We start from the raw sequence: 57195 nt of genomic DNA on the forward strand, positions 1-57195 counted from the left end.
GCGGCCGCCGCTGCTCGCGCCGGTTCGCCCGCCGCCGAGGGGGGCGGACGCCGCCGGGCGCGCCGCTGCCTTCCGTCGTCGGCGGCGAGGCCGGAGCCTAACGCGTCCGGGCCCGCCGCCGCTCCCCCACCCTTGCAGCGGAAGGGGGCGGCGAGGAGGCCCGCTTTCCACTCAATGGAAACTCAGGCGGGGGCGGGCAGCGCGTCGGGCAGACCGAAACGGGGGAACAGCGTCGTGTCGAAGAAGACCGAGGCGCGGGCCACGCCGCGCGCGCCGAGCGTGAGGACCTGGATCTGGAACGGGCGGTGCACGCCGTCCTCGCCGCGCCGGTACATCGCGAACGCGGGCTGCCCGTTGGCGGACGTGGGCACCATCCTCAGCTCGCCCGGTTCGGGCGCGCACTGCGCGGTGATGAGCCGCACGATGTGGTCGCGTCCCACGAACCACTGGGGAAACGGCGGCATCTCCCAGACCGCGTCCTCTTTGAACAGCTCGACCAGCGCCGTCATGTCGGCGTTCTCGAACGCGGCGGCGTAGCGGTCGAGCAGCGCGCGCCGCTCGGGGTCGGCGGGCTCGACGACCTCGTCCCGGGTCGGCGCGGCCTCCTTCACCTGGGCGCGGGCGCGCTGCAGGGCGCTGTTGACCGCGGCGGTGGAGGTGCCGAGCAGCTCGGCGACCTCGGCGGCCTTCCACTTGAGCACGTCCCGCAGGATCAGCACCACCCGCTGCCTGGGCGGCAGGTGCTGCAGCGCGGCGACGAAGGCCAGCCGCATGCTCTCCCGGGAGGCGACGATGGACGCCGGGTCGGCGGCGTCGCCGCCCGCCGCCGCGTCGGGCATCGGCTCCAGCCACGGGACCTCCGGCGCGGCCACGACGGGCCTCTCCGGTTCGTCGCACGGCGCGCCGAGTCCGGACGGCAGAGGCCGGTGGCCCCGCTGCTCGATCGCGGTCAGGCAGGCGTTGGTGGCGATGCGGTACAGCCAGGTGCGCAGCGAGGACCGCCCTTCGAACCGCCCGTAGGAGCGCCACGCCCGCAGATAGGTCTCCTGGACCAGGTCCTCGGCGTCGTGGACGGACCCGAGCATTCGATAGCAGTGCGCGAGCAGCTCCCGCCGGTAAGGGTCGGCGAGCCGCTGGAAGTCGCCGTCCCCCGCGCCGCCCGCGGCGCGGTCCCGGTCCCGCTCGACGATCGGTTGGGCCATGGTCGTCACCTTCATCGCAGGGCGCTCAGCCGGTCAGGTCCCGACGTTAGGCCTGCCCTCCGACAAAGCGACGGAACGCGACCAGGGCGATTCGGGTCCGCGCCGCCCGGCGGCGACGGAGGAGGCCTCCAGCGCCGCCGGCCCTTGCGCCCGTCAGAAACGCCCGTTAGAAACGCCCTTCAGAACTCGAAGCCCCCGGGGCGGCCGTTGCGGTCGGCCAGCAGCCCCGCCAGCGTCGCCACGGCGATCTCAGGGGGCGTGCGGGAGCCGATGTTGAGGCCGATGGGCCGGTGCACGCGGGCGATGCCGTCCGGCGGGACGCCCAGTTCTTTCAGCGCGGCGACGTGCGGCGCGGGGTGGCGCGGGTTGCCCATCACGCCGACCCAGCGGACGTCGTGCGCGAGCACGTCCCGCAGCACGGGGCCGAGTTCGGGGCGATGGTGGTCGGTGACGACGACGTCGGTGGTCCCGTCCAGGTCGGCGGGCACCTCGGCCACGGCGTCCGTCAGGCCCTTCGCGCGTTCCTTGTCCGGTTCCAGCAGCGTGCACCGGAAGCCGAGGTCCCTCCCGTAGCGCAGGAGGTAGCGGGACACGGGGGAGGCGAAGACGGCGACGAGCCTTCGGTCGGTGACGTCGAGAGCCGCCTCGCCGTGTGCGACGGCGCACGCCGGGTCGGGTTCGGTCATACCGGCAGTCTGACCCGCCCCTCCGTCCGAGGTCCAGCGCGCGGCCGTCCGTCCGCGCCATCTGCCGGTTCTGCGATATCCGCATATTCCGTCGGACCGTTATGGCAGTGTTCACCCAGCACAGCGGATCTTGGAGGGGGCACGTGACGGTTCCGGACGAGGGCATGACCGATCCTCGGCTGCAGGCCCAGGGCGAGCTGAGCATGGCGCGGCTGGCGCTCGACGACGGGGAGCTGCGCCACGCGGCCGACCATGTCGCGCGGGCGCTGGTGTGCGCCCCCGCCCTCCCGGAGGCGCACGAGCTGCTGGCGGCGCTGGCCGCGCATCCCCACGGCGGCGCGGACCTCTTCCCGCTGGAGCAGCCCGTCTTCCTGGGCACGGTGATCGCCCGTGCGCACGTCCTGGCGTCCCAGGGCCGCCCGGCGGAGGCGTTGGAGCTGCTGGTGTCGGCGCAGTGCCACGACCCGAGGGGCGCGTGGGCGGACGTGCCGTGGGTGCGCGACCCCGCCCTGCCCGCCCGGCTGGCGCCCGACCAGGCGAGCATGACGATCATGAGGCTGGCGAGCAGGCTGGACGATCCGGTGCCCGAGGACGCGCGGGCGCCGCTGCGGCCGTTCGCCGACCTGGCCCTCGCCCTGTGCGACGCCCACCCCGACCACCCCGCGATGCTGTGGACGTCCTCGATCCTGATGCGCCGCCTCGGCGCCACGGGCGAGGCGATCCGACTGGCGGCGCGGTCGGAGACCGTGCAGCCCTCCTTCTACGCGGCGATGGCGCTCGGGTACGCCTACCGCGCGGAGCGGCGCTACGACGAGGCCGAGCAGGCGTGGCTGCGCGCGCTGCGGTTCGAGCCGGACAACCTTGCCCTGTACACCGACATCGGGGAGCTTCTCGCCAACGCCGGCCGTGCGGACGAAGGGCTGCAGTGGGTCGAGCGCGCGCTGCAGAAGGACCCGGAGAACGAATGCGCCTTCCCCACGGCCTGCGGCATGCGCTTCGCCCGCGACGGGGACCTGGCCCATCTCGTGGCGCTGTCGGACTACCTGCGAGAGCACCCTGAGAACGGCCACGCCGACGATGTCCTCACCCATCATTCGCAGCGGATGTACTGGCTGGGGCATATCCCGCAGCCGACCGAGGCGGTCATCAACGTGCTGCGTCAAGTCCTCGCCGAGAGCGATGACGTGAGCGACATCGGCGGCATGTCCCTGACCATCTCCGCCCCCGAACCGCCGAGCGCCGTGCTGGCGTTCACGTCCGCCCTCGGGGTCTCCGAGGGCATCACCGTCACCGACGTGCCCGAGCCGGACGCGCGACGCCCCGTGCCCGAGGTCTTCGGCGGCGGGCCGGTGCGCGCCGTGCGCGGAAGCGTGTGGACGTACGAGGGCACTCGGGCGCGGCCCGCCGTCGCTCCGCCGTCCCCTGAGGCCGTGCAGGCCATCCGGGCTTTGGCAGGCCGCCCGTGGCGCCATCTGCCCGCCGCGTACGACGACGCGGTGCGGCTGTCCGGGCTGAGCCTCAACGACCTGGTGGGGCTCCTGGCGCATCCGCCGGTGCCGGACGAGGTCCCCGCCCGGCACCGCCCCGACTGGATCCGCTCGGCGCAGGCCTGGACGTGCCTGGGCATCGCGCACTTCCAGGCCGACGAGCCCTGGCACGAGTCGCAACGACGGGCCCTGCTGGTGGACCTGGCCTACGGTCCGGAGGACTGGGTGTCGGAGACGGCGCTCCTCGCCATGGTGGCCACCGCCTGGGTCGACCCGAGCACCCGCGCCGACGTCGCCGAGCTGGTCACCTGGCGGTTCATCGCGGCGGTCGAGGCCGCCCGCAGCCGCGCCGTCACCGTGCTGGAGTCGCTGGCGTTCCTGGTTCGCGCCACCCCGGGCGTGCATCCGGATGTGCGCTCCCTGGCCGACGACGTCCTCGCGCCGCCGGACGCCGCCGCGGCCCCCTAGCCCCGCGCGGCCCCCGCGCGCGGAGCCCTCGCCGCTTCTGCGAACCCCCTTTCCCACGGGGGTCATGCCTGCCAAGCTGAGGGGCACACTTCCAAGAGGGAGGCGCGGAAGCGAGGCACCATGATCGCGAGACCGGAGGGCGGCCCGCGCGTGGTCGTGGGGGTCGACGACTCCGCCGGGGCGCGGTGCGCACTGTCGTGGGCGATCGGCGAGGCCCGGCTCCGCGGCCTGCCGCTGCTGATCGTGCACGCCGCGCCGCTCCCGCCGCACGTGTCCGCGGCGGGCCAGCTCGGCTCGGGGGTCACCGAGGCCCTGCGGTCGGCGGGCGCGGAGCTGATCGCCCAGCTGCTCGACGAGGTGGCCGACGGCACCCCCTGCGGCGTCGAGATGTCGGCGCTCGCGCTGGTCGGCGAGCCTGGCGCGGCCCTGGTGCGGCTGGCCCGCGAGGAGGACATCCTCGTCGTCGGCCACGGCTCGCGAGGACTGTGGTCGCGGCTGGTGCGCCCGTCGGTCCGCCTGCACTGCGCGCGCCGCACTCGGGCCACCTTCGTGTGCGTGCGGCCGCCGGCGTTCGACTCGCTGCTCGACGGCCTGTCCGGGCAGGACGACGGCCCGGAACGCTCCCGGTTGCGCCGCATGCTCGGCTGGGGCGGCTCCCGGCATACGACCTGAGCGCGCGGCCTGTCGCGCCTCGCCGACGTCGGGGACGCCCGGGTCAGGCCGAAGGCAGATCCACCAGTCGCGCGAGCGACGCGCGGTGCCGGTCCGGCGTGCCCAGGGCGATGGCTGCGGACTTGGCGCGCTTGAGGTACAGGTGGGCCGGGTGCTCCCAGGTGAAGCCGATGCCCCCGTGCATCTGCACGCATTCCTCGGCGGCCTTCACGGCCACGGCCGAGCAGTGGGCCTGGGCGAGGGCGACGGCGACGTCGGTGTCCGGGTCGCCGACGGCGACGCAGGCCGCGGCGTAGCGCGCCACCGCGCGGGCCTGGGCGATCGACGTCCACAGGTCCGCCAGGCGGTGCTTGAGCCCCTGGTAGGAGCCGACCGGCCGGCCGAACTGGTAGCGGGTCTTCAGATGCTCGACGGTGATCTCCAGGCACCGTTCGGCCAGGCCGAGCTGCTCGGAGGCCAGCATGGCGGCGCCGGTGACCAGGGCGGCGCGCGCGGCGGCCTCCCCCTCGGCGACGCGGCGCGCGGGGACGGACGGCAGCGCGACGTCGCACAGGCGCCGGGTCATGTCCAGCGAGGTCACCGGCGTGCGTCGGGCGTCGGCGGCGTCCACCGCGTACAGGCCGCCGGGCGCGGGCACCAGCAGCACGTCGGCGGCCATCCCGTCGGCGACGCTGGTGACGCGGCCGGTGAGCGTTCCGCCCTCCACGCCGACGGTGGTGCCGAGCTGGTCCCCGGGCGCCGTGCTGAACGGCACCGCGAGCACGGCGATCTTCTCCCCCTCGGCCAGCTCGGCGAGCAGATCGCCGCCGGCCGCGTCCCCGGCGGAGCGCTCCGCGGCCAGCAGCGCGGCGGTGGCCAGGACCGCGCTGGAGAGGAACGGGACGGGCGCCACGGCGCGGCCGAGCTCCTCCATCACCACGGCGGTCTCCCGCCACGACGCCCCGGCCCCGCCGCGCTCCTCCGGCACCGGCAGCCCCGCGCACCCGAGCCGGCCCGCCACGGCCCGCCACGCGGCGGCGTCGTACGGCTCGTCCTTCTCGGTGCCCGCCAGCACGTCCGTCCAGGGGCACGTGTCGTCGAGCGCCCGGCGGACCCCGTCGCGCAGCTCGTCCTCGATCTCGCTGTAGAGCAGGTTGGTCACGGCCGCTCCTCCTCCCGCCCGCGGGTCGCTCACGGCGCCGGTCACTTGGGCAGGTCCTTCCACGCCACGTCCTTGTCGACCCTGATCTCGCCGGGCAGGCCGAGCACCCGTTCGGCGATGATGTTGCGCAGGATCTCCGAGGTGCCGCCCTCGATCGAGTTGCCCTTGGCGCGCAGGAAGCGGTAGCCGGGCGACCGCCGGGTGAAGTCCACCCGGGTCGGGCGGCGCATCGTCCAGTCGTCGTAGCGCAGGCCGTCCTCGCCGAGCAGCTCCAGCTCCAGCCCGGAGATCTCCTGGTTGAGCCGGGCGAAGGCGAGCTTGACGGCCGATCCCTCGGGGCCGGGGGCTCCGGCGGCCAGCTGCTGGCGCAGCCGTTCGCCGGTCAGGCGGGCCGCCTCGGCCTCCACCCACAGCCGCAGCAGCGCGTCGTGCAGACCCGGGGTGCGCAGCTCGGGACGCTCCCGCCACAGCCGCGCCACCACGCCGATCATGCCGTCCTCGCGTCCCGCGGCGTTGCCGCCGATGGCGACCCGCTCGTTCATCAGCGTGGTGGTGGCCACCCGCCAGCCCTCCCCGACCGCGCCGAGCCGGTGCTCGTCGGGGATGCGCACGTCGGTGAGGAAGACCTCGTTGAACTCGGCCTCGCCGGTGATCTGGCGCAGCGGCCGGACCTCGACGCCGGGCGCGGTCATGTCGCAGACGAAGTAGGTCAGGCCGCGGTGCTTGGGCACGTCGGGGTCGGTGCGGGCGACCAGGATCGCCCAGCGCGCCTCGTGCGCCATGGACGTCCAGACCTTCTGCCCGTTGACGATCCAGTGGCCGCCGTCGCGCACCGCGCGGGTGGCGAGCGCGGCCAGGTCCGACCCGGCGCCCGGCTCGCTGAACAGCTGGCACCAGATCTCCTCGCCCGTCCACAGCGGGCGCAGGAAGCGCTTCTTCTGCTCCTCGGTACCGTGGGCCAGGATCGTGGGGGCGGCCATGCCGAGGCCGATGGCATTGCGTTCGGGGTCGTTGCGCGGCGCCCCGGCGGCGGCGAACTCCTCGTCCACGACGGGCTGCAGCGCGCGGGGCGCGCCGAGACCGCCGAGGCCCGGCGGGTAGTGCACCCACGCCAGCCCGGCGTCGAACCTGGCGCGCAGGAACTCCAGCCGGTCCATGGCGGACGGATCGTGGTCGGCGAGGAAGGATCGGACCCGTTCGCGCAGGTCCTCGGCGTCGGGGGGTGCTGGACTCAAGGGGCGGACCTCCCTGGGACGGGCGGCGCCGGGGCCGCGACCCGACATACCAACTGGTCGGTATGGTCACCCTAGAAACAGCCGCCCGCCGCGTCAACAGCGCGCCGCGCGGGTTCCGGGCGCCGACGGGCGCCCGGAACCCGGAGGAGACGCGGTGCCCGTCAGGCGGACGGGACGCCGCCCAGCTCGGCGGGCAGCGGTTCACGGTGGAGCACCGTCAGCGAGGTGACGGCGCGGGTCAGCGCCACGTACAGGCGGGCCAGGCCGCGCGGTTCGGCGGCCGCGATCCGGGCCGGCTCGGCGACGATCACGTGGTCGTACTCCAGGCCCTTGGCCAGGGTCGCCGGGACGACCAGCAGCCTGTGCGCCTGGTCGGCGTCGGGTCCGAGCAGCCCGTGCGGGACGCCCGCCGCGGCGAGCGCCCCGGCGAGGTCGGCGGCCATGCCGTCGGGCGCGATCAGCCCGACGGAGCCCTCGCGGTCGAGCGACCGGCGCGCCTGCGCGACGACGGCCTCGGCCAGATCGGGCGCCCGGCGCACGGTCAGGGCGCCGGCTCCCGCGCGCAGGGAGCGCGGCGCGGCGAGGCCGGGCGCGATGTGCGGCAGCAGGCGGGCCGCGTAGTCCAGCACCGGGCCGGGGACGCGGAAGCCCAGCGTCAGCTCCGCCACCTGGCCGTCCCGGCCGAGGTGCCGCAGCACCTCCTCCCACGAGCTGGCCGACCAGGCGGTGGTGCCCTGCGCGAGGTCGCCCAGCACCGTCGCCGACCCGCCGGCGCAGCGGCGGCCGAGCGCGCGCAGCTGCATGGCCGACAGGTCCTGGGCCTCGTCCACCACGAGGTGGCCGAACGTCGGGGTCCGTTCGATGAGGTCGTTCAGCTCGTCCAGCAGGGCGCGGTCGGCGGCGGTCCACTTCGCCGACCGGTGCGACCGGTAGGGCTTGGCCCACAGGAGCGCGGCCTGCTCGTCCTCGCTCAGCAGCCCCTTGGCGGCGGCGCGCAGCAGGTCGGCGTCCGACAGCAGGCGGTGCAGCACCTGCTCGGCGGTGACCTTGGGCCACACCTGATCGACGAGCCGTTTGACGGGCCGCGAGCGGGCCACCTGGTCCTGGACGCGGTCGTCCGGCGCCTCGCCGCGCTGTTCCATGAGCACCAGGATGCGGTGCGCCAGGCGCTGGGCGAAGGCGGCGCGACCGTTGGCGTAACGCGCGGTCCCGCGCAGCGACGCGGCGATCTCGCGGACCTCGTAGTCGGGCAGCCGGAACCGGCTGGCGCCGCGCGTGTAGACCAGGCCCTCCTCGGGTTTGCGCACCTGGCGCCACAGGGCCCTGCGCAGCACCTCGGCCATCCGCGCGTCGCCCTTGAGCGCGGCGACGTCGGCGGGCTCGTCGGCGGTGGGCGCGCCGAGCAGGTCGTCGACGGTGGCCTGCTCGACGTGGATCTCGCCGAGGGCCGGCAGCACCGCGGAGATGTAGGCCAGGAAGGCCCGGTTGGGCCCGACGATCAGCACGCCGGAGCGGCCCAGCCGCTTGCGGTGCGCGAACAGCAGGTAGGCGGCGCGGTGCAGGCCGACGGCGGTCTTCCCGGTGCCGGGGGCGCCCTGCACGCACACGGTCGCGGGCAGGTCGGCGCGGACGATCTCGTCCTGGTCGGGCTGGATGGTCGCGACGATGTCGCGCATCGGGCCGGTGCGGGGACGCTCGATCTCCCGGGTGAGGATGGCCGACGGGCCGAGGGCGCGGCCGTCGAGCGGTTCGTCCTCGTAGGCGGTCAGCTCGCCGCCCTGGAAGCCGAACCGGCGGCGCCGCCGCCAGCCCATGGGGTCGGCGGGACCGGCGCGGTAGAACGCCCGCGCCACCGGGGCGCGCCAGTCGAGCACCAGCGGGCGGCCCTCGTCGCCGTCGTGGACATGGCGCCGTCCGACGTAGATGGTGGCGGGCAGGTCGTCGCCGCGTCCCTCGCACGCGTCCATGCGGCCGAAGAACAAGGGGGTGTCGGGCCGGTCGGCCAGCGCGGCGACCCGCTGGTCCAGCAGCGACTCCAGGTACTGCCGCGACACCCAGTCGGCGGCCACGTCGGCGGACAGCGAGCGCGCGTGCTCGCGCATGCGCCGCAGGGCCGCGCGGGCCTCGGACAGGTACGCCCGCTCGGCGGCGAGCACCTCCGCTTCGCCGCCGTCGCCGGCGCGGTCCTGTGCTCGGTCCTGTGCTCGGTCCTGTGCTCGGTCGTCTGCCAGGTCGGATTGGTCGGCGTCTGCCTCCCCCGGCGATTCACGTGCTACGGCCGTCGGATCGGCGGGCATGGCTGAACTCCTCCGCGTGCGGTGGTGGATCTGGTGACGGCTGACGTCGAGCGCCGGACGATGCCGGGCGCCGGATCAGGTGCCGGGCGACGTCAGGGCGAAGTCGCTCAGCCTACCGGTTCCGTGATCACTTGTCCGGACGTCGCGGAGGGGCCGTCCGGATGCGGTCGCGCGCGCCGCCCCGCGTCCGGTGGGACGCGGGGCGGCGGGACCGCGCGTTCGGCGGCGGGGCCGCTCAGCGGTGGCGGGCCACGTCGTAGGCGGCGCAGCCGATGAGTTCCAGGGACACCTGCATGCGCTGCAGGCTGATGTTGCCCGCGACGGTGTCCTCGGGGGTGTGGTAGAGGGGCTCGAGCCGGCTCGGCGCCTCGTCGCCGCGCCAGCTGAAGTTGCCGGCGTCGATGCCGCGTTCGTGGAACGCCTCGTGGTCGCTGGAGCCGCGGGCGGTCGGCCCCTTGGTCTGCCCGACGTAGCCGAGCCGCTCGGCGGCCGCGGCCACCGCGGCGGTGGTGGTGTTGTCCGCGCCGTCCACCGACAGCAGCCAGTACGTGCCCGCGGGCGGGTGGCTGGTGGCGACCATGTCGTTCTGGAAGCAGCCGGTGATCCTGGCGGCCTCCGCGTCGTCCAGCCGGCTGACGTAGTAGCGGGAACCGACCAGGCCGATCTCCTCGGCCCCCCACAGGCAGACGCGGATGTCCTGCTGGGTGGGCAGGCGGCGCAGCACGCGGGCCAGCTCCAGGCACAACGCGGTGCCGCTGCCGTCGTCGTTGCCGCCGGGCGAGCCGGGCACGCTGTCGTAGTGGGCGCTGACGATGACCGCCTTGCCCTGCGGGTTGGGGAACGTGGCCTTGCGTTCGGCGAGCACGTTGTAGGAGGTCAGGCCGGTGTGGCCGGTGACCTCCAGGGACAGGGTGCGGACCCCGCCGCGGATGCGCGCGCCGTGGTACTCGGCGATGCCCAGCACGGGGACGGCGACCGGTTCGGCCAGGTTCGGGAAGAAGGTCGCCGCCTTGCGCTCGGGGTAGGTCGTCGAGCGCACGTTCGCGATGAGGACGGCGGCGGCGCCCTGGGCGGCGGCGGCCTTGGCCTGGGCGAGCTCCTGGCCGGGGACCCGGGTGAACAGCGCGATCTTGCCGGTGAGGTCGGCGGCGAAGGAGGTGGCGGCGCCGAGGTCGACGACGTCGCCCCGTACGCGGCCGACGGCGCCGTTCGCCGCGGCGGCGCTCTGCCAGTGCTCGCGGCCCGCGCGCAGCTCGGCGAGCTTCTTGTCGGGAACGCCGAACGGCTGCAGCGTCACCTTGTAGCCGAGGCCCCGCAGCACACCGGCGATGTACTCGGCGGCGGCGTGCTCCCGCCAGGTTCCGCACACCCGCCAGCCGATCTGGTCGCTGAGCACCTTGAGGTGCTGGAGGGCGCGGCGGGCGTCGACCCGGGCGACCACCGCCTTGTCGCCGACGGTCAGGGACGGGGGGCGGACCGCGCCGGGGCGCCGCCGGGTCGCGGCGGCCGCGGTGCCGGGCAGGAGTCCGACGGTGGCGAAGCCCGCGGCGGCTGCCGCTCCGGCCAGCAGGTCGCGGCGTTTGACCTGGGGCATGGCGTCTCCTCGGGGTTCGATGGCAGGCCGCGCGTCGGCGGCCCCGGGCCGCGGCGCGGCCCGGACGGCCGGCGGTCGGCCTGCGCGGACTCAGGGGCGCCCTGTTTCGCGGCGAAGCTATGCAACCCGGTTTGCGCGATCAATGTCGCGTCTCGTTCCGCAACCGAAACGTGATCAAGATCTCCGCCTTGATCGCCTTGGGGCCGGCTCAGTATCGTGGCGACGCGTTAGTGATCCACGTCACATCGAGAGGCGGCGGATCGTGCGGGACGGCGAGACCGGGCTGCGCGTGTGCGGCGTCACCGTGCGGCGGCGCGGGGTGACCGTGCTCGACGGCGCGGAGCTGACGGCGCCGCCCGCCACGGTCACCGGGCTGGTCGCGCGGGAGGCGGACGCCGCCACCGTCCTCGCCGACGTGATCTGCGGCCTGGTCCGGCCCGCCCGCGGCGGCGTCCGGCTGGACGGGGCCGACCTGACCCGCGCCGCCCCGCATGAGCGGACCCGCCGGGGCGTCGCGCGCACCTTCCGCCGCCCCGCGCTGTTCGGCGGGCTCACCGTATGGGAGAACGTGCTGGTCGCGGCGGAGACGCACGCGCTGACCCGCGAGATGCCCGGGCGGACGCGGCGGGACCGGCGCAGGCGCCGGCGGGAGGCGCGGCGGAAGGCCGGGCGGGTCGCCGACGCGCTGCTGGAGCGCGTCGGCATCGCCGCGTACGCGCGGCTGCGCGCGGGGCGCGTGCCGCCCGACGTGGCGCGGCTGGCCGAGCTGGCGCGGGCGCTGGCGACCGGTCCGCGCCTGCTGGTGCTCGACGAGCCCTCCGCGGGCCTGCCGGTCCCCCGGTCCCGCGCGCTGGAGGTGCTGCTGCGCGACCTCGCCGCCGAGGGCCCCGCGGTCCTGCTGATCGAACGCGACCTGGAGCCGATGATCGGCGTCTGCGACGTCCTCCACCTGATGAGCGGCGGCCGCGTGGTGACGTCGGGTTCGCCGTTCGAGGTGTGGCAGGCCTGCCGCAGGCGTCCGGCGACGGCGGTCGGCCGCTGACCCCGCCTCACCGGGTCTCGCCGGGAGGCCGCGGATCTGAGGTGCGGATCTGAGGTGAGGAGCCGTGCGCCCCTGGGTATGCCCCCTCGAGCTCCGGGCGTCGGGGGCAGGCGCGGCGGTCCGGCGATAATGGCGCCACACATATGGCCGCGCCCCTCCGGGCCCGCGCCACGAGCCGATCCGAAAGCGAGACGCGCATGACGACCGAGCGGCGCCCCGTCCGCGAGGCCCTGCTCGACGCGGCGGCCGAGATCCTCACCCGGGACGGCTACCGCGGGCTGCGGATGCGGGACGTGGCGGAGGCCGCCGGGGTGAGCCGCCAGACGGTCTACAACGAGTTCGGCGACAAGTGGGGGCTCGTCCAGGCGGTCGTCGTCCGCCTCAACGACCGCTACCTGGACGGCATCGACCGGGTGCTGTCCGAGCACGACGACCTGTACTCGGCGGTGGCGGCCGCCGTCGTCTACACGATCGAGACCGCCGCCGACGACCCGATCCACAAGACCGTGCTCACCGGCGCGGGCGGCGACGAGCTGCTCCCGCTGCTGACCACGCAGGCCGAACCGCTGCTGTTCACCGCCCGCGCCCGCCTCGTCGAGCACGCCGGCGCCCAGTGGCCCGACCTGGACCGGCGCGCGCTCGCCGAGATGGCCGACACCGCCGTGCGGCTGACGATGAGCCACATGATGCTGCCGGACCAGCCGCCCGAGCGGGTCGGCCACCTGATCGCCCGCATCGTCACGCGCTACCTGGCCGCCGCCGACCGGCCGGACCGGCCCGACGCGTCCTCCGGCCCCGCCGCCGACGCCGATTCTTGATCCTCCCCTGTTGCCTTGATCACATCGGCGGCGCAGCATGGGTGGCGACCGGTCCCGCCCCCGACCGCCGAGGAGAACCGCGATGGCCGCCAAGGCGTACGCCAGCACCGTGCTCAACGCTCCCGCCGACCAGGTGTGGGCGTTCCTGCGCGACTTCGGCAACCTCGCCGAATGGATGCCGGGAGTGGACACCGGCGTCATCGAAGACGGCGGCCCCAGCGACCGGGTCGGGTGCGTGCGGCGCCTGATCGGCCCGGGCGACACGGTGTTCCGCGAGCGGCTGTGCGGCCTGGACGACTCCGACCGGTCCTACTGGTACGAGATCCTGGAGTCCCCGCTGCCCATCCGCGACGGGCGCGGCCGCATCCGGGTCGCGCCGGTCACCGACACCGGGCGGTCGTTCGTCGAGTGGCGCGGCGAGTTCTCGGCGGACGCGGCCGACGAGGAGGCCATGCGCAAGACGCTGTCCGACGCCATCTACGCGACGGGCCTGGGGGCGCTCCGCAAACGCTTCTCCTGACGCGCGCCGCCTCCGGCGCCCGCGTCACACGGCGACCGCGGCGAAGGCGGCCCGCAGCCGGCCGACCGCGAACCGCATGGCGTCGACGGCGGCGTCGAACAGGTCCGGCAGCAGGAAGAACGAGTGCACCACGCCCTCGTACCGGCGCGCCTCGACGGGCACTCCCGCCTCCGCCAGGCGCCGCGCGTACGCCTCCCCCTCGTCGCGCAGCACGTCCAGCTCGGCGGTGATCACGGTGGCCGGGGCGAGGCCGGACAGGTCGGGCGCGCGCAGCGGAGCCAGCAGCGGGTCGGCGGGGTCGGCGTCGCCCCGGTACATGCGCAGGCATTCGGCCATGCCGGCGGCGTCCAGCCCGTACCCGGTGCCGTAGGCCGCGTAGCTCGGGGTGTCCATGGCGGTGTCGGTGACCGGGTACACCAGCAGCTGGTGCGCCAGGGGGAGGCCGTGGTCGCGGGCCAGCAGCGCGACGGCGGCCGCCAGATTGCCGCCGGCGCTGTCGCCGGCGACCGCGACGGCTCCGGGCCGGGCGCCGAACCGGTAGGGGTCGCGCCCGACGGCGGAGGCGACCGCCCACGCGTCGCGGACCGCGGCCGGGAACGGATGTTCGGGGGCCAGGCGGTAGTCCACGCTGATGACAAGACAGCCGACGTCGGCGGCCAGGTCGCGGCACAGGGCGTCCACGCTGTCGAGCCCGCCGAGCACCCACCCGCCGCCGTGCAGGTACACCAGGGCGGGCAGCGGCGCCCCGCCGGGCGGTTCGGGCCGGTACAGCCGTACGGGGACGGGACCGTCGTCGCCGGGCACGGCGAGGTCGGCGACGTGCGGCAGGTCGCGGCGGCGCCCCGGCAGCGCCCGCAGCGCCGCGTCCAGGCTCCGGCGCGTCTCCGGCAGGGACGGCTGCGGCCCGTCCAGCGCGGACCAGGAGGCGAGCATCTCCAGATAGCGCGCGGTCTGCGGATGCACGGTCATGGGGCGACCTCCGGTTGCTCGCATGGCGCGGCGCGGCGCCGCCGAGGGGACACCGGGGACCTACCCGCGGCCGCCGCGACGAAGATGTCGACGAAGATGTCGATGAAGATGTCGACGCACATGTCGACGCAGATGTCACGAAGGGCACGGGGGCGCCGTGCGCACGGCCCGACGCGGCCGGACGCGCGCCCGCGGCCGCTCAGCGGCCCCACGCCTCCGCGACCAGCGCCTCGAACAGCCGCCGGTCCTCGCCCTCCTCGGGATGCCACTGCACTCCCAGGCCGAAACGGTGGCCCTGCAGTTCGACGGCCTCCACCACCTGGTCCTCGGCCCACGCCACCGCGGCCAGGCCCTTGCCGAGGCGGGCCACGGCCTGGTGGTGCCGGGTGGCCACCTGCGCCGTCTCGCCGAGGATCTTGCCCAGCGTGCTGGTCGGGTCGATCTGCACCGGGTGCCCGCCGTACATTCCGCCGGGCGGGGCGTGCCCGGCGTGCCCCACCGCCTCGGGCAGATGCTGCACGAGCGCGCCGCCGCGCGCCACGTTCAGCGCCTGCATCCCGCGGCCGATCGCCAGGAACGGCAGGTCGGCGTCGATGACCGCGCGCAGCAGCGCCAGCTCGAACCGGTCGCGCTGCGGCTGGGGCGGCCCCGTCTCGTAGTGGCGCCCCATCCCGTACAGCTGCGGATCCAGGTCGCCTCCCCCGGAGAACACGACTCCGCCCAGCGCTCCGATCAGGGCGTCGAGGCCGCGCAGCCCGGCCGTCGGCGGCAGCATGACCGGCACGCCCCCGGCGCGTTCGACGGACCGCACGTACGGCACGGGCAGCAGCGCGGCCTCCCGCACCCACTCGCCCCAGCGGGCCGGTTCCATATGGGTCGTCACGCCGATGAGCGGCGGGGCGCCGACGGCGGCCCCTCGGGCCCGCGGAACCCCCCGGATCGCCTCTCGCATGCCTTCCCCCTCGATGAGCGCCGGCCCCCGACGATCTCCACGCCCCCGCCCCGCCGGCCGACCGGGCGGACCGGCCGAACCAGGAGAACCAGCCTGGCCAATTTCGAAATCTACCCTCGGGGTTGAAGTTTATCCACCATCCGGTAAAACGCGTTGCGAGCCACGCGCGCGCCCGCCCGGATCACCACTGCGCACGTTCCATCCTGAATCGCCCGAAATAATGCGAACAAATGATCGCCGAACCGGCCGCCCGACATACCGAAGGGTATTCTTCTCCCGCCCTCCGCTGCGACGACGCCAGAGAATATCCGTCCCGGCGCCCTCGGCGCGGCGCTCGCGATACCGTCGAAGCCGGTTGATAACGAGCGCATATCAGTGCGAGAATCTCACGAGTTCGGACGTGGGGGCGTCCGGCAGGACCCGGCGGGCCGAGGGCCCCGCCGAGAAAAAGCCCTGGGGGGCGATCTGGCAAATGTCATCGATACCCCGAATCGTCAAAGAGAGCTTCACCCGCATCGAGCCCGTGGCGGACCAGGCGACCGCCTATTTCTACGGCCGCCTATTCGCCGAGCATCCGCGGTTGCGCGCGCTTTTCCCGCCCGCGATGGACGCCCACCGCGAGCGCATGTTCCAGGCGCTCGCCCGCATCGTGTGGAGCCTGGACGCGCCCGGCCAGATGACCGACTACCTGGAAAGACTCGGCCGCGACCACCGCAAGTACGGGGTGCTGCCCGAGCACTACCGGGCCATGGGCGGGGCGCTGGTCGCCACGCTGCGCGCCTTCTCCGGCGGACACTGGACGCCCGAGGTCGAGGCGGCCTGGGCCTCCGCCTACCGCTCCGCCGCCGACATCATGATCGCCGCGGCCGAGCGCGACGCGGCCGCCGCCCCGCCCTGGTGGGTCGCCGAGGTCGTCGACCACCAGCGCCGCGCGCCGGACCTGGCGGTGCTGACCCTGCGGCCCGACCGGCGCCTGAAGTTCACCGCCGGCCAGTACGTGCAGGTGCAGACCGCGCGCTGGCCCCGCGTCTGGCGCAGATACTCGATCGCCAACGCCCCGCGCCCCGACGGGACCCTGAGCCTGCACGTGCGGGCGGTGCCCGGCGGCTGGGTCAGCGGCGCGCTCGTCCGGCACACGCGCGTCGGCGACACGCTGCTCCTCGGCCCCGCGCAGGGGACGCTGACGCTCGACCCCGACTGCGACCGCGACCTGCTGCTGGTCGCGGGCGGCACCGGCCTGGCGCCGCTGAAGTCCCTGGCCGAGCAGGAGATCGCCTGGGCGCGCGGGCGCCGCGTCCACCTGGTGGTCGGCGCGCGCGGCCCGCTCGACCTGTACGACCTGCCCGACCTGCGGCGGCTGGAGTCCGGCTATCCGGGGCTTCGGGTGGTGCCGGTGCCGGCGGACGCCCCGCCCTGCGACGGGCCGCGCGGCCCCGTCTCCGCGGCGCTGGAGCGGCTCCGGGACCGGTGGGACGACCACGAGGTCTACGTGGCCGGTCCCCCCGGCATGATCAGAGCCACCGTGGACGCGGCCCAGCGCCTGGGCGTGCCGCTGGACCGCATCCACCACGACCTGCTCGAGGCCGAACAGGACGCCGGCGGCCGGGCCCGCCGGGCGTCCGACCGGTCCGCGTGAGCGTCCCGTCCCCGCGGACCGCGGCCCGTCACCACCCGGCGCGCTCGCGCAGGAACGCCCCGGTCTCCTCGTCGGCGGGATAGAACGACTCGATGGCCAGCTCGGCGACGGTGATGTCGACCGGGGTGCCGAACGTGGCGATCGTGGTGAAGAACGACAGCCGCCGCCCGTCCTCCAACCGCAGCCGCAGCGGCACGCACACCTCGCCGCCGGCGGGCGGCGGGGCGGGCTCGGCCGCGGGCTCGGCGACGGGATAGTCGCGCAGCTCCCGGTACAGGTCGGCCAGCGCCGCGTCGGCGGTGAGCGCCACATGCCGCCGCACCCGGTCGATCATGTGCGCCCGCCATTCGGCCAGGTTGAGGATGGCGCGGGCCATCCCGTCGGGATGCATGCTCAGGCGCAGCACGTTGACCGGCGGCTCCAGCAGCTCCGGGGACACGCCCTCCATGAAGAGGCGGGCCGCGTCGTTGGCGTCCACCAGATTCCAGAACCGGTCCACCACGACCGCCGGGTACGGCTCGTGCCCTTTGAGGATGCGCCGCAGCGCCGTCCGCACCGCGTCCATGCGCGGTTCCTCCATCGCCGTCTCGGTGTAGATCGGCGCGTAGCCGGCGGCCACGAGCAGCAGGTTGCGATCGCGCAGCGGAACCTGCAGATGCTCGGCCAGGCGCAGCACCATCTCCCGGCTCGGCTTCGACCGGCCGGTCTCCACGAAGCTCAGGTGGCGGGTCGACACGTCGGCCTCGGAGGCGAGCTCCAGCTGGCTGAGCCGCCGCCGCTGCCGCCAGGCCCGCAGCTGCTCACCCACCGGGCGCACGTCGCCCAGGGACATCGTCATGGGCGTCACGCTCCGACGCTATCGGCGCCCCGTCATGGCGGCGATTACCCGCCAGGTCATGGTCCCTGAACGTGCCATGGAATGTCGGTGCGGGGTGTCAGACTGCCCCCCATGGCGACATGGAAGCAGTTCGAGGAGGAGGCCCCGGAGCTGGCCGCGAAGATCCGGGCGCGGTTCGAGGCGGCCGAGACGCACGTGCTGGCCACCCTGCGGCGAGACGGGTCCCCACGGGTCAGCGGGTCAGAGGTGGACTTCCTCGGCCCCGACCTCGCGTTCGGCTCGATGCTGAACGCGGTCAAGGCCCGCGACCTGCGGCGGGACGGCCGGTGCGCGATCCACGCCCATCCCGCCGAGGGCGGGGACGCCAAGGTCGCGGGCGTGGCCGTCGAGGTCACCGATCCGGAGGAGAAGAAGACCTACACCACCGGCACGGAGCCGCCCGGCGACTTCCACGCCTTCCGGCTGGACCTCACCGAGGCGGTCTTCACCTCGGTGGAGGACGACGAGCTCGTCATCCGGTTCTGGCGTCCGGGCGAGCCGGTCCGCACCGTCCGGCGGACCTGACCGCGGACGGTGCGACCGCCCTCCCGGCGCCGGGACGGCCGCACAGGATGGGCGCTCCCAAGGGGCGCCCATCCTGCCGAGCTGCTCCGAACCGGTGACGGCGCTTCTGGAGACGGGGCGGTGGTGAGGACGCTTACCTGAGAGGTCATCGACGTTCGCCGCGCGGGTCCGGCAGGCTACCGGCGCATCCGCCGAGGGAGGGACCCGTATGACCACCGACGACCTACTGGAAGCCATGCCGTTCGCTCGTGCCCTGGGCGTCCGGATCGACGCCGCGACACCGGACGAGGTCGCGGGCCGCCTGGAGTGGGCGCCGGAGCGCTGCACCGCCGGGGGCGTCATGCACGGCGGCGCGCTGATGGCGCTGGCCGATTCGCTGGGAGCGGCCTGCGCGTACCTCAACCTTCCCGCGGACGCCTCGACGAGCACCCTGAACTCCACGACGAGCTTCTTCCGCGCGGTGCGCGGCGGGGAGGTGCGCGCGGTGGCGCGTCCCCTGCACGTCGGACGCTCGACGATCGTCGTGCAGACCGACCTGCACGACGGCGAGGGCCGCCGGATCGCCCAGGTGACGCAGACCCAGGCCGTCCTTTCCCGCTGACCCGCGGCGCGCCGGCCTCGCGGGAGCCGGTCGGCGCGCGACGGACCCCGCACCCCGAGACCTCGGGAACCGAGCCGGGGCCCGCACCGCGGTGCGGGCCGCCCCGGGGTGACGGGCGCCCGTCAGCGCGTCGCCCTCGCCTTCGCCGTCACCGGCGGGCGGGGACGCGCAGGTCGCTGACCGGATGCGGGCCTTCGGTCTCGTGGCGGTAGTCCTCGCCGAACAGCTCGCGGTGCTCCTGGATGACGCGCTCGCTCGGCGGCTCCTCGCCGCCGTGGATCTGCTGCTGCATGTGCTGGAAGCGCTCGTGGGCCTCGCGCACGTAGCCGGCGCCGAGCGTGGTGAGGTCGATCTGCGTGCTGAGCAGGTCGCGCAGGAACTCCTTGTTGGGCTCGAAGGTCACCGGCGCGGGCAGCTCGGGCGCCAGGATGCTCTCCGGCTCCCGGTCGTCGTGTCGCCGCATCAGGTCGCAGGCGATCCGCAGGTGCTCGAGCTCCATGTTGAGGTGCAGCTCCCAGATGGCCTTGACCTTGGGATCGGTCTCGGTCTCCATCATCGAGTGGTACATGTAGCACTCGTTGTACTCGTGGTTGACCAGCCGCTCCCACCAGGTCTCCCCCGGGTCCACGAGCGACTCGTAGTGGGTGACGTGCTCCTCTTCGATGAGCCCGATCTCCTGGTAGAGCTGGCGGGCGATCGGCTCCATGTACTGCGGGCCGACGTTCATGTAGAAGTTCATGGTCTGCTGCTCGGCCGCGGTGATGGTCAGCGCGTGCAGCTTGGAGATCGGCTGCGCCCGGTTCCGGTCGTACGGGTCCCGCACGTTGTCGGCGGCGTCGCGGTGCTCGACCTTCGTGGGGCGGCCGGGCATGATCTCGGTCAGGTCGCCGACGAGCTTCTCGGCCTTGCGGTGCTCGATCATCTCGTACAGGTTGGCGTACCGGTACAGGTGGTCGAAGTCCTCCAGCACACCGAACTCGTACGCCTGCCGCAGGTACGGGTCGGGCTCCATCCGCGCCACCCAGGAGGTGAGGTCCACGGCGACCTGCTCGTAGGAGATGGTGGTCTCCAGCGGGCTCGCCTGCCCGGGCAGCAGCCAGTTCACGGTCTTCTGCTGCTGCTGTTCGATGTAGCGGACCTGGGCCAGCTGCCGCCTGATGTCGGGGTCCGGACAGACCCGGGAGAAGTGGTGGCTGAAGAAGATCGCCTCCACCTCGATGCCGTTCATCGCGATGATGCGGCATTTGGTGTACGGGTCGGCGCGGTCGGGGTCGACGGGGACGACGTTCATCTCCCGCCAGTTGCGCACCTGCTGGTCCAGCGGGATGCCCCGGTGCTCCAACGGGTTGAAGGACATGTACCTCACCTTTCTGCCGAGAACGCCCCTGTGTGCAGATCGGGCCCATGGCGCCGTACCCGGAGAGAAGGCTCCTTCACGCTGATCAGCGCCCAACTTTCGGCAATGCCCGCTTAGGCCCTCGTCGTCCGGGTACGGCGACGCCCGCACACCCGAGAGCAAGGAGCGACGTATGGGCACTTCGACCACTCAGGCCCCGCCCCGCGACGTGATCGACCTGCTGTGCCAGCAGCACGGCCAGATCCGCGACCTGTTCGCGCGGGTGGAGGGCGGCACGGGCGACGAACGGCGGGACGCCTTCCGCGAGCTGGTGCGGCTGCTGGCGGTGCACGAGACCGCCGAGGAGGAGATCGTGCACCCGGTGGCCCGGCAGCGGCTGGACGGCGGCGACGGGATCGCCGACGACCGCCTCGAGGAAGAGCGCTCGGCCAAGGAGCTGCTCGCCGAGCTGGACGGCATGGACACCGAGGACCCGCAGTTCCTCCCCAAGCTGGACAGGCTGCGGATCGAGGTGCTGACGCACGCCCGCGCGGAGGAGCGCTACGAGTTCGAACGGCTGCGCGGCCAGTTCGGGCAGAAGGAGCTGACGACCCTGATGAAGGCCGTCCAGGCCGCCGAGGCGACCGCCCCGACCCGTCCGCACCCGGGCGTGGAGACCGCCGGGAAGAACCTGGCGGTGGGGCCGCTGGCGGCGTTGATGGACCGCGTGCGGGACCTGGTGCGTCAGATCAAGGGCTGACGGGCCCGGCCCTTTACATTGTAGATTCCTTAGGGCGCCGCCGATGGAGAACCGGCGGCGGACTTCGGCGGGGTTGCGCCTTCCTCAGATCCGAGGGCGTCGCCTAGGGACGTCGGCGATCTGCCGCCGCTCCTCGGCGCGTCCGCCAGGCGCCGATTTCGGCGCTGTCGACCACCCGCGTCGGGCGCTCGACCTAGGGCATCGAGCGGCTGGTGGTGAACCGCGCATCGAGGCCCCCCGCGGTCAGCGGGAGCGCCTCGGCCTGCCGCCGTCGACCAGGTGCGCCGCTTCGCCGCGGACGGCGACGAGCAGGTTTCGCGCCGCTCCTGGAACCGGGCGGCGAGATCGGCGCCGTCGTCGTCCGGGTCGGCGGGGTGTTCGGCCGGATCGCGTGGAACGAGAGCGCGGAGGCGGCGCCCGCCGTCCGGCGCCTCGCGCGGCCGTACGCCTAGCGCGGCGCGGGCTTCGTCGACCGACACCACGGGCGCCGGGAGACGGGCGCCGGTCTGGGAGCCGCGCCGCGTCCGGGCGTGGTTGTCGACGTCGTGCGGCACGCCCGCCTTTTCTCGGCGCGTCCCGGTCCGGCGGTCGCGCGGGACGGCCTCAGCCGGTCCCCGCCGCAGCCGGCGACGACCGGGCGGAAGCCCCGCGCCGTCCGTCCTCCGCCCCTCGTGCGCGGGCCCGGCGCGCCGGACCCGGCGAGCAGCGGACGGCGCCGCCGGACCGGTCGCCCGGCGGCCGGCGGCGCCGTGGCGGCCGTCAGACCTTGCGCCACTTGGGGATCCAGGCGCCGTCCTCGACGACGTAGTCGCCGAACAGGGCGGGGGCCTCGCGGCGCATCACCTCGCCGATGCGGTTGAACAGCAGCCTGATCTCCTCTTCGGCGGCGGGAGCGGTGCGGTTCTCGATCGTGTGCCGCAGGGTGCGCACGTTCGCCGTCCACACCAGGCCGGTGGCCACGCCCTCGGGGGCGAACCGGCGCATGAACGAGGTCTTGTGCTTCTTCTCCTTGAACGGCACGCCCTCGTCGTCCAGCCCGAAATGCTGGGCCATCCAGGCCTGGAACTCCTCCATCTGCTCCAGCAGCGCGGTGGCCCGCTTCATCAGCTCGGCGTCTTCGCGCGCCCACTGGGGGAACCAGAACGGGATGTCCTGCAGCCGGACGAACCGCAGCGACTCCTGGGAGATGGCCACGCCGGGCCGGTGCCGGACGAGCTCGTGGGTCAGCACCCGGCTGACGTTGTGCAGGACGAAGCTGAAGCTGACGTGCTCCAGCACCGAACCGTGCATGCTCCGCAGGATGTTCTCCAGATAGGCGCCCTGGTCGGTGCGGATGCGGGTGACGTTGGGGTTGAGCCCCGGCTCCCAGGACCGGTAGCACAGCCGTCCGGCGAACTCGGCGAGGTTCTGCGGGTCGTTCAGCTCGGCGTCGAGCTCGCCCCGGTCGAGGCGCTCCAGCCACTTCTCCCCGCCGACCTCGCGCAGGTAACGGGCCACCTCGTCGTAGTCCATCGCCGGCCGCGCCACGAGGTAGACCTCAGGCTCGACGCTCTTCATGTGCGCTCCCCCCTACCGTTCCGGTTCGTCGGCACCTAGCAAACCAGCTCCCGCCGACAGTCCGTGCCTTGGGAGGGTACGGTGCGGGGCACGGGTCCGCGACCGCGCAGCCCCGCCCCCGACGCGTCATGCACGAATGGGGATGACACTCCTGTCGTTCGTGCAGCAGACTGGGAGTCCGCGGGTCACGGAAGGAGCGGCGATGCAGTCGACGCAGGGCGCGGAGCGGGTCGTGGCGGTCCGGGGGCCGTACCGCGGCCGACCGATCTCCTTCCTCGGCCCCCATGAGACGGCGGGGTGGCGGCTCAAGGTCTACGGGATCACCACCGAGGGCGCGCGGCCGCCGGCCGGGCTCGTGGACGCCGCGCTGACCCTCGCGCCCGAGGTGCTGCCCGCGCCGGCGGTGCTGCGCGACGGCGCCGAGCCCGACCGCTACGGACTCGGGTTCGTGGTGGTGCACCGGGCGGGGGACTTCTGCTTCGCGCTGTACGACTGGTGGGCCGGGGAGAACGAGCTCCGCCAGCGGCTCTACTCGTCCCCGCTGGACGCCCCCCGCGCCCTGCGGCCGCATCCGACGCCGGCGGTGTTCTGCGTGTGGGAGGGCGCCGTCGTCGACCACGAGCGGCGGGCGTGGCTGCGGCACGTGCTCACCCGCCCGGAGGCGCCGGACGTCGACGCCTACCTGCGCGACACTTTCGAAGGGGTGGTCTAGTGTCCGACGAGCTCAAGGTCTTCGGCGCCTGCCCGCTCGACTGCCCCGACGGCTGCTCGTGGGTGGTCACGGTGCGCGACGGCCGGGCGGTCGGGCTGCGCGGCAACCCGGACCACCCCTACACCCGGGGCGCGCTGTGCACCAAGGTCAACCGGTGGCTGGAGCGCGCGAACTCGCCGGACCGGATCCTGCACCCGCTGCGCCGGGTGGGGCGCAAGGGCGAGGGGCGGTTCGAGCGGATCTCCTGGGACGAGGCGCTCGACGAGATCGCCGACCGGCTCGGCCGCATCACGCGCGACCACGGCGGCGAGGCCGTCTGGCCGTACTGGGGCACCGGGACGCTCGGCTACATCCAGGGCCTGGAGGGGGCCGCGGGGCGGCGGTTCTTCAACGTGCTGGGCGCCTCGGCGCACAGGGCCGACATCTGCTCGGCGGCGGGCAACTACGGTCTGCTGTGCACGATCGGCTCGCCGGGAGGCATGGACCCCGAGGACCTGGCCCACGCGCGGCTGATCCTGCTGTGGGGGACCAACCCCCTGACCAGCGGCCACCACGTGTGGAAGTTCGTCCAGGCGGCGCGGCGCGAGGGCGCCCGCGTGGTGGCGATCGACCCGGTGGCGACCCGGACGGCCCGGCAGGCCGACGAGCATCTGGCGCCGCTGCCGGGCACCGACGCGGCGCTGGCGCTGGGGCTGCTCAACGTCGTCGTGGGTCTCGGCGCCCACGACGAGGAGTACATCGAACGGCACACGCTGGGCTGGCCGGAGTTCCGCGAGCGCATCGAGGCGTTCCCCCCGGAGCGGGCGGCGCGGATCACCGGGGTGCCCGAGGAGAAGATCGTCGCGCTGGGCGAGCTGGTCGCGCGGACGCGCCCCACCGCCATCCGCGCCACGCAGGGCCTGCAGCGGCACGGCGGCGGCGCGGAGACGCTGCGCACGCTGGCCTGCATCCCGGGCGTGACGGGCGATTGGGGGCGGCTGGGCGGCGGGCTGACGTTCTCCACGTCCGGCCACGTCAAGCTGAACCGGGCCGCGCTGTTCCGGGACGACCTGCGCCCCGGCCCGGTGCGGAGGCTGTCGATGAGCAGGCTCGGCGAGAACCTCCTGGAGCTCGACGATCCTCCGGTGATGGCGCTGTTCGTCATCGCCGCCAACCCGGCCGCCAGCGCCCCGCACCAGAACAAGGTCCGCCGCGGTCTGGCCAGGGAGGACCTGTTCACGGTCGTGCTGGAGCAGTTCCCCACGGACACGACCGACTACGCCGACATCGTGCTGCCCGCGACGATGCAGCACGAGCACGCGGACCTGCACGAGGGCTACGGGCATCTGTACCTGACGTGGAACGAGCCCGCCGTGGCGCCGCCGGGGGAATGCCTGCCGACCACCGAGACGTTCCGCCGCCTGGCGCGGCGGATGGGGCTGACCGAGCCCGGCCTGTACGACTCCGACGAACGGCTCGCCGAGCAGGCGCTGGCGTCCGATCACCCGTGGATGACGGGCATCACCTTGGACCGGCTGCGCAAGGAGGGCTTCGTCCGCATGGCCGTGCCCGCGCCGTTCCTGCCGTACGCCGAGAAGTTCCCCACGCCGTCGGGGCGGCTGGAGTTCCGGTCGCGGCGCGCCGAGGCACTCGGGCTCGACCCTGTGGCCGGGTACACGCCCCCGGGCGAGGTGACCGATCCCGAGCGCGCGCGCCGCTACCCGCTGGCCTTGGTGTCGGCGGCCCCGCACCACTTCCTCAACACGCAGTTCGGCGACAACGCCGAGCTGCGGCGCCGCTCGGGCGGGCCGACCGTGCGGCTGCATCCCGACGACGCCGCGGCGCGCGGCCTGTCGTCCGGGCAGCGCGTGCGGGTCGCCAACGAGCGCGGGGCGTTCGAGGCGGTGCTGCTGGTCACCGACGAGGTCCGGCCGGGCGTGGCGGCGACCAGCAAGGGGCATTGGCCCAAGCTGTCGGGAGGGGCCAACGCCAACGCCGTGGTCGACGACCGCGCCACCGACGCCGGCGTCGGCCCGGTCTTCCACGACACCCGCGTGGAGGTGTCGGCGTCGCCCGCGCCGTGACGCCCTGCGCACGCCCGGCCGACCGGTGTCGCCTCTAGGGCGCCCCCTCCGCGGCCGGCGCAGCGGGGGTCACTCGGCGAGCACCGCGTCGATGTCGTCGAGAATCGCCCGCTTGCCCTCCTCGTCCAGGAACGACGCGGTGACGGCGTTGCGGGCCAGGTCCGCCAGCTCGGCCCGGCCCAGTCCGAACACCTCGGCGGCCACCCGGTACTCGCCGGTGAGGGTGGTGTCGAACATCGGCGGGTCGTCGCTGTTGAGCGTGACGAACAGGCCCTGCTCGAGCATCGTCGGCAGCGGGTGCTCGGCCAGGTCGCGCACCTGCCCGGTCCGCAGGTTGGAGGTGGGGCACACCTCCAGCGGGATCTGCCGCTCGCGCAGCAGGTCCATCAGCCGCGGGTCCTGGACGCAGCTGATGCCGTGGCCGATGCGCTCGGCGCCGAGGCCTTCGATGACCTCCCAGATGGTCTCCGGGCCGGTCATCTCGCCGCCGTGCGGCACGCTGTGCAGCCCCGCGTCGCGGGCGGCGCGGAACGCGGCGCGGAAGTCGTCCCGGTAGGGCGGGCGCATCTGCTCGATGCCGCCGATGCCGAAGCCCACCAGCGCCTCCGGCGGGTGCTTGACGGCGTGCTCGGCGGTGGCGGCGGCGCCGTCGGCGCCGAACTCGCCGGGGATGTCGAAGATGTAGGCGACGCGGATGCCGAGCTCGTCGCGGGCCCGCCGCGCCGCCTCGTCCAGGGCCTCGGTGACGGCGGGCATCGCCATGCCCATCCGCTGGTGGGTGTAGGGGGTGACGGTCAGCTCGACGTACCGGGCGTTCTGCGCGGCCAGGTCGCGGGCGGCGCCCAGCACGAGCGTGGCCACGTCGGCGGGCGTGCGGACCAGGCTGGACACCGCCTCGTACACCTCCGCGAAGTGCGGGAAGTCGCGGAAGCGGTAGAACGCGCGCAGCTCCTCCTCGCTGGTGGGGACGGGCCCGTCGGGGTGGCGGCGGGCCAGCTCCAAGACGGTGGACAGGGACGCCGACCCGACCAGGTGCACGTGGAGCTCGACCTTGGGGAGGGCGTCGATGAACTGTTCGATGGATGTTCTGTCGCTAGGCACGGGGGCGACGCTAACAGGGCTTTCCGCGCAGATGACAGGCAATTTCCCGTTATCGGACACGATTGTGTCAGATACGCGTGCGGCAAGATGGAGCTCATGCGCGCGTCCCGGCTCATCTCCATGGTGCTGCTGCTGCAGTCGCGGGAACGGATGACGGCCGCCGAGCTGGCCCGGGAGCTGGAGGTGTCGGAACGCACCGTCTACCGCGACGTGGAGGCGCTGTCGGCGGCCGGCGTGCCGGTGTACGCCGAGCAGGGCAGGAACGGCGGCTACCGGCTGGTCGGCGGGTACCGGACGCGGCTGACCGGGCTGAGCCGCGAGGAGGCCGAGGCGCTGTTCCTCGCGGGCCTTCCCGGCCCGGCCGAGGACATGGGCCTGGCCGACGCGGTCGCCGCCGCCGAGCTGAAGCTGCGGGCCGCGCTGCCCTCCGCGCTGCGCGACGCGCCGCTGCGCGCCGGCCAGCGCTTCCACTTCGACGCCCCGGGCTGGTTCACCGACGCCGAGCCGCCGCCGCTGCTGCGCGACCTGGCCCGGGCGGTGTGGCGGGACGAGGCCGTCGAGCTGCGGTACCGCCGCGACCGCGAGGTCACCCGGACGGCGCACCCGTACGGCCTCGTCCTCAAGAACGGCATCTGGTACCTGGTCGCGCGCGTCGCGCGGCGGTCGTCTCCCTGGCCGTACCGGACCTACCGCGTCGACCGCATCGCGGCGGTGCGGGCGCTCGGGGAGCCGTTCCCGCGCGACCGGGAGTTCGACCTCGCCGGGTACTGGGCGGAGCAGGCCGAGGAGTTCCTGCGCTCGATGCTGCGCGACGAGATCACGGTGCGGTTGAGCCCGGCGGGCCTGCGGTGGCTGCGCCACGCCGTGGAGCCGTACGCCGCGCGCCGGGCGGTCGAGCGGGCCGGGGAGCCCGACGAGCGGGGCTGGGTGACCACCAGGCTGCCCGTCGAGTCCCCGGACGTCGCCCACGCGCAGCTGCTGGCCCTGGGGCCGGAGGTGGAGGTGCTCGACCCGCCGGAGCTGCGCGCCCGCATGGCCGACAGCGCCGCCCGGCTGGCCGCGCTCTACCGATAGCTCACCGGTAGCCGGTGACGTCGGCGGGCTTGCCCGCGTCCTGGACCTCGCGGATGTAGCGCCAGGCGTCGGGGCGGCTGCCGTCGACGTCGGTGAAGCCGTACACCCGGGCCAGGCCGCCGCTGGACAGCGACCGCCCGTTCCACCGGTGCCGGTCGGGGTCGGCGGCCAGCGCGACGACGGCCCGTCCCACGAACGCCGGGGACTCGGAGATCGCGAAGTGCGGGTCGACCTTCGTGCCGTCCGTCCAGGTGTCCTCGGTGACCCCGAAGTGCTCGAGCATCGCCTCCGAGCGCAGCCAGCCCGGGGTCAGCGCCACCGCCGTGCAGCCGTGCTCCTTGATCTCCTCGGCCCAGGCCAGCCCCATCCGGATCACCGACCATTTGGCCAGGTCGTAGTAGAAGCCGGTCGCCCTGCGGTAGGCGGAGTTGTACTCCAGCGTGCCGTCGGTCATCTCGACCACCAGCCCGCCGGGGTTGCGGATGAGCAGCGGCAGCGCGTGGCGGGCGGTGACGATGTGGGTCTCCACGCCGAGGCGCAGCATGCGCAGTCCTTTGTCCAGATCCATCCGCCACATCGGGGTGTCCCACTCGCCGAGGTGGTCGGCGCCCCAGATGTCGTTGACCAGGATGTCGAGGCGTCCGTGGTCGGCGTCGATCCGCCGCACCACCGCGGCGACCTGGTCGGGGTCCAGGTGGTCGGCGGCGATCGCGATGCCCTCGCCGCCGGCGGCGGTGACGAGCTCGGCGGTCTCCTCGATGGTCTCGGGGCGGTCCATCTCGGACCGCCGCCCCCGGGTGGTGCGTCCGGTGACGTAGACGGTCGCGCCCGCGGCGCCGAGTTCGACGGCGACGCCCCGGCCGGCGCCGCGGGTCGCCCCGGCCACCAGCGCGATCCTGCCTGACAACGCTTTCGCCCGCGCGTTATCGGTCTCGTTCACGGTCTCGTTCGCGGTCATGCCGCCGATGCTCGCAGCGATACCTGTCAGTGAATGTCAGGTATTCACACCCGAACGATCCGACGAAGCCGATCACGCGGGAAGCGAGGGCGCGACGCGTCCGGATCATCCGCACGCCGAGCCCGGAGATCCGCCGCGCCAGGGAAGGCGAGCTGGACGGAGGGGGTCGAACCCCCTCCGACCGGGGATAACGCAGCGGCCCCCATGCCGGGAACACTCGACACATGGACGCCGCCCCGCCAGTATCCCGTCTTAGAACGCGCTTCGGACAGGCCCCAGGGGACTAATTTCAGCCGACCGATTAGCCCCGCGGGACCATCCGCAACCCGTCCCCGCGTCGCCTCAGCGCGCCTCGCGGCGGCACAGGCGCAGCACGTTCGCGATGACGCGGTGCCCGGCCCGGCCCTGCGCGGTGAGGATCGACTCGGGATGGAACTGCACCGCCCAGCGGCGCCGCGCCGGGTCCTCGATCGCCATGACCACGTCGCCGGTCAGCGCCGTCACCTGGAAGCCCTTGACCCGGTCGGGCGTGGCGTGCAGGGAGTGGTAGCGGGCCGCGGTGAACTCGTCGGGCAGCCCCCGCAGCAGCTCGCCGCCCGCGACCTTGACCGTTCCCGGCTTGCCGTGGGCGGGCTCGCTCAGCAGCGACAGCTCGCCGCCCGCGTGCTCGACCATCGCCTGCAGGCCCAGGCACACGCCGAACACCGGCAGGCCGCGGGCGTCCAGGGCGTCCAGCAGCTCCGCGGTGGCGAAGTCCGCGGGGCGTCCCGGGCCGGGCGACAGCACCACCAGGTCGGGGGCGTGCTCGTCCAGCAGCCGGTGCGGGAAGCCGTGCCGCAGCGTCAACACCTCGGCGCCCTGCTGGCGGAAGTAGTCGGCCAGGGTGTTGACGAACGAGTCCTCGTGGTCGACCAGCAGCACCTTCAGGCCGACCCCCGCCCGCTCCGGCTCGGGCCCGGCGTCGGCGTCCGCGGCGGCCCGCGGGTCCTGGGACGCCTCCAGCGCCTGCAGCAGCGCGCTGGCCTTCAGGTACGTCTCGCGCTCCTCCGCCTCCGGGTCGGAGTCGTACAGCAGGGTCGCCCCGGCCCGCACCGTGGCGACGCCGTCGCGGATCTGCGCGGTGCGCAGCGTGAGCCCGGTGTTCATCGAGCCGTCGAACCCGACGTACCCGACCGCCCCGCCGTACCAGCGGCGCGGCGCGTCCTCGTGGTCCTCGATGAACTGCATGGCCCACGTCTTGGGCGCCCCGGTGACGGTGACCGCCCACATATGGGTGAGGAACGCGTCGAACGCGTCGAACCCGGGCCGCAGCCGCCCCTCGATGTGGTCGACGGTGTGGATCAGCCGCGAGTACAGCTCGATCTGCCGCCGCCCCAGCACCTTGACGCTGCCGGGCACGCAGATCCGCGACTTGTCGTTGCGGTCCACGTCGGTGCACATGGTCAGCTCGGACTCGTCCTTGGCCGAGGCCAGAATGGCGCGGATCTGCTCGGCGTCCTCCAGCGGGTCCCGGCCCCGGCGGATCGTCCCGGCGATCGGGCAGGTCTCCACGCGGTCTCCGGTGACCCGCACGAACATCTCCGGGGACGCCCCGACGAGGTACTCGCCGTCACCCAGGTTGAACATGAACTCGTAGGGCGCGGGATTGGTCTCGCGGAGCCGCTCGAAGAACGCGGCGGGCGAGTGGCAGCGGCCGTGCATGGCGTGCCCGGGGGTCACCTCGAACAGGTCGCCCCGCCTGAACCTCTCCTTGGCCTCCCGCACCATCCGCGCGTACGCGCCCGGCACCGGCTGCGGCGGCAGCTCGCCGGGGACGTCCGGGACGGGGGTGGGCTCGGTGCGGCGCGGCAGCCCGGCGGTGCCGCGACCGTCGACCTCGAAGTCGTAGGACAGCCGGTGCTGGGTCTCCCGCTTGCGGTCCACGACGACCATCTCGTCGGCCAGGTGCAGGACGAGGTCGCGCTGGTCGGCGGGCCGCCGGTGGCGCAGCCGCAGCGGCTCGAACTGCAGCGACAGGTCGTAGCCGAACGCGCCGTACAGCCCGAGGTGCGGGTCGTCGCAGCGGAACAGGTCGACGACGGCGCGCAGCGCGGTGAACACCGTCGGCTGGCGGCTGCGCTCCTCCTCGGGGAAGAACTCCTCGGTGGGCGGCACGAACACCGCCAGCCGCCGGTCCCCCTCCTCGGCGGTCACCTCCCCGGCGCCGCGCAGCGCGCCCGCCAGGGCCGGGAGCAGGACGCGCCCCCGGTCGTTCAGCGCCCGCGCCTCGACCTCGCGGCCGCGGGCGACGATCTCCACGCAGGGGTCGACGTAGGCCATGTGCCAGCGGGTGTAGCGGCCGGGGTACTCCATGCCGGAGCTGAGCACGCCGCCGCGCCGCTCCCCCACCGCGGCGACGAGGCCGTTGAGGAGCTCGGACCCGCGTTCGGCCTCCACCGGGACGGCCGTACGGGTCACCCGCACGCCCCCGGACGTCGCGAACCGACGGATCTGCGCTTGCTGTGAGACGGTGTCCACCGGGTGGCCCCTCGCGTATCGGGCCCTCATCCGCCGGAGACGAGAAACGACCGCCGGATGAGGGCGGTCGCCTGCAAGTCAACGTCGACGAACCGGCGCCGCCTCTCAGCGGCGCCACCACCACCGGCGGCACGGGCACACGCCGATCGCCGCCGTCGGGGCGGCGAGCGTGTGACCGCGTCCGGTTCGCATACCGCCGAGCTTACCGGGCGGCCTCGCACCCGGCCACCTCCCCGGCGGGCCGGACGGCCCTTTCACCGCCCGCCTTTCCTTTCACCGACCCAGCCTTTGCATCGATCCACCTCAGGGGCCGCTGACAGCGGGTTCTCAAGGCGTGGGGATTTTGCGACGATGGCCCGCAAGGGAACGCTTACACCGCGGGAGTGGTTCCATGACGGCCTCCCCCTCGCGCAAGAACACCGAGTTCGAGCTGCGCGGCGTCAACCACCTGGCGCTGGTGTGCCGCGACATGAAGCGGACGGTGGACTTCTACTCCGGCGTGCTGGGCATGCCGCTGATCAAGACGATCGAGCTGCCCAACGGCTGGGGGCAGCATTTCTTCTTCGACTGCGGCGGCGGCAACGCGCTGGCGTTCTTCTGGTTCCCGGACGCGCCCGAGGCGGTCCCCGGCGTGACCGGGCCCACGGACCTGCCCGACCGCGGCGGGCTGGTGTCGGCCGTGGGGTCGATGAACCACATCGCCTTCGACGTGCCGCCCGAGCGGATCGAGGAGTACCGCGACCGCCTCATCGCCAAGGGCGTGGACGTCGGTGTGATCCTCAACCATGACGACAGCGAGTTCGGCGTGGCCCCGGAGACGCACGACGGGGTGTTCGTGCGCTCCATCTACTTCAAGGACCCGGACGGCATCCTTGTCGAGTTCGCCGCCTGGACGCGGGAGCTGAACTCCCCCGACGACGTGCGGCACGAGCCGCGCACCGCCGCCGACCGCACCGTCTGACCGGCAGCCGCGCCTCGCTCCGTCTCCCCTTCTGACCTGCCGACGTCCCCTTCTGACCTGCACCCGTCCCCTTCTGACCTGCACCCGCGTCGCGGACGCGGCCGCCGGGCCGGGCCGTCGGGCGTTCCACGATCTGGATCGGTCCACACACAGTCGTGCCGTCGCCGATATCGGCTTGTGACCGACGTGGCGGTAGTCTCCCGCACCACCCCTGCCACCGGGTCGTCTCACGATGCGAGAAGGTCCGGTGACGCGCCCGTGACGAGGAGGATCCCTTGCCCGCGCAATCGCCTCCGCCCAAGCGCGGATCCGACCGCAGTCCATGGAACCTGATGCTGCTGCCGGCGATCATCATCCCGCTGTTGACGTTCCTGTACAACAGGGATGAGCCCCGGCTGTTCGGCTTTCCCGCCTTCTACTGGATGCAGCTCGCCTTCATCCTGCTCGGCGTGGCCTGCACCACGATCGTCTACCGCATGACCCGCCGGGGGGACTGAGCGATGTCGACCGATCACCTCACCGAGCTGATCATTTTCGCCGCGCTGTTCCTGCTGGTCAGCGTGATGGGCTTCGTCGCGTCGCGGTGGCGGCGGCCGGACACCATGGACAACCTCAACGAGTGGGGGCTGGGCGGCCGCAGCTTCGGCAGCTGGATCACCTGGTTCCTGGTGGGCGGCGACCTGTACACCGCCTACACGTTCGTCGCAGTGCCCGCGCTGGTGTTCGGCGCCGGGGCGGCCGGCTTCTTCGCCGTCCCGTACACCATCGTGGTGTACCCGCTGGTGTTCCTGATGCTGATCCGGCTGTGGTCGGTGTCGCACGTGCACGGCTTCGTCACGCCCGCCGACTTCGTCCGCGCCCGGTTCGGCTCCCCCACCCTGGCCCTGGCCGTCGCGATCACGGGCATCGTGGCGACCATGCCGTACATCGCGCTCCAGCTGGTGGGCATCGAGGCGGTGCTCAAGGCGATGGGCGTCCACGGCCACCTGCCGATCATCATCGCGTTCGCGATCCTGGCCGCCTACACCTACCAGTCGGGGCTGCGCGCGCCCGCGCTCATCGCGTTCGTCAAGGACGTGCTGATCTACCTGGTGATCATCGTCGCGGTGCTGTACATCCCGTCCAAGCTCGGCGGCTGGGGGGACGTCTTCGACGCGGCCAAGGCCAAGTTCGACCAGACCCCGGCGCCCAGCGACGGCGTCCTGCTGGACGGCACCAACCAGCTCAACTACGCCACCCTGGCGCTCGGGTCGGCGCTGGCGCTGTTCCTGTACCCGCACAGCGTCACCGGCATCCTGGCCAGCCGCAGCCGCGACACCATCAAGCGGAACATGTCGGCGCTCCCCGCCTACAGCTTCGTGCTGGGCCTGATCGCCCTGCTGGGCTTCATGGCCATCGCCGCCGGGGTCAAGCCGATCAGCGCCGACGGCAAGGCCGACACCAACACCGTGGTGCCGGTGCTGTTCGACAACATGTTCCCGGACTGGTTCACCGGCGTCGCGTTCGCCGCGGTCGGCATCGGCGCGCTGGTGCCCGCCGCGATCATGTCGATCGCCGCGGCCAACCTGTTCACCCGCAACATCTACAAGGAGTACATCCGGCCGGACGCCACCGACAAGCAGGAGGCCAACGTCAGCAAGCTGGTCTCGCTGATCGTCAAGGTGGGCGCGGTGGCCTGCATCCTGCTGCTGGACCCCGAGTTCTCCATCGACCTGCAGCTGATCGGCGGCGTGATCATCCTGCAGACGCTGCCCTCGGTCGGCCTGGGGCTGTTCACCCGGTGGTTCCACCGCGGCGGCCTGATCGCCGGCTGGGCGGCGGGCATGGCCGCCGGGCTGTGGATGCTGTACCAGATCCCCAACCCGGCCAAGGGCAAGGAGCACTTCGGCGGGTCGGCCTACAAGCTGAGCGAGCTGGGCCTGGACACCAAGATGACGGTCTACGTCGGACTGCTGGCCCTGGCCGTCAACCTGGCGGTGGCCGCGGCGGGCACGCTCGTCTGCCGCGCCGCCAAGCTGGCGGACGGCGCCGACGCCACCAGCGACGCCGACTACACCGCCGACAAGGGCGACCCCGAGGTCAAGGAGCTCGACCTCAGCGCCAGCGCCTGAGCCCTCCGTCCCCCTCGACGGCCCGGCCGCCGCGTGGCGGCCGGGCCGTTCCCGTCTCGCGCTTTCCCCGACGAGAGCTCTGGGGCATCGGGGCTCCGCGTCACGGCCCGTCCCCGCCGCCGGCAGGGCGGTCGTCGTCGGCGCGGCCGGGAGCCGCGACCGCGAGCTTGTCGCGGACCATGGCGGTCAGCGCCGCCTTGACCTCCTCGTACCGGTCGTCGAGCGCGCCCGACCGCAGCGCGGCGGCCAGGGACGCGTCGTCGGCGAACCCCAGCGCCGCCAGCCGCCGCCGGTGCCGCTCCCGGTGCTCGGCGCCCAGCAGCAGCTCGCGCTCCACCACGCCCAGCACGTTGATCGCCACCAGGCAGTGGTAGCGCGTGCCGCCGTGCAGCGCGCCGAGCACGTCGCGCTCGAGGAACTCGCGGACCGCGGCGACGAGCTCGCGGGCGTCGGGGGCGTCGTGCGGCGGGGACATCGGACCTGAACCCTCCCTCGACGGGGGTCGCCCGCGGCCGACCCAGGCGACAGAATGCGATTCTAGAATCCAGGAGAGGTGGCCGCGATGAGCTTCGAGATCCCGCCGTCGGTGCGTCCGGTCCGCGACGCCGTGCACGCCTTCATGACCGAGCGCGTCGAGCCCGCCGAGCCCGTGCTGCGCCGCGGGGACGAGGAGGCCGCCGCGCTGATGGCCGAGCTGCGGCGCGAGGCCAAGGCCGAGGGGCTGTGGGCGCTCGGGCATCCGCGGGAGCTGGGCGGCGGCGGACTGCCGTTCCTCGACTACGTGTACGTCAACGAGGTCCAGGGGCGCAGCGAGTTCGGGCAGCTGGCGCTCGGCACCTTCACGCTGCAGGACTCGCTGATGCTGCACCGGTACGCCACCGCGGCGCAGCGCGAGCGGTTCCTCGAGCCGCTGGTCCGCGCCGAGATCAACCCGAGCTTCGCGATGACCGAGCCGGGCGTGGCCGGCTCCGACCCCACTCAGATCACCACGACCGCCGTGCTGGAGGACGGCCACTGGGTGATCCGCGGCCGCAAGTGGTTCACCACGCTGGCGAGCAGCGCCGCGTACACCGCGGTGATGTGCCGCACCGAGCCCGAGGGCGCACCGCCCCATCGCGCGTTCAGCATCATCCTGGTGCCGACGGACACGCCCGGCTGCACAATCGTGCGGGAGATGCCGGTGCTCGGGCTCGAGGGCGGGCACTGCGAGGTGCTCTACGACGAGGTCCGCGTCCCCGAGGACCACCTGCTCGGGCCGCGCGGCCACGGGTTCGCCATCGCGCAGGAGCGCCTCGGACCGGGCCGGATCTTCCACTGCATGCGCTTCCTCGGGCAGGCGCAGCGCGCCTTCGACCTGATGTGCGCGCGGCTCAACGAGCGCCGCGCCTTCGGCGGGCCGCTGGCCGACAAGCAGCTCATGCAGCAGCACGTGTTCGACTCCTACGCCGAGATCCAGGCCGCCAGGCTGCTCACCCTGCAGGCGGCCCACAAGATCGACTCCGGCCAGCAGGCCCGGGTGGAGATCGGGGCGGTCAAGGTGGTGGCGGCGCGGATGCTCAACGCCGTCATCGACCGGGCCGTCCAGGTGTACGGCGCCGAGGGGCTGACCGAGGACACCCCGCTGGGCCGCATGTACCGGCACGCCCGCGCCGCGCGCATCTTCGACGGGCCCGACGAGGTGCACGTCGCCGCCACCGCCCGCCGCGTCCTGAAGGAGTACGCCGAGGGCCGCACCTGGGAGTTCGCCCTGCGCTGACCACGCGTCCGGGATCGCGAGGCGGGCCGCCGGAAGGGCCGTCAAGGGCGGCGCGCGGCCGGGTCCGGCCCGGCGGCGCCGCCTGGGCCTTTCCCGCCGACCGGATCAGGCACGGGACGCGGACGAATAAACAGGTTAGTTTCCTGTTTCAACGCGACACTCCCCCGTGCTCACGGAGGACGACCGATGAGGATCCCGATGAGAGCCACGGCGGGCGCCTCGGCCGCCGCGCTGACCGCAGCGCTCGCCGTGATCGCGGCCCCGGCGCCGGGCGCGGCGGCGGCCTGCCGCCCCGACGCCGGCGACCTCCTGCTGACCTACCAGCCGATCGACCACACCGTGGCGGACGCCCAGTACGTCCGCGCCCGGCTCACGCTGGCCAACCGCGACCGGCGCTGCGGCCTGGGACGCGACTGGGCGCTGTACTTCACGTCCGTGCGCCGGCCCGCGGCCGTGCTGTCGGGGACGGTGGGCGAGGCCGCGCGGCGGCGGCTCGCCGACCAGGGCCTCACGGTGGCCCGCGCGGACAAGGCGCAGAGCGGCGACTTCTACGTGCTCGAACCGACCGCGGCCTTCCGCCCGGTCGGCCCCGGGCAGCGCCGCGCCGTCGACATCGACATGGAACTGTGGAGCGTGCACAAGTCCGACGCGCCGGCCGGGTGGGCGATCGCGTTCGGCCGCGGCGCGCCGCGCTGGGTGCCCGCCAAGTCCCTGCTCGACCCGAACGACCCCAAGCAGACCAAGGCGTTCTCCGGCGACAACCGGCCGGTGCAGAACGCGGCCACCCGTTTCGCCGAGAACTCCTCCATCCGGCCCGTGCGGCTCACCTTGCGGCAGCGGCTCGTCCCCCAGCCGCTGTCGGCCGCGGAGACCGGCGGGACGGTGCGGATCGGCGGGGCCTCCCCGATCCGGTACGACGGCGAGCTCCGCGGCGAGGCCGACTACCTGCGCTCCGCGCTGCGCGACGTGGCGCGAGGACGCGGCGCGCCGATCACGCTGCGGCTCGACCCCCGTCTGGACGTGGACGGGAACGGCCGTCCCGACGCCGAGGGCTACCGGTTGACGGCGACCGGCGGCGGCGTGCGGATCGTCGGCGCCGACCGGGCCGGGGTGCTGTACGGGGTGCAGACGCTGCGGCAGCTCGTCCCCGCGTCCGCCTACCGGGCGGCGGCCGGCGGCGACCGCGCCTCCACCGTGGCGGTGCCGCGCGCCGTGATCGCCGACGCGCCGCTGTTCGGCTACCGCGGGCTGATGATCGACGTGTCGCGGCACTTCGAGAGCAAGCGAACGATCATGAAGTTCCTCGACCTCATGGCGTTCACCAAGCTCAACCGGCTGCACCTGGGGCTGTCCAACGACGAGGGCTGGCGGCTGGAGATCCCCGGCCTGCCCGAGCTGACCGGGTTCGGCGCGCGCCGCGCCTTCGACCCCGCCGAGCGGCGGGCGCTGCACCCGGCCATGGGGTCGGTCGACGACCTGGGCGGCGGCGACGGCATCGGCGGCAAGCCCCGCGACGAGGCCGCCGCCAACCTCGGCCCGCGTCCCTCCTACCAGGGGTACGAGCACGCGCTGATCAACTTCGTCGGCAAGGGCGGCGGCCACTACTCCGTGCGCGACTTCCAGGAGATCCTGCGGTACGCCACCGAGCGGCACATCGAGGTCGTGCCGGAGTTCGACATGCCCGCGCACGCCCGGGCCGCCGTCCTGGCGATGGAGCGCCGCCACGAGCGCACCGGTGACGCCACGTACCGCCTGGTGGACCCCGCCGACACCTCCCGGCACGTCAGCGTGCAGGGCTACACCGACAACCTCGTCAACCCGTGCGTCCCCGGCACGTACCGCTTCCTGGACAAGGTCGTGACCGAGGTGGCGAAGATGTACCGGGCGGCGGGCGCGCCGCTCAACCGGATCAACCTCGGCGGGGACGAGCCCCCGGGGCCGCCGGAGGGCTGGTGGTCGGGCTCGCCCGCGTGCCAGGCCAACCCGGAGACGGCGGGCAAGTCGGGCGAGGAGCTGGCAGACCTGTTCTTCATCAAGTGGAACCGCATCGCGCTCAAGGCCGCGCGCACCACCGCCGGGTGGGAGGACGCCACCGCCCCCGACCGCGCGCTGCGTTTGAAGAACTTCGCACCGCTGGCATGGCAGAACGTGTGGGGCTGGGGCCGCGAGGACTGGGCGTACCGGTTCGCCAACGAGGGCACCCCGGTGATCCTGGCGCACGCCACCAACCTGTACATGGACCTGGCCTACAACAAGGATCCGGACGAGGTCGGCTACTACTGGGCGGCCTACGTCGACGAGAAGAGCACCTTCACCTACCAGCCGTTCGACATGTACGCCAACGCCACCGAGGACCGCTGGGGCAACCCGCTCACCCCGGACCCGCGGTGGGAGCGGCTGACGGAGAAGGGCCGCGCGAACATCCTCGGCCTGGAAGCGCAGCTGTGGGGCGAGAACGGCAAGACCCCGCGGATCCGCGAGTACCAGGCCATCCCCAAGATGCTGGGCGTCGCGGAACGGGCGTGGAACCGCCGGACCCCGTCGCCCGAGCGGATGCCCGAGGCGTGGAACGTGTTCAGCAACACGCTGGGGCAGGTCGCCTTCCCGCTGCTGTCGTTCTACCGGCCGGTGGGGCTGCCCGGTGAAACGGGCGTGAACTACCGCGTCCCGCTGCCCGGCGGCAGGATCTCCGGCGGGACGCTGACCGCCAACGTCCGCAATCCAGGGATGACGGTCGAGTACTCGACCGACGGGATACGGTGGCGCACCTACACCGGTCCGGCCGCCGTCGGGTCGTACGCGCTGACCCGCACCCGCGCCGCGGACGGGCGCACCAGCCGGATCTCCCCGGTGGACGTGCCCGCCTGGCAGAGCGGCGCGGCCTACGCTCGGGGCGCCGTCGTCACCCACCAAGGCGAGCTGTATCGCGCGGCGCGGCCGAGCACCGGACGGGCGCCGGATCTGTCCCCGGACGCGTGGATCCCGGTGCGCTGAGCGCACGGTGACGGCCGGGCCGCGCGGGTGGACGCCGGCCCGGCCGTCCGCCACGAGCAAGACTTGTCAAAGCTCCGACCATGGTCCCCCATATCGGTCGTGTCGCAGCGTATCCAGGGAAGCACCCTCCGTGATCTAGTCCACGATCTTCACTGGGAGGGAAGGGTGCGCGCGACACAAGCCGTCCGCACGGCCCTGATGACAGGCGCCATGCTGTGCGGAACCGTCCCGATTGTCCAGGCCACCGCGGCCCACGCCGACGATCTCGCCATCGAACCGCGGGTCGTCCGTCCCGGCCAGCGCGTCACCGTGACCGGCACCTGCACCGACGCCGACGACCTCGTCCGGGTGACCGGCGCGGCGCGGGGCGTCGGCGCGGTCCGGGACGGCTGGTTCTCGGTGAACGCGCTGGTGAACGACGCCCTGGCCGGCAGCCATGTGCTCCGGGCCAGGTGCGCGGAGTCCAGGAGGGCCCTCGCGGGCAGGCTCGACGTCCGCCCGGTCGACGACGACGGGGACCCCGGGCCGGACCACGAAGGCGACGGCTTCGGACGCGAGGACGAGTTCGGCCACGAGGGCGACCACGGCGGGCACGACAAGGACAAGGGCAAGCACGCCGGCGGCGGCCTGTTCAAGCAGGAGAAGGTCGTCATCGGCGACTTCGAGGAGAAGAAGAAGGGCGGCGGCGGCTTCGTCGGCGGCGGTGTCGGCGGAGGCGGTGTCGGCGGAGGCGGTGTCGGCGGAGGCGGTGTCGGCGGAGGCGGCGGCGGTGTCGGCGCCGGCGGACCGGGGGTCGTCGGCCGGGGTCCGAGCCCGACGCCGCGCGGCTATGTCGCGGCGGGCGGCGGCGGCACGCAGGGGCCCGAGGTCCCGTGGCTGCCGGCCGGGGTGGTGCTGCTCGTCACGGCCGCAGGCATCGGCGGGACGGTGCTGATCCGTTCCCGGGCCCGTGCGCGGGCGTGATCGGGGCCTGCTCCTCGCCGCCGGGCTGGCGGTCATCGGCGCGGTAGCGGTCGGGAACGGGGTGCGGAGCAACGTCTCCTCGGCCCGACCCTACAGCGATTACGGGGGTCCCCGCGTGCTCTGGCGCATCCCCGACGGGCCGGCGCTGCCGCCGTCGCCGCCCACCCGCATCGAGATCCCGTCCGTCGGGGTGCGTGCGCGGGTGATGCCGGTCGGCCGGAACCGCGACGGCACCGTGGAGGTGCCGCCGTTCGAGCACTCCGACGTCGCCGGGTGGTACAAGCACGGCCCGGCCCCCGGTGCTCGGGGGCCGTCCGTGTTGCTCGGCCACTACGACGACACGCGCGGACCGGCCGTCTTCTACCGGCTGCACAAGGTGAAGCCCGGCGCGAAGGTGCGCGTGACACGCAAGGACGGACGCACCGCGGTGTTCCGCGTGGACGCCAAGGAGCAGGTGCCCAAGCGGCGGTTCCCGCGCGAACGCGTCTACGGGGCGGTGCGGTACGCCGGACTGCGTCTGGTGACGTGCGGCGGCGCGTTCAACCACAGGGGGCGCACCTACCGTGACAACGTCATCGTCTACGCGCACCTGGTGGGCGAGAGCTGAGGACGAGCGTTGGGGACGGGCGTTGAGGACGGGCGCTGACGGGCCGTCCGCGGTCAGGGCAGCATCTGCAGCAGATCCCACTCGCTCTCCGCCGCCCGGCGGCCCAACGCCGCCAGCTCCACCGACCGCCGCTCGCCGGTGAGGTGCCGCCGGGCCTGCATGACGCAGATGATCGCCCAGCGGGCGACGCCGAACGTCTCCCACCAGCGCAGCGCCGCACGGTCGACCGGCGCCCCGCCGGCCCGCTCGTACGCCGCGCAGAGCTCCTCGTAGCCGCCGAACCCGCCGACCGGCGGGTCCGCGCCGAACCGCCACGCCTTCACGCACAGCCAGCCGAGGTCCTCCAGGGGATCGCCGAGGTGGGCCAGTTCCCAGTCGAGCACGGCGCGGACGCCGTCCGGACCGACGACCAGGTTGCCGTTGCGGAAGTCGCCGTGCACGACCACCGCGCCGTGCGCGGGCGGCCGGTCGCGTTCCAGCCGGCGCAGCGCGAGCTCCAGCGCGGGGTGCGGTTCCCCGCACGCGTCCAGCACGCCGCGCCACGCGGCGAGAACGTCGGTCCGCTCCAACCCGGGCACGGCGTCGACCGGGATGCGGTGCACGGCGGCGAGGATGCGGCCGCACTCGGCGGCCAGCCGCGGCCGCACGTCCGCCAGCGCCGGGTCCTTGAGGATCCGCCGCGGAATGGTCTGGCCCTCCACGTGCCGCATGACGACGAAGTCCGCGCCCAGCGGGCCGTCGGCGCCGCCCGAGGCGACCACCTCGGGGCTCGGCACCCCGGCGGCCGCGGCCGCGCGCGTCAGCTCCGCCTCGCGCGGCGGCGCGAGGCCCACGTCCGCGCGCCCGGCCGCCATGCGCAGCACGAGCCGGTGCCGCTCCCCCGCCCCGGTGACGGCCTCGAACGCGCACGTCACCCGGGACGCGCCGCCGCTGGCGCGGCGCAGGGCGTCGATGCGCACGTCCGGCCCGAAGCGGTCGGCGAGCACCTCGGCCAGCGGCCGGGCCAGCCGTTCGACGTCCATCCGCCCTCCCCGGTAAGCGAACGCTTGCGGCACCATCGCAGGGGCGGGCGCGTCGGCGGGAGCGTCCGCCGCCCCCGGGCGCGGCGGCGTGCGCTCAGGTGCGGCCGTAGGCGTCGTCGAGGCGTTCGATGTCGTCCTCGTCGAAGTCCCCGAACGCGATCTCCAGCACGCGCACCGCCGGCCCGGACGAGCCGAGCCGGTGCGTCTGGCCCGCCCGGATGAACACCCGCTCGCCCACCTCCGGCAGCACGCGCCGCCCGTCCACCTCGAACACCGCGCCGGGGTCGAGCGCGACCCACAGCTCGTCGCGGCGGCGGTGCCGCTGCAGGCTGAGCCGCTGGCCCGGCGCCACGTGGAGCAGCTTCACCGTGGACGGCTCGTTGTGGGTGAACCGCTCGAAGCGTCCCCAGGGCCGCCGGTCCACCTCGACCCTCGGCTCGTCCCCCGGTCCGGTCTCCCCGCTCGCGGGCGCCTCGGACACAGTCCCGTCAGTCAACGCTCACCTCAGCCATCGTCGTGCGAAGAACCCTCCGGGGCCAGGTCGTAACCGGCGGCGGCGGGCAGGCCGTCGAGGATCAGTTCGACCAGGCCGTCCACCACCGTCTCGCGCGGCACCTCGTCGGCGTGGTCCAGCCACCAGTCGCCCGCGGTCTGCACCATGCCGACGACCGCGTGCCCCCACACGTAGGCGCGGGCGCGGTCGGGCAGCCTCCCCTCGGCGATCATGACCTCGGCCAGCTCCCGGCTCACCTCGCGGATCATCGTGCTCATCGCGCTGTGCGTGGACGGGTCCTCGGCGCTGGCGCGGTGCATGAGGAACCGGTAGAGGGCCGGGTTCTTGGAGATGACCGCCAGGTAGGTGTCGATGGTGGAGCGGGTGCGGGCGCGCACCGAGTCGGACCGGGAGAACTCCTCCCGGATGCCCTCGATCAGCTTGCGCGTGTGCCGTTCGGCCAGCGCCCGGTACAGGCCGCTCTTGTCGCCGAAGTGCCGGTACAGGATGGGCTTGCTGATCCCCGCCTCGGCCGCGATGGCCGCCATCGACGCCTCCGGCCCCTCCCTCTGGATGACCCGGTCGGCCGCTTCGAGCAGGGCACGCCTGCGATCGGGGTCGCGCCGCGTCCCCCGCCCCGTCGTCTCCCGCGTCACCATGTCGAGAACGGTACGCTACCCGGTCGCGCGTTCCGCGCCTGCATCGCCGCATCCCCCGGCGCGCGGTCGCCGCGCGGACGTTCCGGGGCCATGGGCGAGCCCGCCCGCGCCCCGCCCCTCGGCCGGAGGGCGCGGAGGCGCGGGCGCGCTCACATCGTTCGTTCGGCTCGTTCGGCTCGTTCGGCGCGGTCGCGCTTCGCCCCTTAGCGGATCGCCAGGCCGGTGACGGCGCGGCCGATGACCAGGCGCTGGATCTCGCTGGTCCCCTCGAAGATCGTGAAGATCTTCGAGTCGCGGTGCATGCGCTCCACCGGGTACTCGCGGGTGTAGCCGTTGCCGCCGAGGATCTGGATGGCCTCCTCGGTGACGCGCACGGCGGTCTCGCTGGCCATCAGCTTGGCCATGGAGCCCTCGGCGTTGGCGAAGTCGTGGCCGTTGCGCGCCATCCACGCGGCCCGCCACACCATCAGCCGCGCGGCGTCGATCTGGGTCTTCATGTCGGCCAGCTTGAAGGCGATGGCCTGGAACTCGCCGATCTTCTTGCCGAACTGCTCGCGCTCGCGGGCGTACTGCAGCGCGTACTCGTAGGCGGCGCGCGCCACTCCCAAGGCCATGGCGCCGACCGCGGGGCGGGTGGTCTCGAAGGTCTTGAGCGCGGCCTGGCCCCGGGTGCTCTTGCCCTCGCGGACGCGGGCGATGCGCTCGTCGAAGCGGTCCTTGCCGCCGACGATCAGCCCGCCGGGGATGCGCACGTCGTCCAGGATCACCTCGGCGGTGTGCGAGGCGCGGATGCCGTGCTTGCGGAACTTCTGCCCCTGCCGCAGCCCGGGGGTGCGCGGGGGGACGATGAAGCTGGCCTGCCCGCGCGCGCCCAGTTCCGGGTACACCGAGGCGACGACCACGTGCACGTCGGCGATGCCGCCGTTGGTGGCCCAGGTCTTGGTGCCGTTGAGCACCCACTCGTCCTTGGCCTCGTCGTAGACGGCGCGGGTGCGGATGGAGCCGACGTCGCTGCCGGCGTCGGGCTCGGAGGCGCAGAACGCGCCCAGCCGCACGTCGTCGGGCGTGCCGAACATCTGCGGCACCCACTCGCCGACCTGCTCGGGCGTGCCGACCGCGGCGATCGACGCGGCCGCCAGGCCGGTGCCGACGATCGACAGCGCGATGCCCGCGTCGCCCCAGAACAGCTCCTCGAACGCCACCGGGATGCCCAGGCCGGTCGGCTCCAGCCACTGGTTGGCGAAGAAGTCCAGCGAGTACAGGCCGACCTTGGACGCCTCCTGGATGATCGGCCAGGGGGTCTCCTCGCGCTCGTCCCACTCCTCGGCGGCGGGACGCACCACGTCCCGGGCGAACTCGCGCACCCACTGCTGCACCTCGCGGAGGTCCTCGCCCAGGTCGAGGGAGAACGGCGCGGCCTCGGTACTCGTCATCCTGTTGACCCTTCCGTGGACAGCATGTGTTACCAACGGTAGCACCTATGGGGTTACCACCGGTAACACCGTGGCCGGAGTCACACCGCGCGGGGCGCGGCGGGAAGGGCGGTCAGGAGAGGAGGGAGCGCCGCGACTCGGCGTACTCGGGGATCTCGATCATCGGCGGGCGCTCCCCCACCCCGACGTCGCTGACCCGCACGTCGTGGCCGCCGGGGCCGCGCCGGAACTGGGTGAGCACGGTGGCCGGGGCCTCCAGCGGCAGCATCCGGCCGTGCCGCTGCAGCCGGGACCACGCGGTGAGCATGATCTGCCCGGACATGGCGCCCAGCGCCTCGGTGCACTGGTGCGAGTGCACCCGCCGTCCCAGGTCCACCTGGGCGATGGCGTCCAGGCCCGCGTGCTGGAAGACGTCCAGCAGCAGCCCCAGCTCCACGCCGTAGCCGGTGACGAACGGCAGCCGCTCCAGCAGCTCCCGCCGCCCGGCGTACTCGCCGCCGAGCGGCTGCATCACCCCGGCCAGCAGCGGCCAGTGCAGGTTGATCAGCGGCCGGGCGACCAGCTCGGTGACCCGGCCGCCGCCGCCCTCGATCGGGCGGTCCCCGGCGACCAGCGGACGGTCGTAGCAGCCCTTGACGTAGCCGACGGCGGGGTCGGTGAGCAGCGGGCCGAGCAGCCCGGTGACGTAGGAGGAGGTGAAGCCGCGCAGGTCGGCGTCCACGAAGACGATCACGTCCCCGGCGGTGACGGCCAGCGACTTCCACAGCGCCTCGCCCTTGCCGGACATGCGGCCGTGCTCGGGCAGCACCGCGTCCTGGGCCACCACCCGCGCGCCCGCGGCCGCGGCCACGGCGGCGGTGCGGTCGGTGGACCGCGAGTCGATCACCACGATCTCGTCCACCAGCGGCGCCCGCTCCACCAGGTCCTCCCGGATGGCGGCGACGATGGCGCCGACCGTCGCCTCCTCGTCGCGGGCGGGCAGCACCACGCTGATCCGGGTGCCGCCCTTGGCGGCGAGCAGGGTCTCCAGCGGCCACTGATCCGACGCACTGGTCCGCCGGCGCAGCCACGACGCGACCTCAGGCAGCACACGCTCTCCCTTCGCAAGGCCGTCCGCTCCCGCGCGGACGGCCCCTCACACTTCCGGGCGGAGACGGGCGCGGCGCGTCCCCACATTTGCAGAACGCCGGCTCATCGCAGTTCATTCGCCGGTGGAACACCCGCGCGGCAGCCGTCTCGAAGAGTTAACAGGCCGACAACACACCGGTCATTCGGCGGCGTGGCGGTCGAGGAAGGCGTACACGTCCGCCTCGTCCACGCCGGGGAACGCGCCGGGCGGCAGCACCGACAGCACGTGCGAGTGCGCCCGCGCCGACGGCCAGGCCATGCCCTCCCACCGCTCGGCCAGCTCGGCGGGCGGGCGCTGGCAGCAGTCGCCGTCCGGGCAGGCCGAGCGGTACCGGTTGGTGGTCTCCCGGCCGCGGAACCAGCGCGAGTCCTCGTACCGCACGCCGAGGGTGATGGCGAAGTCGCGCTCGTGGCTGGGGTCGATGTGCGACAGGCACCAGTACGTGCCTTTCGGGGTGTCCGTGTACTGGTAGTAGACGGAGAACCTGTCGGGAGCCTGGAAGACGTGGCGGCCCGCCCAGTGGCGGCACATCCGCTGCCCTTCGATCGCGCCGTTCTCGTCCTGGGGGAACACCAGGCCGTCGTTGGCGTACGCCTTGTAGATCGTGCCGTTCTCGTCGTTCTTGGTGAAGTGCAGCTGCAGCCCCAGATGGTGGGTGGCCATGTTGGTGAAGCGGTGGGCGGCCATCTCGTACGACACCGAGAACACGTCGGCCAGGTCCTCCACCGACAGCTCCCGCGCGGCCTTGGCCTCCTGCAGGAACGGCACGACCGCGCGTTCGGGCACCAGCACGGCGGCGCCGAAGTAGTTGGCCTCCACCCGCTGGCGCAGGAAGTCGCCGAAGTCGCGGGGCACCTCGTGGTCGAGCGCGATGTGCCCGAGCGTCTGCAGCAGGATCGTCCGGGGGGTGTGCATGCCCAGGTGCTCGCGCTCCAGGTAGATGCGCCGGTTGCGCAGGTCGGTGATCGACCGGACCGACCGCGGCAGGTCCTGGACGTACCGCAGCTCGAACCCGAAGTGGCCGACCAGCGCCATGATCACGCCCTGGGACACCGCGCCGCCCCGGTACCCCACGGCGTCCAGGGTCTGGGCGGCGATCTTCTCGATCTCGCCGAAGTAGTTGCCGCGCTCGTGCATCTGCCGGCGCAGCTCGGCGTTGGCCTTGCGCGCCTCCTCGGGGCTGGCGGTGGGCTTGGTGCGGCTGCGGCGCAGCTCCCCGTACAGCGCGAGGATGTGCTCGATCACCTCGTTGGGCAGCCGCTTGCTCACCTTGAGATGGGACAGGCCGAGCGACCGGTAGAGCGGGTCGCGCTGCGCCTCCTCCAGGGCGATCTCCAGTTGGGCGCGGCGGCTGGGCGGCTGGCGGCGCAGCAGCTCCTCCACCGGCACCTCCAGGGCGGCCGCCAGCGACTGCAGCAGCGACAGCTTGGGCTCGCGCCGCCCGTTCTCCAGCAGGGACAGCTGGGACGGCGCGCGGCCGACCCGCTCGCCGAGGTCCGCCAGCGTCATCCCCCGGGCGCGGCGCAGATGCCGCAGCCGCTGCCCGAACGTGACCAGGTCTACATCGCTCGTCAAGTTGAGAGGTTCTTCTGACCGCAAGGTCGACATGGCTTGATGTTAACGGAAAATCATCACTTCTTCTGCTACTCACCAGTTCACTTAAGCCGCGGACCGGGGCATAGTCGAGGCAAGCACCCAGGGGACGACACAGAAGGGCAAGATCATGAGCAACAGTCGCCTCAAGGGCGCAGCCGAGGAGCTCCAGCGCAGGTGGGAGACCGACGAACGGTGGAAGGGCGTCGAGCGCACCTACACCGCCGAGGACGTGATCCGGCTGCGCGGCTCGATCCGCGAGGAGCACACCCTGGCCCGCCTCGGCGCCGAGCGCCTGTGGAAGCTGCTGCACGAGGAGGACTACGTCAACGCCCTCGGCGCGCTCACCGGCATGCAGGCCGTCCAGCAGGTCAAGGCGGGCCTGAAGGCGATCTACCTGTCCGGCTGGCAGGTCGCCGCCGACGCCAACCTGGCCGGGCAGACCTACCCCGACCAGAGCATCTACCCGGCCAACTCGGTGCCCGCCGTGGTCCGCCGGATCAACAACGCGCTGCTGCGCGCCGACCAGGTGCAGTGGTCGGAGGGCTCGGGCGACGTGCACTACCTGGCCCCGATCGTGGCGGACGCCGAGGCCGGCTTCGGCGGCGTGCTCAACGCCTTCGAGCTGATGAAGGGCATGATCGCCGCCGGCGCCGCGGGCGTGCACTGGGAGGACCAGCTGGCCTCCGAGAAGAAGTGCGGCCACCTGGGCGGCAAGGTGCTGGTCCCGACCTCCCAGCACATCAAGACGCTCAACACCGCCCGCCTGGCCGCCGACATCGAGGACGTCCCCACCCTGATCATCGCGCGGACCGACGCCGAGGCCGCGACCCTGATCACCACGGACGTCGACGAGCGCGACCGCGAGTTCCTCACCGGCGAGCGCACCGCCGAGGGGTTCTACCGCGTCCGCAACGGCATCGAGCCGTGCATCGCCCGCGCCAAGGCCTACGCGCCGTACTGCGACCTGATCTGGATGGAGACCGGCACGCCCGACCTGGAGCAGGCCCGCGCGTTCGCCGAGGCGGTCAAGGCCGAGTTCCCCGACAAGATGCTCGCCTACAACTGCTCGCCCTCGTTCAACTGGAAGAAGCACCTGGACGACGCCACCATCGCCAAGTTCCAGCGCGAGCTCGGCCACATGGGCTACAAGTTCCAGTTCATCACGCTGGCGGGCTTCCACGCGCTCAACTACAGCATGTTCGACCTGGCCCACGGCTACGCCCGCGAGGGCATGACCGCCTACGTCGACCTGCAGGAGCGCGAGTTCGCCGCGGTCGACCGGGGCTTCACCGCCGTCAAGCACCAGCGCGAGGCCGGCACCGGCTACTTCGACCTGGTCACCACGGCCATCAACCCGGACGCCTCCACCACCGCCCTGAAGGGCTCGACCGAGGAGCAGCAGTTCCACTGACGGGCCGTCGCGGGAGCGGCCCCGCGTCCCCGTCAGCCGGCCAGGCGGTTCCCCGCTCGCGCACCTCCACTGCGCGTCCACCTGGCCTCCTCGGGATCCTTGCTCGCCCCTGGGATCCCGCCTCGCAGGTCCTCAGTCCTTGTAAGGCTCACCGCTGAGGACAGGGTCGGCTCCGCCGGCACCGGAAGGCCCCTCCGCCCTACACCCGGAGGGGCCTTCTCATGTCCACTCGTGTTTTCGCGCAGCCGGAACCCGGCGGACGGGCTCACGTTTTTCGACATTCACCTAGAACAACGCCGAGACGGGGCGGGCCGGCACCGGTTCCAGCGCCAGATGCGGAATGCACCCGGAAAATGGAGTGCGTCCGCATTCCTCGACCAGTACCGTGACACTCGATCACGAACGGGGAGAGGTGAAAGCGTCCCATGGCGAGGCTCAACCAGATCATCGCCGTGGAGAAGGGCGTCAAGTCGCGTACGCAGCGCGAGCTGACCGACGCCTGCCACGAGCTGCAGAAGCCCGCGCTGCTGACCGGAATTTCGCGCACCTACCGGCCGCGCGACGAGGAGGGCGAGACGCTGCCGCCCGAGTCGACCAAGGTGAAGGTCAAGGCCGAGAACGTGCTGCGCGAGGCGGCCCGGTCGCTGACCCGGCTGTTCGACGTCGTCGCCACCAAGGACTGGGCCAACTGCGCGGCCCGCGCGGACGTCGTGGTCGACGGGCGGACGATCCTGTCGGACGTGCCGGTGACGTACCTGCTGTTCCTGGAGAAGCAGCTCGGCGACCTGCACACGCTGATCGACCGCCTGCCGGTGCTGGACGCCGCCGAGACCTGGACGTTCGACGAGGGCCAGGACGTGTGGCGCAGCGAGCCGGTGGAGACCGCGCGCACCAAGAAGGTGCCCCGCAGCCACGTGCTGTACGAGGCGACCGACAAGCACCCGGCGCAGGTGGAGATGTACCACGAGGACGTCGTCGTGGGCACGTGGACGAAGGTGTCGTTCTCCGGGGCGATGCCCGCGCGGCGCGTCAACGAGCTGCGCGACCGGGTGGAGCGCCTGCAGGCGGCGGTCAAGTACGCCCGCGAGGAGGCCAACAGCATCGAGGTCACCGACCGCAAGGTGGGCGACGCGGTGTTCGCCTACCTGCTCGGCCGTGACGACTAAAGGCTCCCCCGCTGGAGCACGGGGGCGCGCCCGGGGGAACCCGGGCGCGAAGCTGAGGATGAGGCTCAGTCTGAATTCCTTGCGGTGACAGCGGAGGTTCGATCCCTCCCCCGGGCACTTCTGGCCCGGGTAGCCCAACCGGAAGAGGCGGCCGCATTTCACGCTCAGACTATCGCTCCAGACTCAGCACACTCCGCTCATCGCCGGCTCGAAGGGAACGGGCGGCAATTCCGAGGTGCCAGTTCGACTCTGGTCCGCGGCTCTCGTGCTGCGGTAGCTCAATGGAAGAGCGCGGAAAATCAGGACTGATCCGTTCCCTTGAACACCGCCGGCGGGCGCACTCGAGCGGAACCGCCAGGGCCCCGGGGAATGGGCAATCCCCGGGGCCCGCCCGCACGTGCGGACAATTCCATGGAACGGATAGATGATCACGTGCTGTGCGCTGGCCGGTCTCGCTTTTCCTCCGCCCGGCGCTGCCGTCGCCCGGGGTGGAGGCGGTGCAGATGGACAGCGCGCGGCGGTGTCTGCGACTCCGGCGCAGCGATCGGGCGGCGGTGGCGGTCATCGAGCGGCACGACGTGCTCGACGTCAGGGAGGCGGTGACCACCCGCCTATGCGGCGGTCCTGGGAGGAGCGCACCGCCGGGCGGCTGCCGTCAGTACGGCGGGAGGTCGTCGTCGGGGTCGCCCGACCAGCGGCGCGGCGCCCAGGCGGGGGCGAGCAGGGCGAACCCGATCATCGCGTACAGGCCCGAGCCGAGCAGGGCCCGCAGGCCGACGTCCAGCTCCCCCGCCGGCGGGACGCGGTCCGGCAGGTCGAGGGCGCGTCCGGGGTCGACGAGGAAGTACGCCGTCAGGGCGAGCAGCGCCAGCGCCGGGACGAGCGACACCAGCGGCGAGGCCCAGCGCGCCACGATGAAGACGCCTATCACCAGGCCCACCGCGGCCAGCAGGGCGAAGGCCCCGTGGATGCGGGTGCGGTCGGTGATCTCCTGCCCGACCGCGTCGAACGACTGGACCGCCTGCGCGTACCCCCACGCCGTCCCGTACAGCAGCGCGGGGGTGAGCAGGACGCCGAACAGCGATCCGAACGCATGACGCACCGCACATCACATCCTTCGGACGGCCCGGGGGGCGGGCCGGGGCAACGTCGGTAGCGCACCATCACATCACGCGCATCTCACGTCACGGCGCATGATTGCGCATATTGCTCTCATCAAGGGCTGAACCCTCGCATGCGCCGACCGTGCGAGCATCCGCCCTCCAGGCTCCGCACCGCGTTCAGGTCTGGTCCTCCTCGCGGCGGAGACGAAATACTGAATCTCATTCGGTATCGCGCCAGGGAGGAACCAGGGTGTCCGACTACACCATGACCATCGACGGCGAGGCCGTCCGCGCACCGGACACGTTCGGGGTGATCAACCCCGCCACGGGCGAGGTGGCCGCGCAGGCCCCGGACTGCACCCGCGAGCAGCTCGACCGGGCGATGGCCGCCGCGCGGGCCGCGCTGCCGGCGTGGCGCCGCGACGAGGCCGCCCGCCGCAAGGCCCTCCAGACGGCCGCGGACCTGCTGTTCGCCCAGTCGGAGGAGATCGGCCGGATCATCACCCTGGAGCAGGGCAAGCCGCTCAAGGACGCGACCACCGAGGTGGTCGGCGCGGGCGTGTGGCTGAAGTACTTCGCCGACCTGGAGATCCCCCGGGAGGTGATCCAGGACGACGACAGGGCGCTGGTCGAGGTGGTGCGCCGGCCGGTGGGCGTGGTCGCGGCGATCACCCCGTGGAACTTCCCGCTGCTGCTGGCGGTGTGGAAGCTGGCGCCCGCCCTGCTGGCCGGGAACACCGTGGTCCTCAAGCCCTCGCCGTTCACCCCGCTGTCCAGCCTGCGGCTCGGCGAGGTCCTGCGGGACGTCCTGCCGCCCGGGGTGCTCAACGTGGTGTCCGGCGGCGACGAGCTCGGCGCCTGGATGACCGCGCACGAGACGCCACGCAAGATCAGCTTCACCGGCAGCGTGGCCACCGGCAAGCGGGTGGCGGCGGCCGCCGCGCCCGACCTCAAGCGGGTCACCCTGGAGCTGGGCGGCAACGACCCGGCGATCCTGCTGGACGACGTCGACCCCGCCGCCGTCGCCGACCGGCTGTTCGGCGCGGCGTTCGCCAACAACGGCCAGGTCTGCTCGGCGATCAAGCGCGTGTACGCGCCGGAGAGCATCTACGACGAGGTGGTGGAGGCGCTGGCGGACAGGGCGCGCGCCGCCAAGGTCGGCGACGGCATGAGCGAGGGCGTCCAGTACGGGCCGATCAACAACGCGCCGCAGTACGAGCGGGTGAAGGAGCTGGTCGCGGACGCGCTGTCCGGCGGAGCGCGCGCCGCGGCGGGCGGCGGCCCGATCGACGGGCCCGGGTACTTCTTCCGGCCCACCATCCTGGCCGACGTGTCCGACGGCACCCGCATCGTGGACGAGGAGCAGTTCGGCCCGGCGCTCCCGGTCGTCAAGTACCGCGACCTCGACGAGGCCGTCGCCCGCGCGAACGGCACGCACTTCGGCCTGTCCGGCTCGGTGTGGGGCGCCGACGCCGACCGCGCCGCCGACGTGGCGGCCCGCCTCGAATGCGGCACCGCCTGGGTCAACACGCACCTGGCGCTCGCCCCCCACCAGCCGTTCGGCGGGTTCAAGTGGAGCGGCGTGGGCGTGGAGAACGGCCCGTGGGGCCTGTACGGGTTCACGGAGATCCAGGTGATCCACCGCGCCAAGCGCTGATCCGCGGCGCGCTCCGTGCGCCGAGGCCCTCGGCGCGTCCGAGGGCCTCGGGCCGTTCTCCCGCGCTTGGGCGGGAGGAAAGGAACCGGGCGGGAAAAAGTGACCTTTCAACTACTGGCACGGCCCTGACCGGATGCGAGACTCTCTGCCCGGGACGCCGACACCGCACGGAGCCGACCGCTGGGAGGGATGCATGCAGACGTGGGACGTCATGCGCCAGGACGACGACGGCGGGGAGTCCTGCGTCGCCACGCACGACTCGCGGATAGCCGCCCTCGCGCAGGTCCTCGTCCTGCAGTGCCGTGCGCCGCGCGGGCGGACCTACCGGGTCTGCGGGCCGTCCGAGCCGGCCGTCCGCACCAACCGCGACCTGTACCTGCACTTCCTGCACCTGGGGCAGGAGGCGCGCGCGGCGTCCTGGTCGCTGTCGGCGTTCCTGCGGTCGCTGTGGAAGGTCAGCGGCCCGCTGAGCGACCGCGAGTCCCTCGCGCCCGACGACGTCGCGGCCATGTTCTCCGCGGCCTCCACCGCCCCGCCGCCGGACTTCGTCCCCGCGTGGAGCACCGAGGACCTGTCGCTGCCGGGCGACGAACCGCGCGACCACGCCGACTGGGAGCGCGTCATCCTGTCGCAGATCGCCGACCTGCAGGACTTCCTCGCCGCCCCGCCCGGGCCCCACGCCCGCTTCGGCGTCGACGCGCCGCGCCCGCCGGGCAGCGGACCCCGCGCCACCCCGGCCCGCTGGTACAACTTCGACCCGGCGACCTACCTCGAGTGCGCCGTCGCCGGGAGCCTCGGCGGATGGGACGCCGCGGACGGCGCCCGCGTCCCGCTGCCCACGCTCTCCGGCGAGGCGCCGACACGCTCGTACGTGCGTCCGCTCACCTCCATGACCTGGGGGGACCTGGCCCGTATCGCGGTCTGCGGCCAGATGTACGAGTAGTCCGCCGCGAGCGGTCGGCCGGCGGCGGGGCTGGACGCGGCCGTTCCTGACCGCCGCCGGTGCATGCCTTGACCGAGCGGGGTTTACGGCGGCGCGTCCCGGGGTGACGATCGAACTGTGCGCCTGATGCTGCTCGGGGTCGGCACGGCGGCGTCGCCGAGGTTCGCGCCCGCCGGGCTGCTCCTCGAGTACGGGCACACGCGCGTCGGGTTCGACGGCGGCCCCGGGTCGGAACCGCCGGAGACCGTCCAGGCGTGGCTGGTGCGCAGCCGGGAAGGCGCCCTGCACTCCGAGCTGCGCCGGATCGCCGACGAGTGCGGCATGCCGGAGCCGGCCGTCGCCTCGTTCCGGCACGGAGCGCTGCACGTCGAGCCGCTTCCGCTCCCTGGGGAGGCGCCCGTCGGCTACCGGATCACGGCGGGCCGCCATCTCGCCGTGTGGGCGCCCGAATCGCGGGGCCTGCCGGTCTGGGCCGAGGAGGCCGACCTGGTCTTCGCCGGCACGTCCGAGATGCGCCGGACCATCGAGGCCGCGCGGCGCCTCCGGGTGCGCAGGCTGGTGTTCGCCCTCCTGGACGAGGACGCCTGCGCGGCGATGGACGCCGGCAAGGACCCGCCCTTCGGCGAATGGGGCCAGGAAGGCGGCCGGTACCGCCTGTGACCCCGCCGCGGTCGTCCGGAGGCGTGCCGCGCCCGGGTCACCGGCCGTGGCCCACGCCTCCGCCGAGGGTCATCACCACCACGCCGGCCACCACGATCGCGGCGCCCAAGACCGTCACCGGACGCACCGGCTCGCCGTAGAACACCACGCCGCCCGCGAACGCGCCGACGGTGCCGAGCGCGGACCAGATCGCGTACACCGGGCCGACGTTCAGCGACATCAGCGCCTTCGCCAGCAGCCCGAAGGAGATCAGGTACCCGGCGACGACCACGGCCGTGGGCCCGAGGCGCGACAGCCCCTCCGACGCGCGCAGCGACAGCGTCGCCGTGATCTCCGCGATGATGGCCAGTCCCAGCAGCACGTACGGCATGGATCCCACCTTCCGCTCGCCTGCGCGGCGGGGCTCCGCCGAGCCCGCCGTCCCTCCGCCCGCCATCCCATCAGTCAGGCCGAGCGGGCGGCGACGGCTTCGAACACCCTCATGTCGGCGTCCCACTCGGTGCCCGGCCGGGGCCAGTGCACGGCGATGTCGGTGACGCCCATCTCGGCGTAGGTCCCGGCGAGGTCGGCGAACGCCTCGACCGACTCCAGCCAGGGCTCGCCGGAGAAGCCGGTCAGCAGCAGGCGCCGCACGTCGGCGGGGTCGCGTCCCTCGGCGGCGCACGCCTCGTCCAGGCGGGCGAGCCGGTCGCGCACGGCGGCGCGCGGGTCGTCGGCGCCGCCCGCGACGGTGACCCACATCGCGCCGTACCGGGCGGCGAGGCGCATGCCGCGCGGGCCGTCGCCGGCGATGGCGAACGGCACCCGGGGCCGCTGGACGCAGCCGGGCGCGGTCCGCACCTCCCGGGCCGAGTAGTACGCGCCCGTGAACGTGGTCTCCGGGCCGCGCAGCAGCAGGTCGAGCAGCCGCACCCACTCCTCGAACCGGGCGGCGCGCTCGCGCGGCGACCAGTCGGGGCCGCCGAGGATGCCGGCGTCGGACGTGCGGGCGCCGCCGCCCGCGCCGATGCCGACGGTGAGCCGCCCGCCGCTGATGTGGTCGATCGTCTTGATCGCGTGCGCGGCGGGCACGGGATGGCGGAAGTTCGGCGAGGTGACGAGCGTGCCGATCCGCATGCGGGAGGTGACGGCGGCGGCCGCCGCCAGCGTGGTGTACGCGTCGTGCCACGGGGTCGCGCCGCGCCACGCGACGTGGTCGTACACCCAGGCGGTCGCGAATCCGAGCTCCTCGGCGCGGCGCCAGGCCTCCCCCTCCCGCGGCCACGACTCCGTCGGCCACATCACCGTGCTGATCTGCGGTGCCGTCACCTGCGCTCCCTCCGGTCCGGACATGATCATGTCATGCCGTCGCCGGCGTCCCGCGGGCGGGCGGCCGACAGCCAGGCGCGCAGCGCCCACCACCACTGCGCGGTCCGCTCGACCGCCGCGCCGTCCGCCGGGTCGGCGGCCGAGCCCGGCGGCGTCCGGCCGGTCAGCTCGTGCAGGCGCCGCAGCCGGTACTTGACGGTGTTGCCGTGGACGTGCAGGGCCTCGGCGGCGGGCTCGATGCGGGCGCCGTGGTCGAGGTAGGCGAGCGCGGTCCGGGCCAGCTCCCGGTGGAACGGGTCGGCGGGGTCCAGAGGGCCGAGCAGCCGGTCGGCCAGCAGGCTCCCCAGCCGCGGCTCGGCCTCGGTCGCCGTGAGCAGGGCCAGGTCGGTGAGCGCGCGCAGGCCGGTGAGCCCGGCGGCCCGTCCGGCGCGCAGCGCGCGGCGGCCCAGCTCGTACAGCTCGGACACCCGGGACGGCCGCGCCGGCGGAGCGGCCACCAGCAGCGGCCCGTCGGGCGGCAGGTCCGCCGCGTGCGGGAGGCGGGCGACCAGAGCGGCCAGCCGCCCGTCGACCAGCCCGCACAGGGCGGGGCCGCGGGCGGTCAGCGCGGCCTCCAGCCGTTGCGCGACGGCGGGGTCGCTGACGTCGCTGACGACGCAGTGGTACGCGGCGCCCTGTTCCAGCGGCGGGGGCGGGACGGCGGGCTCGCCGTGCAGCAGCTGCCGCAGCGCCTGGACGCGGCGCTCCCGGGCGGTGCGCGCCATCTCCAGCTCGGTGACGCGGTGGGCGTGCACCATGCGGTGCACCAGCACCGTGGTGATCTCGTCGATGCGGGTGACGCCGTCCAGCAGCACCTCGGGCGGAACGCCGAGGGCGCGGCCGGTGTCGACCATCGTCCGCAGCACGTGCGAGCGGCCCGCCTGGAACCCGTCGAGGAACGCGGCCACGGGGACGCCCTGGCGGGCCCGGTCGGAGCCGAGGCGCTCGGCCGCCGCCAGCGCCTCCTCCCCCGGCTCGCCGCCGTCGAACAGCGCGGCCCCCACGCCGTCGATCAGGGCGCGCACGTGCCGCCGGGTCTCCTCCTCGGGGAGCGCGGCGACCAGGGGCGAGCGGCGGCGGGCCGCCCGCACCGTCGCCTCCAGCACCTCGGGGCTGCGGGTGCGATCGGCCAGCATCCGCAGCAGCCGGTCCGCCTCCGCCTTGTCCATGGTCAGCCACCCCGTTCCGCGGGCCGCCCCGGCGCCGTTTCGGCTCTGTGCGGGCTCTGTGTGTGGGCTCTGTGTGTGGGCTCTGTCCGGCACGGACAATGATGCCCGCCGGGATTGGGCCGTCCAACCCTAGGCGGGCGCGGAGCCGGTGCGCTTTGGTGGCCGCAGACAAGCGCAAGGAGTCAGCCCGTGTCCGAGAGCGACGAGTTCCTGGAGAAGCTGCCGCCGCAGGATCTGATCTTCCGCCTGCCGCCGACCTTCGACAACGTCGAGGACGAGCGCCGCCACCGCAAGGAGCGGCTGGCCGCGGCGCTGCGCCTGTTCGGCAAGTTCGGCTTCGAGGAGGGCGTGGCCGGGCACATCACGGCCCGCGACCCCGAGTACCCGGACCACTTCTGGGTCAACCCGTTCGGGATGTCGTTCAAGCACGTCAAGGTCAGCGACCTGATCCTGGTGAACCACGAGGGCAAGGTGGTCGAGGGCCGCTACCCGGTCAACGAGGCGGCGTTCGCCATCCACTCCCAGATCCACCAGGCGCGTCCCGACGTGGTGTCCGCGGCGCACAGCCACTCGGTGTACGGGCGGGCGCTGTCGGCGCTCGGCCAGAAGCTGGAGCCGATCACGCAGGACGTGTGCGCCTTCTACCAGGACCACGGCCTGTTCGACGACTACACCGGCGTGGTCACCAGCGTGGAGGAGGGCAAGCGCATCGCCGCCGCGCTCGGCGACAACAAGGCGGTGATCCTGCGCAACCACGGGCTGCTCACCGTCGGCGACAGCGTGGACGCGGCGGCCTGGTGGTTCATCACCATGGAGCGCTCGTGCCAGGTGCAGCTGCTGGCCAAGGCGGCGGGCGAGGTCGTGCCGATCGAGCACGAGAACGCGGTGCTGACCCACCAGCAGATCGGCAACGACCTGGTCGGCTGGATCAACTACCAGCCGCTCTACGACCAGATCACCCGGGAGCAGCCTGACCTGTTCGACTGACGCGCCGCGGACGGCGCGCTCTTTCGGACGTTCCCCCGAGACGAGCCGTTCCCCACGGGTCGCGTTGTCTCCCCCCGGCGCGGCCCCGGTACGGGCCGGACTCGGCGGCGATTCGCCGCGCCCCCGCCGGGTCCGGCCCGTCGACGTCCATGGGGCCGGGGTCCGCTAGCTTCGGGCGCGGACGGTTTCGGCGAACGTCCGCACCAGCTCGGCGAGCTCGGTCTCCTC

51 protein-coding genes (1 of these 51 only partly in view) are annotated in these 57195 nt (G+C 73.5%); 25 read left to right on the top strand and 26 right to left on the bottom strand.

The genetic code is table 11. The features are described from left to right. Positions 1-182: 182 nt before the first annotated feature. Together AR3_RS05865 and AR3_RS05870 are read right to left on the bottom strand one after the other, a co-directional pair. On the bottom strand, positions 183-1202 hold the full coding sequence (locus tag AR3_RS05865) for a sigma-70 family RNA polymerase sigma factor (protein ID WP_067909815.1): 1020 nt from the start codon (positions 1200-1202) through the stop codon (positions 183-185). A gap of 179 nt (positions 1203-1381) precedes the next feature. Then, positions 1382-1888: an XdhC family protein gene (locus AR3_RS05870; RefSeq protein WP_067909621.1), complete on the bottom strand. Its 507-nt coding sequence runs from the start codon at positions 1886-1888 to the stop codon at positions 1382-1384. 143 nt (positions 1889-2031) lie between these two features. Here AR3_RS05870 and AR3_RS05875 point away from each other — a divergent pair, with 143 nt between their 5' ends. Together AR3_RS05875 and AR3_RS05880 are read left to right on the top strand one after the other, a co-directional pair. Continuing rightward, complete coding sequence (locus AR3_RS05875) at positions 2032-3843, top strand: tetratricopeptide repeat protein (protein ID WP_227023366.1); 1812 nt, start codon at positions 2032-2034, stop codon at positions 3841-3843. A 120-nt stretch (positions 3844-3963) separates the two neighbouring features. Further along, positions 3964-4515: a universal stress protein gene (locus AR3_RS05880; RefSeq protein ID WP_067909624.1), complete on the top strand. Its 552-nt coding sequence runs from the start codon at positions 3964-3966 to the stop codon at positions 4513-4515. A gap of 43 nt (positions 4516-4558) precedes the next feature. Here AR3_RS05880 and AR3_RS05885 read toward each other — a convergent pair whose 3' ends face one another. From AR3_RS05885 to AR3_RS05900, 4 genes are all read right to left on the bottom strand, one after another. Continuing rightward, entirely contained in the window at positions 4559-5656 is a 1098-nt protein-coding gene (locus AR3_RS05885) for an acyl-CoA dehydrogenase family protein (RefSeq protein ID WP_067909821.1), read from the bottom strand. Positions 5657-5697: 41 nt separating this feature from the next. Then, positions 5698-6891 carry an acyl-CoA dehydrogenase family protein gene (locus AR3_RS05890; protein WP_067909627.1) on the bottom strand — a complete coding sequence of 398 codons (1194 nt, stop codon included), beginning with the start codon at positions 6889-6891 and terminating at the stop codon, positions 5698-5700. A 161-nt stretch (positions 6892-7052) separates the two neighbouring features. Next, positions 7053-8993, bottom strand: coding sequence for a HelD family protein (locus tag AR3_RS05895; protein ID WP_245637861.1), 1941 nt, complete (start codon positions 8991-8993; stop codon positions 7053-7055). Positions 8994-9423: 430 nt separating this feature from the next. Further along, positions 9424-10782 (bottom strand): M28 family peptidase, encoded by a 1359-nt coding sequence (locus AR3_RS05900; RefSeq protein ID WP_067909630.1) that lies wholly within the window; start codon positions 10780-10782, stop codon positions 9424-9426. A 262-nt stretch (positions 10783-11044) separates the two neighbouring features. Between AR3_RS05900 and AR3_RS05905 the strand changes: the two genes are divergently transcribed. The 3 genes from AR3_RS05905 (at position 11045) to AR3_RS05915 (ending at position 13162) form a co-directional block, all read left to right on the top strand. Further along, positions 11045-11824 (top strand): ATP-binding cassette domain-containing protein, encoded by a 780-nt coding sequence (locus AR3_RS05905; RefSeq protein ID WP_067909633.1) that lies wholly within the window; start codon positions 11045-11047, stop codon positions 11822-11824. Between the two features lie 197 nt (positions 11825-12021). Next, positions 12022-12642 (top strand): TetR/AcrR family transcriptional regulator, encoded by a 621-nt coding sequence (locus AR3_RS05910; RefSeq protein WP_083950991.1) that lies wholly within the window; start codon positions 12022-12024, stop codon positions 12640-12642. Positions 12643-12724: 82 nt separating this feature from the next. Then, a complete protein-coding gene (locus AR3_RS05915) occupies positions 12725-13162 on the top strand; it encodes an SRPBCC family protein (protein ID WP_067909636.1) in 438 nt (145 codons plus the stop codon). Between the two features lie 24 nt (positions 13163-13186). Here the strand turns inward: AR3_RS05915 and AR3_RS05920 are convergent, their stop codons facing one another. Together AR3_RS05920 and AR3_RS05930 are read right to left on the bottom strand one after the other, a co-directional pair. Beyond that, positions 13187-14131 carry an alpha/beta hydrolase gene (locus tag AR3_RS05920; protein WP_067909639.1) on the bottom strand — a complete coding sequence of 315 codons (945 nt, stop codon included), beginning with the start codon at positions 14129-14131 and terminating at the stop codon, positions 13187-13189. 199 nt (positions 14132-14330) lie between these two features. Next, a complete protein-coding gene (locus AR3_RS05930) occupies positions 14331-15083 on the bottom strand; it encodes a gamma-glutamyl-gamma-aminobutyrate hydrolase family protein (RefSeq protein ID WP_067909646.1) in 753 nt (250 codons plus the stop codon). A gap of 472 nt (positions 15084-15555) precedes the next feature. Between AR3_RS05930 and AR3_RS05935 the strand changes: the two genes are divergently transcribed. Continuing rightward, positions 15556-16719 (top strand): globin domain-containing protein, encoded by a 1164-nt coding sequence (locus AR3_RS05935; RefSeq protein ID WP_067909649.1) that lies wholly within the window; start codon positions 15556-15558, stop codon positions 16717-16719. 28 nt (positions 16720-16747) lie between these two features. Here AR3_RS05935 and AR3_RS05940 read toward each other — a convergent pair whose 3' ends face one another. Further along, positions 16748-17557, bottom strand: a complete 810-nt coding sequence (locus AR3_RS05940; protein ID WP_106259204.1) for a helix-turn-helix domain-containing protein — start codon at positions 17555-17557, stop codon at positions 16748-16750. 111 nt (positions 17558-17668) lie between these two features. Between AR3_RS05940 and AR3_RS05945 the strand changes: the two genes are divergently transcribed. Together AR3_RS05945 and AR3_RS05950 are read left to right on the top strand one after the other, a co-directional pair. After that, entirely contained in the window at positions 17669-18121 is a 453-nt protein-coding gene (locus AR3_RS05945) for a pyridoxamine 5'-phosphate oxidase family protein (RefSeq protein ID WP_067909652.1), read from the top strand. 208 nt (positions 18122-18329) lie between these two features. After that, positions 18330-18722 carry a PaaI family thioesterase gene (locus AR3_RS05950; protein ID WP_067909655.1) on the top strand — a complete coding sequence of 131 codons (393 nt, stop codon included), beginning with the start codon at positions 18330-18332 and terminating at the stop codon, positions 18720-18722. A 148-nt stretch (positions 18723-18870) separates the two neighbouring features. On the opposite strand, the gene AR3_RS05955 is transcribed toward AR3_RS05950, so the two are convergent. Continuing rightward, a complete protein-coding gene (locus AR3_RS05955; RefSeq protein WP_067909658.1) occupies positions 18871-20079 on the bottom strand; it encodes a hypothetical protein in 1209 nt (402 codons plus the stop codon). Between the two features lie 172 nt (positions 20080-20251). Between AR3_RS05955 and AR3_RS05960 the strand changes: the two genes are divergently transcribed. Next, positions 20252-20818, top strand: coding sequence for a hemerythrin domain-containing protein (locus AR3_RS05960; protein ID WP_067909661.1), 567 nt, complete (start codon positions 20252-20254; stop codon positions 20816-20818). Between the two features lie 759 nt (positions 20819-21577). On the opposite strand, the gene thyX is transcribed toward AR3_RS05960, so the two are convergent. Then, positions 21578-22375 carry an FAD-dependent thymidylate synthase gene (gene thyX, locus AR3_RS05965; protein ID WP_067909663.1) on the bottom strand — a complete coding sequence of 266 codons (798 nt, stop codon included), beginning with the start codon at positions 22373-22375 and terminating at the stop codon, positions 21578-21580. 202 nt (positions 22376-22577) lie between these two features. On the opposite strand from thyX, the gene AR3_RS05970 reads away from it, so the two are divergent. Then, positions 22578-23087, top strand: a complete 510-nt coding sequence (locus tag AR3_RS05970; RefSeq protein WP_067909666.1) for a hypothetical protein — start codon at positions 22578-22580, stop codon at positions 23085-23087. Then, a complete protein-coding gene (locus AR3_RS05975) occupies positions 23087-25150 on the top strand; it encodes a molybdopterin-containing oxidoreductase family protein (protein WP_067909668.1) in 2064 nt (687 codons plus the stop codon). The genes AR3_RS05970 and AR3_RS05975 overlap by 1 nt, the downstream gene beginning before the upstream one ends. Before the next feature lie 69 nt (positions 25151-25219). Here the strand turns inward: AR3_RS05975 and add are convergent, their stop codons facing one another. Beyond that, the gene (gene add, locus AR3_RS05980; protein ID WP_067909671.1) at positions 25220-26251 is read right to left on the bottom strand and encodes an adenosine deaminase; all 1032 of its coding nucleotides are present in this window, start codon (positions 26249-26251) and stop codon (positions 25220-25222) included. Positions 26252-26347: 96 nt separating this feature from the next. On the opposite strand from add, the gene AR3_RS05985 reads away from it, so the two are divergent. Next, the gene (locus AR3_RS05985; protein WP_067909830.1) at positions 26348-27325 is read left to right on the top strand and encodes a helix-turn-helix transcriptional regulator; all 978 of its coding nucleotides are present in this window, start codon (positions 26348-26350) and stop codon (positions 27323-27325) included. 1 nt (position 27326) lies between these two features. Here the strand turns inward: AR3_RS05985 and AR3_RS05990 are convergent, their stop codons facing one another. Continuing rightward, positions 27327-28283 carry an SDR family oxidoreductase gene (locus AR3_RS05990; RefSeq protein WP_067909674.1) on the bottom strand — a complete coding sequence of 319 codons (957 nt, stop codon included), beginning with the start codon at positions 28281-28283 and terminating at the stop codon, positions 27327-27329. Positions 28284-28625: 342 nt separating this feature from the next. After that, entirely contained in the window at positions 28626-30800 is a 2175-nt protein-coding gene (locus tag AR3_RS05995; protein ID WP_067909678.1) for an anthranilate synthase component I, read from the bottom strand. Between the two features lie 391 nt (positions 30801-31191). Here AR3_RS05995 and AR3_RS06000 point away from each other — a divergent pair, with 391 nt between their 5' ends. From AR3_RS06000 to mctP, 3 genes are all read left to right on the top strand, one after another. Next, positions 31192-31761, top strand: coding sequence for a VOC family protein (locus AR3_RS06000; RefSeq protein WP_067909681.1), 570 nt, complete (start codon positions 31192-31194; stop codon positions 31759-31761). 275 nt (positions 31762-32036) lie between these two features. Continuing rightward, complete coding sequence (locus tag AR3_RS06005) at positions 32037-32258, top strand: DUF3311 domain-containing protein (protein ID WP_067909684.1); 222 nt, start codon at positions 32037-32039, stop codon at positions 32256-32258. A 3-nt stretch (positions 32259-32261) separates the two neighbouring features. Further along, positions 32262-33872: a monocarboxylate uptake permease MctP gene (gene mctP / locus AR3_RS06010; protein WP_067909687.1), complete on the top strand. Its 1611-nt coding sequence runs from the start codon at positions 32262-32264 to the stop codon at positions 33870-33872. Positions 33873-33972: 100 nt separating this feature from the next. On the opposite strand, the gene AR3_RS06015 is transcribed toward mctP, so the two are convergent. After that, positions 33973-34347 carry a DUF6285 domain-containing protein gene (locus AR3_RS06015; protein ID WP_067909690.1) on the bottom strand — a complete coding sequence of 125 codons (375 nt, stop codon included), beginning with the start codon at positions 34345-34347 and terminating at the stop codon, positions 33973-33975. Positions 34348-34434: 87 nt separating this feature from the next. On the opposite strand from AR3_RS06015, the gene AR3_RS06020 reads away from it, so the two are divergent. The 4 genes from AR3_RS06020 (at position 34435) to AR3_RS06035 (ending at position 40192) form a co-directional block, all read left to right on the top strand. Next, positions 34435-35628 carry an acyl-CoA dehydrogenase family protein gene (locus AR3_RS06020; RefSeq protein ID WP_067909833.1) on the top strand — a complete coding sequence of 398 codons (1194 nt, stop codon included), beginning with the start codon at positions 34435-34437 and terminating at the stop codon, positions 35626-35628. A gap of 198 nt (positions 35629-35826) precedes the next feature. After that, positions 35827-38622 (top strand): family 20 glycosylhydrolase, encoded by a 2796-nt coding sequence (locus AR3_RS06025; RefSeq protein ID WP_067909693.1) that lies wholly within the window; start codon positions 35827-35829, stop codon positions 38620-38622. 165 nt (positions 38623-38787) lie between these two features. Further along, complete coding sequence (locus tag AR3_RS31005) at positions 38788-39585, top strand: hypothetical protein (RefSeq protein WP_169803789.1); 798 nt, start codon at positions 38788-38790, stop codon at positions 39583-39585. A gap of 115 nt (positions 39586-39700) precedes the next feature. After that, a complete protein-coding gene (locus tag AR3_RS06035; RefSeq protein ID WP_227023367.1) occupies positions 39701-40192 on the top strand; it encodes a class F sortase in 492 nt (163 codons plus the stop codon). Positions 40193-40245: 53 nt separating this feature from the next. Here the strand turns inward: AR3_RS06035 and AR3_RS06040 are convergent, their stop codons facing one another. From AR3_RS06040 to AR3_RS06065, 6 genes are all read right to left on the bottom strand, one after another. Beyond that, on the bottom strand, positions 40246-41214 hold the full coding sequence (locus AR3_RS06040) for a phosphotransferase family protein (protein ID WP_083950994.1): 969 nt from the start codon (positions 41212-41214) through the stop codon (positions 40246-40248). Positions 41215-41308: 94 nt separating this feature from the next. Next, positions 41309-41710, bottom strand: a complete 402-nt coding sequence (locus tag AR3_RS06045) for a phosphomannose isomerase type II C-terminal cupin domain (protein WP_227023368.1) — start codon at positions 41708-41710, stop codon at positions 41309-41311. 8 nt (positions 41711-41718) lie between these two features. After that, positions 41719-42366, bottom strand: a complete 648-nt coding sequence (locus tag AR3_RS06050) for a TetR family transcriptional regulator (protein ID WP_067909708.1) — start codon at positions 42364-42366, stop codon at positions 41719-41721. 203 nt (positions 42367-42569) lie between these two features. Continuing rightward, positions 42570-43799, bottom strand: coding sequence for an acyl-CoA dehydrogenase family protein (locus AR3_RS06055; protein ID WP_067909710.1), 1230 nt, complete (start codon positions 43797-43799; stop codon positions 42570-42572). Positions 43800-43911: 112 nt separating this feature from the next. Further along, on the bottom strand, positions 43912-44889 hold the full coding sequence (locus AR3_RS06060; RefSeq protein ID WP_067909713.1) for a glucosyl-3-phosphoglycerate synthase: 978 nt from the start codon (positions 44887-44889) through the stop codon (positions 43912-43914). 177 nt (positions 44890-45066) lie between these two features. Beyond that, positions 45067-46503, bottom strand: a complete 1437-nt coding sequence (locus AR3_RS06065; RefSeq protein ID WP_106259207.1) for an XRE family transcriptional regulator — start codon at positions 46501-46503, stop codon at positions 45067-45069. Positions 46504-46651: 148 nt separating this feature from the next. Between AR3_RS06065 and aceA the strand changes: the two genes are divergently transcribed. Beyond that, positions 46652-47935 (top strand): isocitrate lyase, encoded by a 1284-nt coding sequence (gene aceA / locus AR3_RS06070; RefSeq protein ID WP_067909719.1) that lies wholly within the window; start codon positions 46652-46654, stop codon positions 47933-47935. Between the two features lie 425 nt (positions 47936-48360). Beyond that, positions 48361-49101 (top strand): DUF7873 family protein, encoded by a 741-nt coding sequence (locus tag AR3_RS06075; protein WP_067909722.1) that lies wholly within the window; start codon positions 48361-48363, stop codon positions 49099-49101. Positions 49102-49756: 655 nt separating this feature from the next. On the opposite strand, the gene AR3_RS06080 is transcribed toward AR3_RS06075, so the two are convergent. Next, positions 49757-50203, bottom strand: coding sequence for a hypothetical protein (locus tag AR3_RS06080; protein WP_067909725.1), 447 nt, complete (start codon positions 50201-50203; stop codon positions 49757-49759). 251 nt (positions 50204-50454) lie between these two features. On the opposite strand from AR3_RS06080, the gene AR3_RS06085 reads away from it, so the two are divergent. From AR3_RS06085 to AR3_RS06095, 3 genes are all read left to right on the top strand, one after another. Continuing rightward, positions 50455-51861, top strand: coding sequence for an aldehyde dehydrogenase family protein (locus AR3_RS06085; RefSeq protein ID WP_067909728.1), 1407 nt, complete (start codon positions 50455-50457; stop codon positions 51859-51861). Between the two features lie 193 nt (positions 51862-52054). Beyond that, positions 52055-52804 carry a hypothetical protein gene (locus AR3_RS06090; RefSeq protein ID WP_067909731.1) on the top strand — a complete coding sequence of 250 codons (750 nt, stop codon included), beginning with the start codon at positions 52055-52057 and terminating at the stop codon, positions 52802-52804. Positions 52805-52930: 126 nt separating this feature from the next. Continuing rightward, positions 52931-53464 carry a hypothetical protein gene (locus AR3_RS06095; protein ID WP_067909835.1) on the top strand — a complete coding sequence of 178 codons (534 nt, stop codon included), beginning with the start codon at positions 52931-52933 and terminating at the stop codon, positions 53462-53464. 37 nt (positions 53465-53501) lie between these two features. Here AR3_RS06095 and AR3_RS06100 read toward each other — a convergent pair whose 3' ends face one another. The 3 genes from AR3_RS06100 to AR3_RS06110 form a co-directional block, all read right to left on the bottom strand. Further along, positions 53502-53834 (bottom strand): DMT family transporter, encoded by a 333-nt coding sequence (locus AR3_RS06100; protein ID WP_067909734.1) that lies wholly within the window; start codon positions 53832-53834, stop codon positions 53502-53504. Positions 53835-53908: 74 nt separating this feature from the next. After that, the gene (locus tag AR3_RS06105) at positions 53909-54772 is read right to left on the bottom strand and encodes an LLM class flavin-dependent oxidoreductase (RefSeq protein ID WP_217998469.1); all 864 of its coding nucleotides are present in this window, start codon (positions 54770-54772) and stop codon (positions 53909-53911) included. A 26-nt stretch (positions 54773-54798) separates the two neighbouring features. After that, positions 54799-55980 carry an RsbRD N-terminal domain-containing protein gene (locus AR3_RS06110; protein WP_067909738.1) on the bottom strand — a complete coding sequence of 394 codons (1182 nt, stop codon included), beginning with the start codon at positions 55978-55980 and terminating at the stop codon, positions 54799-54801. 189 nt (positions 55981-56169) lie between these two features. Between AR3_RS06110 and AR3_RS06115 the strand changes: the two genes are divergently transcribed. Continuing rightward, positions 56170-56967 (top strand): class II aldolase/adducin family protein, encoded by a 798-nt coding sequence (locus AR3_RS06115; RefSeq protein WP_083950996.1) that lies wholly within the window; start codon positions 56170-56172, stop codon positions 56965-56967. Between the two features lie 165 nt (positions 56968-57132). On the opposite strand, the gene AR3_RS06120 is transcribed toward AR3_RS06115, so the two are convergent. After that, on the bottom strand, positions 57133-57195 hold the end of the coding sequence (locus AR3_RS06120) for a hypothetical protein (RefSeq protein WP_067909741.1). Its footprint extends 528 nt past the window's final position; the window shows 63 of its 591 coding nt (coding positions 529-591); its start codon lies beyond the right edge, outside the window; the stop codon is at positions 57133-57135.

The sequence above is a fragment of the Actinomadura rubrobrunea NBRC 15275 genome (assembly GCF_001552235.1).
Classification (GTDB): domain Bacteria; phylum Actinomycetota; class Actinomycetes; order Streptosporangiales; family Streptosporangiaceae; genus Spirillospora; species Spirillospora viridilutea.

Bases quoted from the DNA above. Each gene is read 5' to 3' on its own strand.
- AR3_RS05865 (WP_067909815.1), bottom strand. From the start codon at position 1,202: ATGGCCCAACCGATCGTCGAGCGGGACCGGGACCGCGCCGCGGGCGGC.
- AR3_RS05870 (WP_067909621.1), bottom strand. From the start codon at position 1,888: ATGACCGAACCCGACCCGGCGTGCGCCGTCGCACACGGCGAGGCGGCT.
- AR3_RS05880 (WP_067909624.1), top strand. From the start codon at position 3,964: ATGATCGCGAGACCGGAGGGCGGCCCGCGCGTGGTCGTGGGGGTCGAC.
- AR3_RS05895 (WP_245637861.1), bottom strand. From the start codon at position 8,993: ATGCGCGAGCACGCGCGCTCGCTGTCCGCCGACGTGGCCGCCGACTGG.
- AR3_RS05900 (WP_067909630.1), bottom strand. From the start codon at position 10,782: ATGCCCCAGGTCAAACGCCGCGACCTGCTGGCCGGAGCGGCAGCCGCC.
- AR3_RS05910 (WP_083950991.1), top strand. From the start codon at position 12,022: ATGACGACCGAGCGGCGCCCCGTCCGCGAGGCCCTGCTCGACGCGGCG.
- AR3_RS05915 (WP_067909636.1), top strand. From the start codon at position 12,725: ATGGCCGCCAAGGCGTACGCCAGCACCGTGCTCAACGCTCCCGCCGAC.
- AR3_RS05920 (WP_067909639.1), bottom strand. From the start codon at position 14,131: ATGACCGTGCATCCGCAGACCGCGCGCTATCTGGAGATGCTCGCCTCC.
- AR3_RS05930 (WP_067909646.1), bottom strand. From the start codon at position 15,083: ATGCGAGAGGCGATCCGGGGGGTTCCGCGGGCCCGAGGGGCCGCCGTC.
- AR3_RS05935 (WP_067909649.1), top strand. From the start codon at position 15,556: ATGTCATCGATACCCCGAATCGTCAAAGAGAGCTTCACCCGCATCGAG.
- AR3_RS05940 (WP_106259204.1), bottom strand. From the start codon at position 17,557: ATGACGATGTCCCTGGGCGACGTGCGCCCGGTGGGTGAGCAGCTGCGG.
- AR3_RS05945 (WP_067909652.1), top strand. From the start codon at position 17,669: ATGGCGACATGGAAGCAGTTCGAGGAGGAGGCCCCGGAGCTGGCCGCG.
- AR3_RS05950 (WP_067909655.1), top strand. From the start codon at position 18,330: ATGACCACCGACGACCTACTGGAAGCCATGCCGTTCGCTCGTGCCCTG.
- AR3_RS05955 (WP_067909658.1), bottom strand. From the start codon at position 20,079: ATGTCCTTCAACCCGTTGGAGCACCGGGGCATCCCGCTGGACCAGCAG.
- AR3_RS05960 (WP_067909661.1), top strand. From the start codon at position 20,252: ATGGGCACTTCGACCACTCAGGCCCCGCCCCGCGACGTGATCGACCTG.
- thyX (WP_067909663.1), bottom strand. From the start codon at position 22,375: ATGAAGAGCGTCGAGCCTGAGGTCTACCTCGTGGCGCGGCCGGCGATG.
- AR3_RS05970 (WP_067909666.1), top strand. From the start codon at position 22,578: ATGCAGTCGACGCAGGGCGCGGAGCGGGTCGTGGCGGTCCGGGGGCCG.
- AR3_RS05985 (WP_067909830.1), top strand. From the start codon at position 26,348: ATGCGCGCGTCCCGGCTCATCTCCATGGTGCTGCTGCTGCAGTCGCGG.
- AR3_RS05990 (WP_067909674.1), bottom strand. From the start codon at position 28,283: ATGACCGCGAACGAGACCGTGAACGAGACCGATAACGCGCGGGCGAAA.
- AR3_RS06000 (WP_067909681.1), top strand. From the start codon at position 31,192: ATGACGGCCTCCCCCTCGCGCAAGAACACCGAGTTCGAGCTGCGCGGC.
- mctP (WP_067909687.1), top strand. From the start codon at position 32,262: ATGTCGACCGATCACCTCACCGAGCTGATCATTTTCGCCGCGCTGTTC.
- AR3_RS06015 (WP_067909690.1), bottom strand. From the start codon at position 34,347: ATGTCCCCGCCGCACGACGCCCCCGACGCCCGCGAGCTCGTCGCCGCG.
- AR3_RS06020 (WP_067909833.1), top strand. From the start codon at position 34,435: ATGAGCTTCGAGATCCCGCCGTCGGTGCGTCCGGTCCGCGACGCCGTG.
- AR3_RS06025 (WP_067909693.1), top strand. From the start codon at position 35,827: ATGAGAGCCACGGCGGGCGCCTCGGCCGCCGCGCTGACCGCAGCGCTC.
- AR3_RS06040 (WP_083950994.1), bottom strand. From the start codon at position 41,214: ATGGACGTCGAACGGCTGGCCCGGCCGCTGGCCGAGGTGCTCGCCGAC.
- AR3_RS06050 (WP_067909708.1), bottom strand. From the start codon at position 42,366: ATGGTGACGCGGGAGACGACGGGGCGGGGGACGCGGCGCGACCCCGAT.
- AR3_RS06055 (WP_067909710.1), bottom strand. From the start codon at position 43,799: ATGACGAGTACCGAGGCCGCGCCGTTCTCCCTCGACCTGGGCGAGGAC.
- aceA (WP_067909719.1), top strand. From the start codon at position 46,652: ATGAGCAACAGTCGCCTCAAGGGCGCAGCCGAGGAGCTCCAGCGCAGG.
- AR3_RS06075 (WP_067909722.1), top strand. From the start codon at position 48,361: ATGGCGAGGCTCAACCAGATCATCGCCGTGGAGAAGGGCGTCAAGTCG.
- AR3_RS06090 (WP_067909731.1), top strand. From the start codon at position 52,055: ATGCAGACGTGGGACGTCATGCGCCAGGACGACGACGGCGGGGAGTCC.
- AR3_RS06095 (WP_067909835.1), top strand. From the start codon at position 52,931: ATGCTGCTCGGGGTCGGCACGGCGGCGTCGCCGAGGTTCGCGCCCGCC.
- AR3_RS06100 (WP_067909734.1), bottom strand. From the start codon at position 53,834: ATGCCGTACGTGCTGCTGGGACTGGCCATCATCGCGGAGATCACGGCG.
- AR3_RS06110 (WP_067909738.1), bottom strand. From the start codon at position 55,980: ATGGACAAGGCGGAGGCGGACCGGCTGCTGCGGATGCTGGCCGATCGC.